The organism is Thermomonospora cellulosilytica (assembly GCF_014138835.1).
Classification (GTDB): domain Bacteria; phylum Actinomycetota; class Actinomycetes; order Streptosporangiales; family Streptosporangiaceae; genus Thermomonospora; species Thermomonospora amylolytica.
This window is the reverse complement of record NZ_JACJII010000001.1, coordinates 1-56,951: the sequence shown is the minus strand read 5'-3', so window position 1 is coordinate 56,951 and position 56,951 is coordinate 1. Positions and strand designations below refer to the sequence as shown.

The 56,951-nt window shown below is 72.2% G+C and carries 49 protein-coding genes and 2 pseudogenes (1 of these 51 running past the window's edge); 25 read left to right on the top strand and 26 right to left on the bottom strand.

All coding sequences use genetic code 11. The features are described 5' to 3' along the window. Positions 1–782 carry the 5' portion of a D-alanyl-D-alanine carboxypeptidase family protein gene (locus HNR21_RS00255; RefSeq protein ID WP_182703594.1) on the bottom strand. It extends 466 nt beyond the left edge of the window, so 782 of the gene's 1,248 nt are visible here — the first part of the coding sequence; it begins with the start codon at positions 780–782; the stop codon falls past the left edge of the window. 406 nt (positions 783–1,188) lie between these two features. On the opposite strand from HNR21_RS00255, the gene HNR21_RS00250 reads away from it, so the two are divergent. Continuing rightward, positions 1,189–2,355 (top strand): glutamate--cysteine ligase, encoded by a 1,167-nt coding sequence (locus HNR21_RS00250; protein WP_182703593.1) that lies wholly within the window; start codon positions 1,189–1,191, stop codon positions 2,353–2,355. Between the two features lie 304 nt (positions 2,356–2,659). Beyond that, positions 2,660–3,874 carry an amidohydrolase gene (locus HNR21_RS00245; RefSeq protein WP_119728536.1) on the top strand — a complete coding sequence of 405 codons (1,215 nt, stop codon included), beginning with the start codon at positions 2,660–2,662 and terminating at the stop codon, positions 3,872–3,874. A gap of 412 nt (positions 3,875–4,286) precedes the next feature. Here HNR21_RS00245 and HNR21_RS00240 read toward each other — a convergent pair whose 3' ends face one another. The 3 genes from HNR21_RS00240 to HNR21_RS00230 form a co-directional block, all read right to left on the bottom strand. Continuing rightward, on the bottom strand, positions 4,287–4,598 hold the full coding sequence (locus tag HNR21_RS00240; protein ID WP_182703592.1) for a hypothetical protein: 312 nt from the start codon (positions 4,596–4,598) through the stop codon (positions 4,287–4,289). Between the two features lie 243 nt (positions 4,599–4,841). After that, a complete protein-coding gene (locus HNR21_RS00235) occupies positions 4,842–5,636 on the bottom strand; it encodes an SDR family NAD(P)-dependent oxidoreductase (protein WP_182703591.1) in 795 nt (264 codons plus the stop codon). Positions 5,637–5,733: 97 nt separating this feature from the next. Continuing rightward, positions 5,734–7,494 carry a serine/threonine-protein kinase gene (locus tag HNR21_RS00230; RefSeq protein WP_182703590.1) on the bottom strand — a complete coding sequence of 587 codons (1,761 nt, stop codon included), beginning with the start codon at positions 7,492–7,494 and terminating at the stop codon, positions 5,734–5,736. Between the two features lie 531 nt (positions 7,495–8,025). On the opposite strand from HNR21_RS00230, the gene HNR21_RS00225 reads away from it, so the two are divergent. From HNR21_RS00225 to HNR21_RS00195, 7 genes and pseudogenes are all read left to right on the top strand, one after another. Beyond that, positions 8,026–8,307, top strand: coding sequence for a DUF397 domain-containing protein (locus tag HNR21_RS00225; RefSeq protein WP_182703589.1), 282 nt, complete (start codon positions 8,026–8,028; stop codon positions 8,305–8,307). 271 nt (positions 8,308–8,578) lie between these two features. Continuing rightward, positions 8,579–9,292 (top strand): annotated as a pseudogene (locus HNR21_RS36720) (TerD family protein); the annotation flags it as partial. 1,722 nt (positions 9,293–11,014) lie between these two features. Beyond that, the gene (locus tag HNR21_RS00215) at positions 11,015–11,857 is read left to right on the top strand and encodes a hypothetical protein (RefSeq protein WP_182703588.1); all 843 of its coding nucleotides are present in this window, start codon (positions 11,015–11,017) and stop codon (positions 11,855–11,857) included. Positions 11,858–12,293: 436 nt separating this feature from the next. Then, the gene (locus tag HNR21_RS00210; RefSeq protein ID WP_182703587.1) at positions 12,294–12,830 is read left to right on the top strand and encodes a hypothetical protein; all 537 of its coding nucleotides are present in this window, start codon (positions 12,294–12,296) and stop codon (positions 12,828–12,830) included. A gap of 271 nt (positions 12,831–13,101) precedes the next feature. After that, a complete protein-coding gene (locus HNR21_RS00205; protein ID WP_182703586.1) occupies positions 13,102–14,634 on the top strand; it encodes a type I restriction-modification system subunit M in 1,533 nt (510 codons plus the stop codon). Beyond that, positions 14,631–15,800 carry a restriction endonuclease subunit S domain-containing protein gene (locus tag HNR21_RS00200; protein WP_182703585.1) on the top strand — a complete coding sequence of 390 codons (1,170 nt, stop codon included), beginning with the start codon at positions 14,631–14,633 and terminating at the stop codon, positions 15,798–15,800. Before HNR21_RS00205 ends, HNR21_RS00200 begins: the two co-directional genes overlap by 4 nt. 73 nt (positions 15,801–15,873) lie before the next feature. Further along, positions 15,874–19,296, top strand: coding sequence for a DEAD/DEAH box helicase family protein (locus tag HNR21_RS00195; RefSeq protein ID WP_246441893.1), 3,423 nt, complete (start codon positions 15,874–15,876; stop codon positions 19,294–19,296). Positions 19,297–19,609: 313 nt separating this feature from the next. Here the strand turns inward: HNR21_RS00195 and HNR21_RS00190 are convergent, their stop codons facing one another. From HNR21_RS00190 to HNR21_RS00170, 5 genes are all read right to left on the bottom strand, one after another. After that, a complete protein-coding gene (locus HNR21_RS00190; protein WP_220499987.1) occupies positions 19,610–20,683 on the bottom strand; it encodes an IS110 family RNA-guided transposase in 1,074 nt (357 codons plus the stop codon). Between the two features lie 227 nt (positions 20,684–20,910). Further along, entirely contained in the window at positions 20,911–21,408 is a 498-nt protein-coding gene (locus tag HNR21_RS34565) for a hypothetical protein (RefSeq protein WP_220499986.1), read from the bottom strand. A gap of 211 nt (positions 21,409–21,619) precedes the next feature. Beyond that, positions 21,620–22,966: an FtsX-like permease family protein gene (locus tag HNR21_RS35785; RefSeq protein ID WP_182703583.1), complete on the bottom strand. Its 1,347-nt coding sequence runs from the start codon at positions 22,964–22,966 to the stop codon at positions 21,620–21,622. Further along, complete coding sequence (locus tag HNR21_RS00175) at positions 22,963–23,676, bottom strand: ABC transporter ATP-binding protein (RefSeq protein WP_182703582.1); 714 nt, start codon at positions 23,674–23,676, stop codon at positions 22,963–22,965. Before HNR21_RS00175 ends, HNR21_RS35785 begins: the two co-directional genes overlap by 4 nt. Next, a complete protein-coding gene (locus tag HNR21_RS00170; protein WP_182703581.1) occupies positions 23,676–24,203 on the bottom strand; it encodes a PadR family transcriptional regulator in 528 nt (175 codons plus the stop codon). Before HNR21_RS00170 ends, HNR21_RS00175 begins: the two co-directional genes overlap by 1 nt. A 117-nt stretch (positions 24,204–24,320) precedes the next feature. On the opposite strand from HNR21_RS00170, the gene HNR21_RS00165 reads away from it, so the two are divergent. Further along, the gene (locus tag HNR21_RS00165; RefSeq protein ID WP_182703580.1) at positions 24,321–24,488 is read left to right on the top strand and encodes a hypothetical protein; all 168 of its coding nucleotides are present in this window, start codon (positions 24,321–24,323) and stop codon (positions 24,486–24,488) included. A 20-nt stretch (positions 24,489–24,508) separates the two neighbouring features. On the opposite strand, the gene HNR21_RS00160 is transcribed toward HNR21_RS00165, so the two are convergent. Both HNR21_RS00160 and HNR21_RS00155 read right to left on the bottom strand, forming a co-directional pair. Then, a complete protein-coding gene (locus HNR21_RS00160; protein WP_182703579.1) occupies positions 24,509–25,204 on the bottom strand; it encodes a permease prefix domain 1-containing protein in 696 nt (231 codons plus the stop codon). After that, positions 25,201–25,536: a helix-turn-helix transcriptional regulator gene (locus tag HNR21_RS00155; protein ID WP_182703578.1), complete on the bottom strand. Its 336-nt coding sequence runs from the start codon at positions 25,534–25,536 to the stop codon at positions 25,201–25,203. Before HNR21_RS00155 ends, HNR21_RS00160 begins: the two co-directional genes overlap by 4 nt. Positions 25,537–25,609: 73 nt before the next feature. Between HNR21_RS00155 and HNR21_RS00150 the strand changes: the two genes are divergently transcribed. Next, positions 25,610–26,065, top strand: a complete 456-nt coding sequence (locus HNR21_RS00150) for a DUF2269 family protein (RefSeq protein ID WP_182703577.1) — start codon at positions 25,610–25,612, stop codon at positions 26,063–26,065. Between the two features lie 5 nt (positions 26,066–26,070). After that, complete coding sequence (locus tag HNR21_RS00145) at positions 26,071–26,316, top strand: DUF3817 domain-containing protein (RefSeq protein ID WP_182703576.1); 246 nt, start codon at positions 26,071–26,073, stop codon at positions 26,314–26,316. Positions 26,317–26,426: 110 nt separating this feature from the next. Here the strand turns inward: HNR21_RS00145 and HNR21_RS00140 are convergent, their stop codons facing one another. After that, a complete protein-coding gene (locus tag HNR21_RS00140) occupies positions 26,427–27,236 on the bottom strand; it encodes an arginase family protein (protein ID WP_182703575.1) in 810 nt (269 codons plus the stop codon). A 71-nt stretch (positions 27,237–27,307) separates the two neighbouring features. On the opposite strand from HNR21_RS00140, the gene HNR21_RS00135 reads away from it, so the two are divergent. Next, complete coding sequence (locus HNR21_RS00135; protein WP_182703574.1) at positions 27,308–28,006, top strand: hypothetical protein; 699 nt, start codon at positions 27,308–27,310, stop codon at positions 28,004–28,006. A gap of 45 nt (positions 28,007–28,051) precedes the next feature. Here the strand turns inward: HNR21_RS00135 and HNR21_RS00130 are convergent, their stop codons facing one another. Then, on the bottom strand, positions 28,052–28,777 hold the full coding sequence (locus tag HNR21_RS00130) for a TetR/AcrR family transcriptional regulator (RefSeq protein ID WP_182703573.1): 726 nt from the start codon (positions 28,775–28,777) through the stop codon (positions 28,052–28,054). A 103-nt stretch (positions 28,778–28,880) separates the two neighbouring features. Between HNR21_RS00130 and HNR21_RS00125 the strand changes: the two genes are divergently transcribed. Both HNR21_RS00125 and HNR21_RS00120 read left to right on the top strand, forming a co-directional pair. Then, positions 28,881–29,852, top strand: coding sequence for an ATP-binding cassette domain-containing protein (locus HNR21_RS00125; RefSeq protein WP_182703572.1), 972 nt, complete (start codon positions 28,881–28,883; stop codon positions 29,850–29,852). Further along, a complete protein-coding gene (locus tag HNR21_RS00120; RefSeq protein ID WP_182703571.1) occupies positions 29,852–30,649 on the top strand; it encodes an ABC transporter permease in 798 nt (265 codons plus the stop codon). The genes HNR21_RS00125 and HNR21_RS00120 overlap by 1 nt, the downstream gene beginning before the upstream one ends. A 15-nt stretch (positions 30,650–30,664) precedes the next feature. On the opposite strand, the gene HNR21_RS00115 is transcribed toward HNR21_RS00120, so the two are convergent. Further along, entirely contained in the window at positions 30,665–31,522 is an 858-nt protein-coding gene (locus tag HNR21_RS00115) for a helix-turn-helix domain-containing protein (protein WP_182703570.1), read from the bottom strand. 128 nt (positions 31,523–31,650) lie between these two features. On the opposite strand from HNR21_RS00115, the gene HNR21_RS00110 reads away from it, so the two are divergent. Then, complete coding sequence (locus HNR21_RS00110; RefSeq protein ID WP_182703569.1) at positions 31,651–32,415, top strand: SDR family NAD(P)-dependent oxidoreductase; 765 nt, start codon at positions 31,651–31,653, stop codon at positions 32,413–32,415. 222 nt (positions 32,416–32,637) lie between these two features. Here HNR21_RS00110 and HNR21_RS00105 read toward each other — a convergent pair whose 3' ends face one another. From HNR21_RS00105 to HNR21_RS00090, 4 genes are all read right to left on the bottom strand, one after another. Next, on the bottom strand, positions 32,638–33,930 hold the full coding sequence (locus HNR21_RS00105; protein WP_182703568.1) for an ABC transporter permease: 1,293 nt from the start codon (positions 33,928–33,930) through the stop codon (positions 32,638–32,640). A 1-nt stretch (position 33,931) separates the two neighbouring features. After that, complete coding sequence (locus HNR21_RS00100; RefSeq protein WP_182703567.1) at positions 33,932–35,191, bottom strand: ABC transporter permease; 1,260 nt, start codon at positions 35,189–35,191, stop codon at positions 33,932–33,934. Beyond that, positions 35,184–36,809 (bottom strand): ABC transporter ATP-binding protein, encoded by a 1,626-nt coding sequence (locus HNR21_RS00095; RefSeq protein WP_182703566.1) that lies wholly within the window; start codon positions 36,807–36,809, stop codon positions 35,184–35,186. Before HNR21_RS00095 ends, HNR21_RS00100 begins: the two co-directional genes overlap by 8 nt. 117 nt (positions 36,810–36,926) lie before the next feature. Next, entirely contained in the window at positions 36,927–38,003 is a 1,077-nt protein-coding gene (locus HNR21_RS00090; protein ID WP_220499985.1) for a BMP family lipoprotein, read from the bottom strand. Positions 38,004–38,304: 301 nt separating this feature from the next. Between HNR21_RS00090 and HNR21_RS00085 the strand changes: the two genes are divergently transcribed. The 5 genes from HNR21_RS00085 to HNR21_RS00065 all read left to right on the top strand — a co-directional run bounded on the left by HNR21_RS00085 (position 38,305) and on the right by HNR21_RS00065 (position 44,130). Continuing rightward, the gene (locus HNR21_RS00085) at positions 38,305–38,721 is read left to right on the top strand and encodes a cytidine deaminase (RefSeq protein ID WP_182703565.1); all 417 of its coding nucleotides are present in this window, start codon (positions 38,305–38,307) and stop codon (positions 38,719–38,721) included. Between the two features lie 22 nt (positions 38,722–38,743). After that, positions 38,744–40,018 carry a thymidine phosphorylase gene (locus HNR21_RS00080; protein WP_182703564.1) on the top strand — a complete coding sequence of 425 codons (1,275 nt, stop codon included), beginning with the start codon at positions 38,744–38,746 and terminating at the stop codon, positions 40,016–40,018. 63 nt (positions 40,019–40,081) lie between these two features. Then, positions 40,082–42,181 carry a hypothetical protein gene (locus HNR21_RS00075; RefSeq protein WP_182703563.1) on the top strand — a complete coding sequence of 700 codons (2,100 nt, stop codon included), beginning with the start codon at positions 40,082–40,084 and terminating at the stop codon, positions 42,179–42,181. 249 nt (positions 42,182–42,430) lie between these two features. Then, positions 42,431–43,525: an adenosine deaminase gene (locus tag HNR21_RS00070; RefSeq protein ID WP_119728564.1), complete on the top strand. Its 1,095-nt coding sequence runs from the start codon at positions 42,431–42,433 to the stop codon at positions 43,523–43,525. Beyond that, positions 43,522–44,130 carry a PH domain-containing protein gene (locus tag HNR21_RS00065; protein WP_182703562.1) on the top strand — a complete coding sequence of 203 codons (609 nt, stop codon included), beginning with the start codon at positions 43,522–43,524 and terminating at the stop codon, positions 44,128–44,130. Before HNR21_RS00070 ends, HNR21_RS00065 begins: the two co-directional genes overlap by 4 nt. A gap of 214 nt (positions 44,131–44,344) precedes the next feature. On the opposite strand, the gene HNR21_RS00060 is transcribed toward HNR21_RS00065, so the two are convergent. From HNR21_RS00060 to HNR21_RS00050, 3 genes are all read right to left on the bottom strand, one after another. Next, the gene (locus tag HNR21_RS00060) at positions 44,345–46,111 is read right to left on the bottom strand and encodes a phospho-sugar mutase (RefSeq protein WP_182703561.1); all 1,767 of its coding nucleotides are present in this window, start codon (positions 46,109–46,111) and stop codon (positions 44,345–44,347) included. A gap of 22 nt (positions 46,112–46,133) precedes the next feature. After that, on the bottom strand, positions 46,134–46,931 hold the full coding sequence (locus HNR21_RS00055) for a purine-nucleoside phosphorylase (protein WP_182703560.1): 798 nt from the start codon (positions 46,929–46,931) through the stop codon (positions 46,134–46,136). Between the two features lie 446 nt (positions 46,932–47,377). Beyond that, the gene (locus HNR21_RS00050) at positions 47,378–47,839 is read right to left on the bottom strand and encodes a gamma-glutamylcyclotransferase family protein (RefSeq protein ID WP_182703559.1); all 462 of its coding nucleotides are present in this window, start codon (positions 47,837–47,839) and stop codon (positions 47,378–47,380) included. 97 nt (positions 47,840–47,936) lie between these two features. Here HNR21_RS00050 and HNR21_RS00045 point away from each other — a divergent pair, with 97 nt between their 5' ends. Both HNR21_RS00045 and HNR21_RS00040 read left to right on the top strand, forming a co-directional pair. Beyond that, positions 47,937–49,322 carry an NAD(P)H-quinone dehydrogenase gene (locus HNR21_RS00045; protein WP_182703558.1) on the top strand — a complete coding sequence of 462 codons (1,386 nt, stop codon included), beginning with the start codon at positions 47,937–47,939 and terminating at the stop codon, positions 49,320–49,322. A gap of 291 nt (positions 49,323–49,613) precedes the next feature. Continuing rightward, positions 49,614–49,892, top strand: coding sequence for a GlsB/YeaQ/YmgE family stress response membrane protein (locus HNR21_RS00040; RefSeq protein ID WP_119728567.1), 279 nt, complete (start codon positions 49,614–49,616; stop codon positions 49,890–49,892). 113 nt (positions 49,893–50,005) lie between these two features. Here HNR21_RS00040 and HNR21_RS00035 read toward each other — a convergent pair whose 3' ends face one another. From HNR21_RS00035 to HNR21_RS00020, 4 genes are all read right to left on the bottom strand, one after another. Beyond that, the gene (locus HNR21_RS00035) at positions 50,006–50,329 is read right to left on the bottom strand and encodes a DUF5313 family protein (protein WP_119728568.1); all 324 of its coding nucleotides are present in this window, start codon (positions 50,327–50,329) and stop codon (positions 50,006–50,008) included. Between the two features lie 27 nt (positions 50,330–50,356). After that, on the bottom strand, positions 50,357–51,655 hold the full coding sequence (locus tag HNR21_RS00030; RefSeq protein WP_182703557.1) for a hypothetical protein: 1,299 nt from the start codon (positions 51,653–51,655) through the stop codon (positions 50,357–50,359). A gap of 44 nt (positions 51,656–51,699) precedes the next feature. After that, complete coding sequence (locus HNR21_RS00025; RefSeq protein ID WP_182703556.1) at positions 51,700–52,782, bottom strand: baeRF2 domain-containing protein; 1,083 nt, start codon at positions 52,780–52,782, stop codon at positions 51,700–51,702. 129 nt (positions 52,783–52,911) lie between these two features. Further along, complete coding sequence (locus HNR21_RS00020) at positions 52,912–53,796, bottom strand: EamA family transporter (RefSeq protein ID WP_182703555.1); 885 nt, start codon at positions 53,794–53,796, stop codon at positions 52,912–52,914. Positions 53,797–53,894: 98 nt separating this feature from the next. Between HNR21_RS00020 and HNR21_RS00015 the strand changes: the two genes are divergently transcribed. Next, a complete protein-coding gene (locus tag HNR21_RS00015; protein WP_182703554.1) occupies positions 53,895–54,398 on the top strand; it encodes a MarR family winged helix-turn-helix transcriptional regulator in 504 nt (167 codons plus the stop codon). Between the two features lie 209 nt (positions 54,399–54,607). On the opposite strand, the gene HNR21_RS00010 is transcribed toward HNR21_RS00015, so the two are convergent. Further along, positions 54,608–56,365, bottom strand: a complete 1,758-nt coding sequence (locus HNR21_RS00010; RefSeq protein ID WP_182703553.1) for an acetyl/propionyl/methylcrotonyl-CoA carboxylase subunit alpha — start codon at positions 56,363–56,365, stop codon at positions 54,608–54,610. 300 nt (positions 56,366–56,665) lie between these two features. On the opposite strand from HNR21_RS00010, the pseudogene HNR21_RS00005 reads away from it, so the two are divergent. Next, positions 56,666–56,951, top strand: a pseudogene (locus tag HNR21_RS00005) (hypothetical protein); the annotation flags it as partial.

Below are 56,951 nucleotides of genomic sequence, written 5' to 3'. Positions count from 1 at the left end.
TAGGCGTACCGCTGGCCGGGCAGCAGCCGGATGTGCGAGTAGATCGGGTAGCCGCCGATCTTCTTGCCCTTCTTGCGCTCGGCCTTGGTCGGCGGGGCGATCCACCGGTGGTGGTTCTTGCCCGCATACTCGCGCAGCCGCGGCATCTTCAGCCCCTGCCGCATGATCAGCGCCAGGTCGTACGCCGAGGTGTGCTGGGTCCGGACGGTCAGCCCGAGGTCCTTGTCCAGCCCGTTCGGCGACCCGGCCAGGGTGTCGTAGGCCTGCAGCCGCCGGGCCTCGGCGTTCATCAGGTCCAGGGTGGGCCGCACCCCGCCCGCCGCCTGCGCCAGGGCCAGCGCCGCGTCGTTGCCGGAGACCATCAGCAGGGCGTGGAACAGGTCGGAGACCCGGTAGGTCAGCTTGGGCGACATCCCGACCTTGCTGCCCTCGACGTCGCAGGTCTCCTGGGTGGGCCGGACGGTGGCGTTCGGGTCCAGCTTCGGGATCAGCGCCACGGCGGTCAGCATCTTCAGCGCGCTGGCCGGCAGGTAGTGCCCGTGCGGGTCCTTGGCCGCCAGCACCTGCCCGGTGCCGGCGTCGGCGACGATGAACGAGCCCGCCGCCACCTTGGGCGGCCCCTTGACCCCCTGCGCGGGGTTGACGACCAGCCCCCGCTCGCCCATGCGGGGGCCGCCGACGGGCTCGCCGCCCGGCGCCGCGTGGGCGGCCGGCGGGGCGGCGACGGGCGCCGCCAGCAGCGGCACGGTGAGCGCGAACGCAGCGCGTCTGGTGATTCTCATGGCTCCGCCGAAGACTAGGTGACCATCCGGGTCTGCGGGTACCCCCGGCTGTCTCGACAGACGCCCGCCGGGCCGCCAGAGTTGGGTGAGGAACCGTCCATGAACGCTCCGTAGCCGGTCATGCGGGCATTGCGGCCCGAATCGGGGACAGGCTGACTAGTGCGTTCGGGTGGTGTTCCGAGGACCGCCGGGTGGCCGGAAAGGATGAGGCCCGGCGCGGGGCGGCGGCCCGGTGGGGTCAACTGTGGTACGGACGGCGCGGGGCGGCCCGTGCGGGGCGGCGGGACGTCGCATGATGGTGGGGTCCGTGGCCCGGGCTCGCGTTTGTCCGGGCTTAGGGATGCGCTGGCCCAATTGCGCCACGTGCCAGGCATCGACCTGCAAGGATTGTGCATGGAGGTTGGCCGTGGCCATTGAGTTCGCCGCATCGCGGGGCGCGACGCTGGGCGTGGAATGGGAACTCCAGCTCGTCGACGCGCAGACCAGGCACCTTCGCCAGGAGGCGCGCCAGGTGATCGCCGCGCTGCCCGCGCTCAGCGAGCAGGGGCGGTTCCCCCGGCTGCGCCACGAGATCATGGAGTCGACCGTCGAGGTCGTGACCGACATCTGCCACACGGTCGGCGAGGCCGTCGCGGACCTGGCCGCCAGCATCGACGCGCTGCGCGAGGTGACCCGGGCCCGCGGCATCGAGCTGGCCTGCACCGGCACCCACCCGATCAGCGACTGGCGGGACGCGGTGCTGTCGCCGGTCCAGCGCTACATCGACCTGGTCGAGCAGGTGCAGTGGCCGGCCCGCCGGATCCAGACCTTCGGCGTGCACGTCCATGTGGGCGTCGGCGACCGGGACAAGGTCGTCCCGATCGTCAACGCCCTGGCCGCCTATCTGCCGCACTTCCTGGCGCTCACCGCCTCCAGCCCGTACTGGAAGGGGCACGACACCGGTCTGGCCTCGGCCCGGGCGATGGTGTTCGGACAGCTCCCCACCGCCGGGCCGCCGCACCTGCTGGCGGACTGGGACGAGTTCTCCGAGTACATGGCCACGCTGCTGCGGGCCGGCACCATCCGCAGCATCAAGGAGGTGTGGTGGGACGTCCGCCCGCATCCGGACTTCGGCACCGTCGAGATCCGGATGTTCGACGGCATCCCCACCCTGCGCGAGGTCGGCATGGCCGCCGCGCTGTGCCAGTGCCTGGTCACCCTCTTCGACCAGCAATTGGATCGCGGATACACTCTTCCGAGACCGGCCGCATGGGTCGTGCGGGACAACAAGTGGCGGGCCACGCGCCACGGCCTGGACGCCATCGTGATCACCGATGACCGCGGGAGCACCACCCCGCTCCGCGACGATCTGTACGAGCTCATCAGGGAACTCGAGCCCGTGGCCGACCGGCTCGGCTGCGCCGAGCACCTCAAGGTCGCCGGGGAGGTCCTCGACCAGGGCGCCCCGTACGAGCGCCAGCGCGCCATCCGCGCCGAGGGCGGCACCCTGGAGGACCTGGTCGGCGCGGCCGTCACCGAGCTCGCCGAGGACAGGTTCGTGGGGCCGCGGGAGGTGGCGCATGGCGGAGGCTGACGGCGGCGCTCCCGGGCCGCACGCCGCCCGGCCGCGCGCGGCGGGAACAAACAGGACGCCTGCGGCGGATGAGATAGATGAGCATGGTTCGGCCCGCCGGAGCGATCCGGCGGGCTCCCACCCGTCCTCGCACCGACGAACCGCTCCTCGCCCGGCGCCGCCGGGCGGCGAGGACGACGACGCACAGGGGGCACACATGACGCAGCCGGGACCCGGGGTGATGCCCGGGCTTGAGCCTGCGGCCGCGGCCGATCCGCCGCGGTCCGGTGGTGGTGCGACGCCGTGGGACGGCGCTGCGCTGCAGATGCAGCTCGACGCCTTTCTGGGGCAGCAGGACCAGCGGCTGATCGCGTTCCGCCGCGACCTGCACATGCATCCCGAGCTCGGTTACGCCGAGCGGCGCACCACCGGGCAGATCGTCGCCGCGCTGACCGAGGCCGGGCTGCGGCCCCGGGTGCTGCCCAAGGGCACCGGGGTGATCTGTGACATCGGGCCGGCGGACGGCCCCACGGTGGCGCTGCGCGCCGACATCGACGCGCTGCCGCTGATGGACGAGAAGGACGTGCCCTACCGGTCGACCGTTCCGGGGGTGGCGCACGCCTGCGGGCACGACGTGCACACCGCGATCGTGCTGGGCACCGGGCTGTTCCTGGCCCAGCAGGCCGCCGCGGGGCTGCTGCCGGGCCGGGTGCGGCTGCTGTTCCAGCCCGCCGAGGAGAACCCGGGCGGCGCCCTGGACGTGATGGCCGCCGGCGGGCTGGCCGGGGTGGACCGGGTGTTCGCGCTGCACTGCGACCCGCGGATCGAGGTGGGCCGGCTGGGGTTGCGGGCCGGGCCGATCACCGCCGCCTGCGACAAGGTGTACGTCAAGGTCACCGGTCCCGGCGGGCACACCGCCCGGCCGCATCTGACCGCCGACCTGGTGTACGCGCTGGCCAAGATCGTCACCGAGCTGCCCGCCGCGCTGTCCCGCCGGGTCGACCCGCGTTCCAGCCTGTCGCTGGTGTGGGGGCGGGTGGCCGCCGGGTCGGTGGCCAACGCCATCCCCGACGACGGCATCGCCGAGGGCACCGTGCGCTGCCTGGACGACGAGGCCTGGCACAAGGCGCCGGAGATGATGAAGGCGCTGCTGCAGTCGGTGGCCGCCGCCTACGACGTGGAGGCCTCGCTGGAGTACGTGCGGGGCGTGCCCCCGACCGTGAACGAGGCCGGCAGCGTGCAGATGTTCCGTGACGCCGCCACGCTGATGCTCGGCGAGGACGCCCCGGTGCCGACCCCGCAGAGCCTGGGCGGCGAGGACTTCGGCTGGTACCTGGAGTCCATCCCGGGCGCGCTGGCCCGGCTGGGCGTCCGCACGCCCGGCTCCACCGAGGAGTACGACCTGCACCGCGGCGACTTCGACGTGGACGAGAGCTGCATCGGGGTGGGGGTGCGGGTCATGTCGGCCACCGCCCTGACCGCCCTGTGGGAGGGCCGCGACCCGGCCGCCGACGCCATGCAGGACGCCGTCTCGGCGTGATCGCCCGTCCGGCGGCTTGCAGGAGGGCGGCTCAGGCGGTCCTCGCCCCCGTAGGGCTCCGCCGCGGTCGCCTGAACCGGCCGTGACGACCTCCGCCCGCCGGGTGTGCGGCATTCCGCTGCACCGTGCACCCGGCCGGCCCTGGGCACGCGTCGCCGGGCTGCACGCCGTCGCCCGTGACCGGACGGCGGATAACGCCACCGGCGGCCTTTCTCGGCCGGAACGACCGCAGCACCGAACGGGCACTTTCTCGGCATCGGAATTTCGGCCCGTGATGGCATCGTCGCCGTCGCAGGCCCTTTTGCATTTTGCCGCCGGTCGCCTGGCGTCGGGGTCGCCGGATGCCGGCCGGCAGTGGGTGCTGTTGTGGGCTTGTGACGGTGCCGCCGTTTTCGCGGGCACCTTGCGGGGGTCAGTGGGGGGTCGTTCTGGCCTTGAGGGCCGGGGGGTCGGCCGGCAGGGGGTGATGGTGCCTGCGGCGGGGGCGGGCGTGGGTCCGGTGCCGGGGATGGGCGCATCCGGCGGGGGTGTAGTGGACGCCGTGGTGCCGGGGGCGCGGGGCCGGGTGCTCGTGGGGCCTCGGCGGTGGATCGGGTTCGGGTGGGGTCGTGAGGTCTTCGGGTGCGGCGGCGGGAGGGAGCAGGGTCGCCTCCAGTCGTTGCATGAGCAGTAGGCCGATCAACGCCGCCAGCGGGACGACCAGTGCCGCGATGATCGTCTTCACCCCCCTCTGACGGGACTCGTACGGCGCGGTGCTGCTTCCGGCGCGTCCCGTCCTCGGTACGTGGGCTCGTGGCGCGGCCTGCGGGGCCTTGCGTTCGCAGACGTTCACCAGAACCGTCGGTGGATTTGGATTTGGTCTGCACGGCGTACCTCACGAGGGGAAGGCGAAACGTCCCCGTATGGGCGAAGACGTCGCAAGGCCCCGCTGGGCGGGGCCTTGCGGGGAGTGATCGAGCCCGCGGCGTCAGGGCACGATGGCGTCCACGTAGCCGCCGTCGACGCGCAGTGCGCCGCCGGTGGTGGCCGAGGCGAGCGGGGAGGCGAGGTAGACGACCATGTTGGCGATCTCCTCCGGCTCGATCAGCCGTTGCAGCAGCGACTGGGGGCGGTGCTCGCGCATGAACGCCCGCTGCGCCTCCTCCCACGGCAGGTCCCGGTCCACCAGCGAGTACACGAAGTCCTCGACCCCGCCGGTGTGGGTCGGCCCGGCGATCACCGAGTTGACCGTGACGCCGGTGCCGGCGGCCTCCTTGGCGAAGCCGCGCGACACCGCCAGCAGCGCCGTCTTGGTCATCCCGTAGTGGATCATCTCCGCCGGGATCACGATCGCCGAGTCGCTGGCCACGTACTGCACCCGCCCCCAGCCCCGGCGCATCATGCCGGGCAGGTACGCCCGGGTCAGCCGGACCGCGGCCAGCACGTTCACATCGAAGTAGCGCCGCCACTCGTCGTCGGTGATCTCCAGCGCCGGGGCGGCGCCGAAGATGCCGAGGTTGTTGACCAGGACGTCGACGTCGGGCAGCGCCTCGAGGACCCGGCCGGCGCCGTCCTCGGTGGCGACGTCGGCGGCCACTCCGGTGACCTGCGCTCCGGGCACCTCCTCGCGCAGCCGCGCCACGGCGGCGTCCACCTTCTCGGCGGAACGCCCGTTCACCCCCACATGCGCACCGGCCCGCGCCAGGCCGGTCGCGATGGCCGCTCCGATGCCCTGGGTGGAGCCGGTGACCAGGGCCGTCCTGCCGGAAAGATCGATGTTCATGGGACAGGATCTTCCCCGGCCGGCACGGGCCAACGACGCCCGGCGCGATGTGAGGCCGGTGACACGCGCCGTTCCGCGCGACCGCCGAACGGGCCGCTCAGGAAGGTGAAGGGCGGGGGATCGCCTTGAGCACCTCGGGCCGGAGGAGGGCGGCGGCCCGCTCGTAGGGGATGGCGATCGTGGGCTGGCTGCAGGCGGTCGAGAGACCGAGCGCCGGCCCGTCCGGCAGCACCTCCAGGTGGCGCTCGGTGAGCGCGAACTGGATCGCGGCGTCGTCCAGGTGGCGGACGCCGATCTCCGGCGGCTGGTCGGCGAAGCAGGTGCCGGTGCCGAACTCCCGCAGCAGCAGTCTGAGCGCCGACAGGCCCGCCTGGCCGCGCGCCGAGGGCGCCAGGTGGTCGGACGGCCGCAGCACGGCGCCGGTCCGCAGATCGACGGTGACCGTGCGGTCGACATGCCAGGTGGAATGCCAGAGCGCCCGCGAATCGGGCGCGAAGTCGTAGCGGACCGAAAGGTATTGCGGGCCGCTCAGCCGTACCGAGGGCGTGACCCTCATGGTGGTGTCCAGGGGGGTCGAGGGATCGCCCGGGAAGCGGGCCAGCGCGTCGCGCAACTCGGCCGCGCGGGCGTCCACCGGGGCGCGCAGCGCGCCGTTGATCCGCCGGGTCAGCGCCGGGTCCGCGCCGCCCCGAACGCGGACGAGCTGCCCGGTCACCCGGAACGGGAGGGACGTCGCGGCTTCCTGGTGGGCGGCCAGGGTGACCGTGAGCGGCGGGGGCGGCTCGTCGCGGGTGACGTAGACGGCGGTGCCGGCGGTGACGGCGAGCACCGCGGTACCGGCGACGGCGGCGGCGCCCTTGGCCCCGGCCACGCCGACCAGCCCCGTGCCCGCCGACCCCGCCGCCGTCGCCCCGGCGGTTCCGTGCGCCGCCGCACCCGCCGCGGCGCCCGCGCCTCCGGATCCGGCCGCCAGCACACCCGAGGAGGCCAGGCCGAGCGCGGTGAGCGGGAACAGCGCCGCCAGGGCGGCTGCCGCCCCGGCCAGGACGCGCACCCCACGCTCCTCCCACTGCGCCCCGAACGCGGCCGACGCGACGCTCTCCAGTTCCTCGACGAACGCCGCCGCGCCCGCCGGCCGTTCCCACGGGCTCTTGGCCATCCCCTTGGCGACCAGCGGGCGCAGCGGCTCCGGAACGCCCGCCACCGGCACCGGCGCGGTCAGGTGCAGCCGCCTCAGCTCCGCGATCCCGTCGCCCGCGAACGGCCGCCGCCCGGTCACGCACTCGAAGAACACGCAGGTCGCCGCGTACACATCGGTCACCGGCGTGACGGGCTCCGACCGCCACTGCTCGGGCGCCATGTAGGCCGGGGTGCCCCCGCCGCCCGCCTCGCCCATGTACCGGGCGACGCCGAAGTCGATCAGCTTGCTGAGCCCGTCCGCCCGTACGATCACGTTGGCGGGCTTGTAGTCGCGGTGGACGACGCCCAGGTGGTGCGCGGCGGCCAGCCCCAGCAGCGACCCCTTCAGCACGGTCAGGGCGGCCTCCGGCTCCAGCGCCCCGTGCTCGGCCAGGATCCGCTTGAGCGAGACCCCGTCCACGGCCTCCATCACGATCGCCGTGCCGTGCTCGCCGCGCACCAGCCGGTAGAGCCGGGCGACGTGCGGGCTGTCGACCTGCCCCAGCATCCGCGCCTCGTGCTCGAACTCGTCCCGGTCCGCCTCCCCAGCCCCGGCGGCCAGGTACTTGACGGCCACCGGCGTCCCCGACTCCTCGTGGGCGGCCAGCACGACCCGGCCCTGCCCGCCCCGCCCCAGCTCCCGGATCTCGCGGAACCCCGCGACCCGCCACTCAGCCACCCCCGCAGTGTGCTGGGTCACGGCGCGGCCACCGAACCCTTTTCGCCGAAATCGGCGGGACCGGCTACGGACGGCCTGGCATCGTCCCAGCCCACCGGCAGGGAAGCACTCAACGCGAACGGCGCACCGGCGGCGCCCATGTCCCGTCCCCGTTCTGCGCAACGGGGCGGGACCGGGACGGGAGGACGGCGGACTCGACCAGGGCCATGGGGCGTTCGAGTTCGGCGACGATCCGCCTCGCCGAGGTCAAGTCCGGCCGTCACGACCTCTGACACGACGACGAGTTCAGAGGACCAGGCCCCGGCTTGGTTTTTTCATGTCGGGGATGCCGGGCGGCGAATCACGGCGAAGGCCGAGCCGAAATGGCAACGCCCGACCGTATTCACCTTCCGTGCAATGAACGCGCTGTCCCGCCGGGGACAACACTGAAGCCCCGACGCGCCTACCCGCGGCACATGCCACCTCCCACCATGTGGATCGGACCTGCGCGGTCCTCGCCCAAGAGGCCATCTGCCACATGAACGGAGTGTCATGAACAACGTCCTGCCCTTGCGCTGGCGCAGGAGCACCTACTGCGGCCCCGACCAGATCAACTGCGTCGAACTGGCTGTCCTGGCGAACGTGAACAGTAGGACATGGCGCAAGAGCAGCCATAGCGGTGCCCGCCACGGCGACTGTGTTGAGCCGGCCGCCGTACGCGACGTTCTTGCCATCCGCGACAGCAAGCACCCCACCGGCCCGCTCCTCCTCCTGGACCGCCACGAGCTGTCGGCCCTCCTGGCCGTCATCAAGTCAGGCAAGCACGACCTGTAACACCGCCCGGCCAGAATGAACGCCACGGCGGCGGACAGGACGCCTACCGAACAAGCCACATTCTGATCACCCCATCGAGACGTCAGCGCCGTCGGCATCCGGTCACGGCACCGTGCGGGACGGTGGACGAGCCTTCGACGAAAGCTTCGATCTTGGTTGGCATCCCCGTTCACCAGCGGTTTCTCCGGTAGGCGTGACGATCGGCGGCCCATGGCGGGCACCCGGTGCGGCCAGCGCAAGATCGTATTCTTCGATCTTGTGCTGGGTCGGCATGTCACAGCTCGGATGCATCGTCCTTATCCGGAGCTTCTGGGGGTTAAGGTCTCCTCTGCGCATTCGGGTGATGAAGGTCCACCACCGGATTCCGCTGATCTTGCCGTTTCGGGGGGCTCGGTCAGGTCGTTGCGCGATGCGCCATGTCGCGTTCACTTCACGAGCGGGGGAGTCCGTGCAGCAAATGATCAAAGGCGCCAATGTCGGCCTGTCCAGCCTGAGTGAGGCGACGGGTTCGATCACTCTCACTCTGGGCTGGACGGATCCTTCCGGCGCCGGGGAGGCCGACGTGTCGGTGCTGCTGCTGGGTGCCGACGGGAGAGTCCGCAACGATCAGGACTTCGTCTTCTACAATCAGCCGACCGGCGCCGACGGCGCCGTACAGTTGCTCGGCAAGTCCCCGACCGGCAGCGGCAGTGAGGACCGCATCCTGCTGGACTTGGAGATGCTGCCCGCCGAGATCGAACGCGTCGTCGTGTCCGCGAGCCGGTATGCGGGGGCCACGTTCGGTGATCTGAACGATCTACGGCTGGCCCTTTCCGACAGTTCCGGGGAACGCCTGCTGGCGTTCGACATCACCGACGCCGGCACGGAGACCGCGTTCGTCTTCGGGGAGCTTTACCGCCGTAACGGCGAATGGAAGTTCCGTGCCGTCGGTCAGGGATACGAGTCCGGTCTGAGTGGTCTGGCCACCGACTTCGGCATCAACGTCGACGACAGCGACGACGAACCGCACCAGGAGTCTCCCCCGGAGAACACGCCGGTGCCTGCCGACGGGGCACCGGCCGAGCCAGTGCCGGCTCCCGCCCCGCAGGCGGGTTCGGACAAGCCCGCGGAGCCGAAGGAGCGCAGCCGAGCCGGTCGGGTTCGGACGGCCAAGAAGAAGAGCACCCTGGTCAAGGCGGCGAAGGTGAACCTCGCCGAGCACCCCTCCTGGCAGAGCGCCCGCCTGTTCTCGGTCACCGGTCTGCGCAACGACCAGGAACGGGAGGCCCGGGCCACCTCGACCCTGCTGTCGGTGATGGCGCAGGTGCCCGAGTTCGGCAGGCGGCTGACCGCCCGCTTCAACGCACCCGCCGGAACGATCCAGACTTTCACCGAAGCCTCCTTCAAACACGCCGAGACCAACGTCCGCCCCGACGGCGTCATCCGGGTGGCCCGGGCCGGTCGCATCTGGACCGCGCTGGTCGAGACCAAGACCGGCGGCAACCCCCTCAAGGTCGACCAGGTCGAGTCGTACCTGACCGTGGCGGCCAGGAACGGCTACGAGACCGTCATCACGCTGTCCAACGACATCGCCCTCGACGACGAGCACCCGCTCACCGTCGACAGGCGCAAGCTCAAAAAGGTCGCCCTGCGCCATCTGTCCTGGGCCGAGGTCGCCCACGAGGCGCACATGCTCTGCCACCACCACGGCCTCGACAATCCGGTCCACGCCTGGCTGCTGGGCGAACTGCTCCACTACCTGCGCCAGGTCAACGCCGGCTGCCATGGTTTCCAGGACATGGGACCGGCCTGGGTGCCGGTGCGCAACTCCATCACCGCCGGCACCCTCCGGATCGGCGACAAGCGCGCCATGCAGGTCGCGGAGAACTGGGAGAAGCTGATCCGGCAACTGTGCCTGCGCCTGAGCGGTGAGACCGGCCTCAACGTGGCCCCGGTCATGCGCCGAAGGCGCAGCGACGACTCGGCCGTCCGTCGCATGCAGACCGTGGCCTCCCTGGTCGAGACCGGACGGATGAGCGCCGAGATCCGTATCCCCAGCGCCCCCAACCCCGTCCGGATCGACGCCGACCTGCGCACCGGCCAGATCGAGACCACCGTCGAAGTCCAGGCCGCCGAACGCACCCGTCCGCTGTCCCGCGTCCAGTGGCTGCTGCGCCAGTTGACCGAGGCACCCCCGGAACTGCGCATCGAAGCGCTCGCCCCCGGACAGACCACCGGCCCCTGCGAACTGCTCGGCAGCGCCCGGCCAGAACCCGGCCTGCTCATACCGGAGACCGGAGAGATCTCCTCCTTCCGCCTCACCCTCTCGACCGGAATGGGCACCAAGCGCGGAGCCGAAGAGACAGGATTCATCCGCAGCATCGACACCGCCGTGGACCGCTTCCACCAAGAAGTCCTACAAGCACTCAAGCCCGCCGCTCCCGCGCCGACGGAGGGGTGAAGCCGCTATCCGCCGTGTTGCCGCGCTGCCAACCATCAACGAGTCGAAGCGGCACAAGCCGATTGCCGATGGGATCCTTCGGTCAGCCGGCAAAATCAATGCTTCCTGCACGCAAGCGACGCTTTTTCGGCAAGGTACGTTCGTGGTTTTTGAGGTGAATTCATGACCGGACGGCCGGCTCGCCGGCTCCCTCGCCGCCACCCGGCTGGAGGAACTGCGACAGGGCGGTCGAGCCGCAGAGCGCGGTGGGCCATCGGGACGACGGTCGTGGCCATCTTCACGGCGGTGGTGGCCACAGTCCTGGGTAATGTCCTCAGCACCGGCGCGAACAGGCAGCTTGGATGGGACAGTCCTCGTCCGACCAAGGCCACGGACCGTGCGGGTAATTGGGCGCTCGTGGATTCGGTTACCCCAGTGCGCACCGAGGAGGAAGGCTTCTCATGGTTGTTCGCCGAACCGGTGCAACTCACCGGCGAACAACTGTCGCGGGTGAATCAACTGGCCGCCACAGACCGTGACGCACTGGCCCAGTGGTTCCGTGAACGCGGAGGAGTTGACCCTCGGGCGACGCACGCAAAAATCGCTCTGCGGGGCAACGCCGTCAAGCCGGTCCGAATTATGGAAATGCGTGCTCTCAGTAAGTGCAAGGCTCCGCTGACTGGTGCGCTGGCCCTGTCGCCTCCAGCAGGCGAAGACCCCACCGTCAAGGTGGGGTTCGACCTTGACCAGCCCAATCCGCATGCTCGCATCATCGATGAAAGCGATGCCTGGGGCGGCCCTTACTTCACTGAGAAGACCATTGTTCTGGCGCCTGACGAGAGCATCGTCCTGCACATCGTCGGCGCCACAGAATCCCGATACTGCGAGTTCCGTATTGAAGCCAGGCTCCTCTCCGACGGAAAGGAGAGGACTCAGGTCATCGACCACAATGGTCAGCCCTTCAGGGTGAGTTCCTACGCGCCCAAGAGCCAGCCGTACTCCGGCACGGGATTGTCGGTGTATCAAAAGCTGTACGTCGGGGGGATCGCAAGCCCTCCGCGCGGCCAGTGGAAGCAGGTGGATCCTGCGACGTGGAGGTTTCCTACAAGCTGGCCTGGCTCCACCTCCTGATCAGACTCTCGCCGGCCTGCGCAGAGGCTGGGCGCAACCACAAGGCCGACACTGGGAGTAGGCGATATTGGTGCGCTGCCCATGGCTGTGAGCCCCGGCGACTACACGGTGCAGGCCACCGGGCACCTTCGGGTTGGCAAGCGGGACTTCGCCGCTTTGCTCGATGAGGTCAAGTCCGGCCGTCACGACCTCTGACGCGGTGTGGACCGGCGTGTCCTGTCCAGGGTTCTCCGGACAGAGCCGGTCCGCGCTGGCGAGCCTTCGGGGCCGGGCGCGAGAGCTGGTGTCGGGCGGGCGGCGTCCGTGTCGGTTACCGCATCCGGTTGGTCCGGCCGTTCGTCGTTCTTGTCTCCGTGGACGGCAAGAAGCCGCTGGGACCCCTGACCGGTGACGCTGTGACGCCTGTAGTCAAATGGGGGGCGGGGGGTGGCTCATCATGGGGGATTCCGCCGATCGCAGGCCGGGTGAGGGGCTGTTATGGGCCGCGCCGCTGACGGAGACGCAGGCGGAGCGGCTGAAGGAACGGATCTACGCGACGATCACCATCGTCGCCGTTCTCATGGGGCTCTTCCGGTCCCCGGACATATCCCACGCGGACGCCGCGCTGGTGGTCGTGATCACCGCTGTGGGTCTGTGGGCGGCGATGCTCAGTGCCGACTGGCAGGTCTACCGGATCGTCCACGGCGCCCATCCGTACGGCCGGGACCGGCGCCGCATGGTCTATGTCACCGCTCCGCTGTTGTCGTCCGCCGTCCTCCCGCTGGTCCTCATCTGCCTGTCCGCCCTCGGCCTGCTGACGCTCGGGGCCGCGTTGCTGGCGTCGGCCATGGCCAACACCGCGGGGCTGTTCCTGTGGGGCCTGGTCGGCGGGATGCGGATGGGCGCGCGGCCGGTCGGGGCGGTCATGACGGGCCTGTTCAACCTCTCGATCGGCGCGCTCATCATCTTCATCAAGTTCCTGGTCGACGACTGAAGCCCAGCCCGCAACCAAACGACGGACCGCCGACCGCGACGCCCGACACGCCGCCGCGGCCCGACTGCGGATGTCGTGTCCGCGAGTCCGCCGCGCATTCCGTCCACCCCGGGAACCGACGGCCTCCACGCCCGACATGCCCCGCCCCGGCGCAGACCACCGACGTCCTGGCCCCGGGGCAGGCCCGGCGAGCACCGCCCGGCCGCCGGTCTGACCAGGGACTGAGCCGGAACGGGCACGGCCGTCGGTGGGTGTCGCTACGCTGGCCCGCGTGATTACGGGTGAACTGAAGAGCAAGATCGATCGCCTCTGGGACGCCTTCTGGTCCGGAGGCATCTCCAACCCCCTCGAGGTGATCGAGCAGATCACCTACCTGATGTTCATCCGACGCCTGGACGACATCCAGACGGCCAAGGAGAACAAGGCCACCCGTACGGGCAAGCCGGTCGAGGACCCGATCTACGGCGATGACCCGGACTCGCAGAAGCTGCGCTGGAAGAACTTCACCGGCGAGCACCCCGAAACCATGTACACGCTGGTGCGCGACGGCGTGTTCCCCTGGCTGCGTCGGCTGGGCGGCGATCAGTCCACCTACTCCCACCACATGCGGGACGCCCGCTTCACCATCCCGACGCCGAACCTGCTGGCCAAGGCCGTCGAGATGATCAACACCATCCCGCTCGGCGACCGGGACACCAAGGGCGACCTGTACGAGTACATGCTCAGCAAGATCGCCACCGCCGGTCAGAACGGCCAGTTCCGCACCCCGCGGCACATCATCCAGCTCATGGTCGCCATGACCACGCCCACCCCGCAGGACGAGATCTGCGACCCGGCCTGCGGCACCGCTGGCTTCCTGATGGAGGCGGCCCGCTACGTCAGCGAGACCCACGCCGAGGCCCTGCTGGAGCGGAACCAGCGCCGGCACTTCAACGCCAGCATGTTCCACGGCTTCGACTTCGACCGCACGATGCTCCGCATCGCCAGCATGAACATGCTGCTGCACGAGGTCGAACAGCCCGACATCCGCTATCGCGACTCCCTCGCCGAGCCCCTGTCCCCGGACGACGACGACAGCGACCGCTATTCCCTGATCCTGGCGAACCCGCCGTTCGCCGGAAGCCTCGACTACGAGCGGACCTCCAACGCCCTGCTCAAGGTCGTCAAGACCAAGAAGACCGAACTCCTCTTCCTGGCCCTGTTCCTCCGCCTGCTCAAGCCCGGCGGCCGGGCCGCCGTTATCGTCCCTGAGGGCGTCCTCTTCGGCTCCACCAAGGCCCACAAGGACCTGCGCAGGCTCCTGGTCGAGGGCCACAAGCTCGACGCCGTCGTCAAGCTCCCCAGCGGTGTCTTCAAGCCGTACGCCGGGGTCTCCACCGCCATCCTGTTCTTCACCCGTACCGACTCCGGCGGCACGGATAACGTCTGGTTCTATGACGTCGCCGCGGACGGCTACAGCCTCGACGACAAGCGCGCTCCGCTACTGCCCCAGAACAAGCTGGGGCTCAGACCGTCCGCTCCCCTAGACGAGGCCGACCACGCCAAGAACAACCTTCCCGACGTCCTCACCCGTTGGACCCGGCGCACCACCACCGAGCTACAGCGCGCCCGCACCGATCAGAGCTTCTGCGTACCCAAGGAAGACATCGCAGCCCAGGACTACGACCTCAGCATTACCCGCTACAAGGAGGTCGCGTATGAAGAGGCGGAACACCGCGCACCTATGGAGATCCTCGAAGAACTCGAACGCATCGAGTCCGACATTCAACAGGATATCTCTGACCTCAAGGGGCTGCTGGGATGAACGTCGTCGCCCTAGGTGAGATTATCAAGCCTGCGCAGCCGCCCCGTGCCGGCGATGGCGAATACCCGATCCTGTCCATCACCATGCGCCATGGCCTGGTCGATCAAGAGGAGAAATTTAAAAAGCGGGTCGCCAGTGCCGACTTGTCGGCGTACAAGGTGGTGACCCGTGGGCAGCTCGTGGTCGGTTTCCCGATAGACGAGGGTGTACTAGCCTTCCAGAACAAATATCCCAAGGCTGTCGTCAGTCCAGCTTACAGCATATGGGATCTCATCGCCCCCGACCGGGTGAACAGAAACTACCTGCAGAGGTACCTGCGGTCGCCGAGAGCTCTGTCATACTATGTCTCTCGCCTGCGCGGCACCACAGCGCGGAGGCGCAGCCTTCCGCAAGACGTTTTCCTGGCTCTTCCAGTTCCCATGCCCGGCCGCAGTGAGCAAGACCGCATAGTGTCGGTTCTCGATCAAGCCGACCGAGTCCGGGAAAGGCGGCGAGGGGCCATCGACCTGCTCGATGAGCTGGCGCGATCCATCTTCCTCGACATGTTCGGTGACCCGATTAAAAATCCACATAGTTGGCCAGTATGGTCATTCGGCGATCTTCTAGATATGCCGCCGAGAAATGGGGTGTCGCCGTCTAGTGATGGTTCTGTGCAAGGGAAGGTGTTGACGCTTTCTGCGATCACAGGAAGTCGGTTCAATGATAAATCTGTTAAGTCGGCACTATTTTATATGGCTCCGCCTGCGAGACAGTCGGTGGATTCTCGAGACCTTTTGATCTGTCGAGGAAGCGGGAATATTGCCCTTGTTGGGCGTGGCTTTTTTCCGTCGCGGAGCATGGTGGATGTCACCTTTCCTGATACTGTCATTGCTGCTCGCGTGGATCGGCGCCGCCTGCTGCCGAATTTTATAGAATCTCTATGGGGTATGCCCTTTGTGCGACGTCAGATAGAGTCGGTGGCGCGTACTACGAGCGGCATTTATAAGATCAATCAAAAGATGGTCGAGGCGGTGCGGGTGATAGTTCCGCCGCTGGATCTTCAGGAACAATTTTCGTCTCGTGTCGAGGCTGTTCGGCGGCTGGAGGCGACTCATCGCGCGCACCTGGCCGGGTTGGACGAGTTGTTCGGTTCGCTGCAACAGCGGGCGTTCCGGGGGGATTTGTGAGACGATCGGGGCCGACGTGACCTGACGGGTGGGGACCTCCAGGGGTGGGTTTCGCGTGGGCAACTTTGAGTTCTTGCAGGCAGAGTGGGCCGAACTGCACGCCGAGGCCGTTCAGGCGGAACGGCTGGCCGTGGCCGATCCTCGGACCTCCTGCTTTTACGCGCGGCGGTGCCTGGAGCAGGCAGTCAACTGGCTTTATGAGGCCGACAGCACGTTGCGGCTGCCGCATCGCAACGATCTGGCGGCGAAGATAGCCGAACCGACGATGGCACGCCTCGTCGGATCAATGATCCGGACGAAGATGGATCTGATCCGGCGGCAGGGCAACATCGCCGTGCACGGTTCGGGGCAGGTGCGGGAGGGCGACGCGGTCCGGGTCGTGGCGGAACTGTTCCACGTCATGTACTGGATCGCCCGGCGCTACACCCGCGACAAGGCCAATCTCCCGGCGGACGGGCTGGCGTTCGACCGGGCGCTGATCCCCCGGCCGCAGCCCGCCGCGGTGCGCCGGCAGTTGCAGGCCGAGCTGCAGGCCAAGGCCGAGGAGTTCGAGCAGCAGCAGGGCGAGCTGCTGGACGCCCGCCGTAAGGCCACTGAGCTCGACGCCGAGATCAAGCGGCTGCGCGAGGAGATCAAGGCCGCCAAGGAGGCCAACGCCGCCGTCGCCGACACCCACGACTACAACGAGGCCGACACCCGCCGCCTGCTGATCGACCTGCTGCTCAAGGAGGCCGGGTGGCGGCTCGACAAGCCCGAGGACCGCGAGTACCCGGTGACCGGGCTGCCCGAGACCGCGTCGCCGTCCGGCAACGGGTTCGTGGACTATGTGCTGTGGGACGACGACGGCAAGCCGCTCGGCGTCGTAGAGGCCAAGCGCACCGGCAGGGAGGCGACGGCGGGGCTGCACCAGGCCAAGCTGTACGCCGACTGCCTGGAGGCGAAGTTCGGACAGCGGCCGGTGATCTTCGCGACCAACGGCTACGAGATCCACCTCTGGGACGACGTGAACGACCCGCCCCGGCAGGTGCAGGGCTTCTACACCAAGGACGAGCTGCGGCTGATGGTCCAGCGGCGGACCACCCGCCGGCCGCTGAGCTCCGACGAGATCAACGGGAAGATCGTCGAGCGCTACTACCAGGTGCGGGCCATCACGCGGGTGGCCGAGGCGCTGGAGCAGGAACGGCGGCGGCACGCGCTGCTGGTGATGGCGACCGGGACGGGCAAGACCCGTACGGTCATCGCGCTGGTCGACCTGCTGATGCGGGCCGGATGGGTCAAGCGGGTGCTGTTCCTGGCCGACCGCAAGGCGCTGGTGCGGCAGGCGACCGCCGCGTTCAAGACCCACCTGGAGAGCGTCCCGACGATCAACCTGCTGGAGGACCGGGAGGACCCCAGCGCCCGGGTCTACGTGTCGACGTATCAGACGATGATGGGAATGATCGACACGTTCGACGGGGACGTGCGGCGGTTCGGCGTCGGCCACTTCGACCTGGTGGTGGTGGACGAGGCGCACCGCACCATCTACGCCAAGTACGGGGCGCTGCTGGACTACTTCGACGCGCCGCTGGTGGGGCTGACCGCCACGCCGCGCGACGAGATCGACCGCAACACCTACCGGCGCTTCCAGCTCAACGAGGGCGAGCCGACCGACGTCTACGACCTGGACGAGGCGATCGAGGACGGATACCTGGTCAAGCCGGTGCTGATGAGCGTTACGCTGACGTTCATGCAGCGCGGCGTCCGGTACGACGAGCTGTCGGAGGAGGAGAAGGAGGCCTGGGAGGCCGCCGAGTGGGACGAGGAGGGAAACGTCCCCGACGAGGTCAGCGCCGACGAGCTGAACAAGTACCTGTTCAACGCCGACACCGTGGACAAGATGCTCGAGGTCCTGATGGAGCAGGGCATCAAGGTGGGCGACCGCGACATCGGAAAGACGATCATCTTCGCCCGGAACGTCAAGCACGCCGAGTTCATCGCCGAGCGGTTCAACGTCGCGTACCCGCAGTACAAAGGCCGGTTCGCGCAGGTCATCACCGCGCAGCAGAACTACGCGCAGAGCCTGATCGATGACTTCTCCCAGCCGGAGAAGATGCCGCAGATCGCGATCTCCGTGGACATGCTCGACACCGGGATCGACGTGCCGGAGGTGGTGAACCTGGTGTTCGCCAAGCCGGTGTACTCGCGCACCAAGTTCTGGCAGATGCTCGGGCGGGGGACTCGGCTGCGCCCGGACCTGTTCGGCCCCGACCAGGACAAGACCCACTTTCTCATCTTCGACCTGTGCCGGAACGCGGAGTTCTTCAACGCCGGGCTCAAGGCCGCCGAGGGAGCGGTGGCCCGGTCGATCAGCGAGAAGATCTTCCGCGCCCGGCTGGACGTGCTGCGCGCACTGGACGCCCAGTCGCCGCCGCCTCCGCTGCCCGACGACATTCCGGATGGCACCGCCGGTCCCGGTGACCTGCGCTGGGCGCTGGCCGACCGACTGCGGCTGCAGGTGCTCGGCATGAACCCCGACAACTTCCTGGTCCGCCCGCACCGCCGGCAGGTGCAGACCTACAGCAACCCGGAGAGCTGGCAGCGGCTCACCGAGAGCGTGGTCGCCGAGATAGCCGAGCATCTGGCCGCGTTGCCCAGCGCGAACGACGAGGGCGACGGGGTGGAGGCCAAGCAGTTCGACCTGCTGGCGCTGCGGCTGCAACTGACCGTGCTGACCGGCGACCCCGCGTTCGACGGGCTGCGCGCCAGGGTGCAGGAGATCGCCTCGGGCCTGCTGGACAAGACCGCCATCCCGGCGGTGGCCGAGCAACTGGAGCTGCTGGAGGCGCTGGCGGGCGAGGAATGGTGGCAGGACGTCACCGCGCCCATGCTGGAGGCCATGCGCCGCCGCGTGCGGGGGCTGGTCCGGCACGTGGACCGGCGCCGCCGCAAGGCGGTGTACCTGGACGTGCAGGACACGCTCGGCGACCTGTCGGTGCTGGAACTGCAGGGCATGGGCGTCATGGGCGACCGCAGCCGCTTCGAGGCGCGGGTCCGCACGTACCTGCGTAGCCACGAGGACAACCTCGCGGTGCAGAAGCTGCGCCGCAACCGGCAGATCACCACCGCCGACCTGACCGAACTGGAGAAGGTGTTCCTGGAGTCGGCGTTCGGCACCGAGGAGGACATCGAACGCGTCCGGGCGGAGCACGACGGGCACTTCGGACTGTTCCTGCGGTCGCTGACCGGGCTGGACCGGCAGGCCGCAGTGGAGGCGTTCGCCCGCTTCATGGAGGGGCGGAAGCTGTCGTCCCAGCAGATGGACTTCCTGAACCTGCTGATCGACTCGCTCAGCCGCAACGGGATCGTGAAGGTGGACGACCTCTACGAGGCTCCGTTCACGCATCGCGCTCCCGGTGGTCCCGAAGCCATCTTCCCCGAGGCGGACGTCGAGGTTCTCATCACCGTCCTCGACGAGGTGCGCTCCACCGCCGTTCCGCCCGAGTCCGCCGCCGGCTGACCGGCCGGGCTCGCACCGTCGCCGTCACGTCCGCGGGTGCACTGGTCTCGCTCTTGTGGGAGGCGTGTCCGGCCGAGGCGCTGCTCACAGGTGGGGAGTGATCGACCTCAGGATGCTGCGCTTGAGCCTGGCGCTCACGACGGGAGGGGCGCGCGACCGCCCCGCCGTTCCTGAACGGCAGCAGGCGCGGCGGACGTGTGCGGCCGGGCGTGTGTTCTCGGAAGGCGGGCGGGGTGAACGTGGGGCTTAGATGCGAAACGGCCCCGGGTGGGCCCGGGGCCGTTCCTCGTGCCGGTGGATGCTCCTATGGATGTCAAGCGGCGAGTTCAAGATCGTTTGATGTGGTGATGATCTGGTAGAGCTCGCGGGCGATGTAACGCTTCAGGCATCGGATGATCTCTTTCTTGGACAGGCCTTGCTTGGTGCGCCGTTCGGCGTAGGCGCGGGTGCGTGGGTCCCAGCGCAGGCGGCACAGCACGACGCGGTAGAGGGCGGCGTTGGCCTGCCGGTCGCCGCCGCGGTTGAGGCGGTGCCGGGTGGTCTTGCCGGACGAGGCGGGGATCGGGGCGGCGCCGCAGAGCATGGCGAACGCCGCCTCGGAGACGAGCCGGTCGTGGTTTTGGCCGGCGGTGACCAGCAGCTGGCCGGCGACGTCGGTGCCGAGCCCGTTGGCGGCGACCAGGCGGGGGTTGATCGCGGCCACGAGCGGGGCGAGGAGCTCGTCCAGATCGGTGATCTCGGCCGACAGTTGCTGATGGCGGCGGGCCAGCGAGCGCAGGGCGATCTTGGCGGCGGTGGCCGGTGACGCGGCGTCGGCCCGGTCGGGCCGCAGGCTCGCGCAGACGGTGATCAGTTGCGTGACCGGCAGGCCGCGCAGGCGTTCGCGCAGTTCGTCGGGGGCGGTGACGATCAGGGCCTTGATCTGGCGCTGGGCGTCGGCCCGCTGGTCGACCGCCGAGCGGCGGGCCACCCGCAGGTTGCGCAGCGCCTCGACGCGGCCGTCGCGCCGCTTGGGGGTTCCGGTCCGCTCGCCGGCCAGGGCGGTCTTGGCCGCCTGGATGGCATCGATCGGGTCGGACTTGCCCTGGAACCGGCGGGTCTTGCGGTCGGGGCGGTCGGCCTCGACGACGTGGACGCCCTGGTCGCGCAGCAGGCGGGCCAGCCCGGCCCCGTAGGCGCCGGTGCCCTCGACCCCGACCGGCCCCAGCCGCCCGAACCGGCGCATCCAGTCCAGCAGCGCGGTGTATCCGGCCGCATCGGCGGGGAACTGCTCGGTGCCCAGCACTCGCCCGACCTGGTCGATCACCGCGGCGGTGTGGGTGTCTTGGTGGGTGTCGACTCCACCGGTGACCTCGAAGGCCTGCTGTTGGGGTGTAATGGAGGGCATCGTCGTCCTGTCGTCTTGGCTGGGGGCAGGGCGGCACGCACCAGCCGGGCAACGCGGACAAGACAGAGATGGGGCCTCTGGCCAGGCTCCTATGAAGTCACAACGCCACGCCCGGTGAGCGCACATGAGCGCCTCCCGGCCAAGGCCGACATATCCCGTTGAAGACCCAAGGTCAGTCAGTGGCTGGGTCAGGCCCCGCCGGGAGGCGCTCATCTACATCATCTCTGTCAGTGGCGCTTGATGTAGACCACTCCGCTCGTGTAGCCGCGGTGCGCGTGGCGGGCGCTGCGCACCGCCAGGTCGACGGTGATGCGGTGGTGGCCGTGGTTGTGGAACAGCCGGCCCCGGTATCCCTCCCGCAGGATGAGCTTGTGGCGGTGGATGCGGAACGCCACCGGGCGGTAGCCGGAGCGCCGGTTGTAGACGTACACCGAGGCGCGCGGCGGCACGGTGAACCGCAGGCAGTTGTCGTTCCAGCGGTGGGCCGGAACGTGGCAGCGGAACCTCAGCACCCGGCCGTGGCCGTACGGGTGGCCGTGGCCCTGGCCGTGACCGTGGCCGTGGCCGTACGGGTGGTCGTGGTTGTGCGACTGGCCGTGGCCGCGCGGCTCCCGGTGGTCGGCGGCGGTCGTGGTGGCGGCGTGGGCGGCCGGACCGGCGGCGACCGTCATCGCCGTGGCGACGGCCAGCAGCGCCCCCGCCAGACCCTTCCGGACATCGGACATGATTCCCCCCTTGCTCTAGGTGATGAGAGCGATGCGAAAAGTAGCAAGGGGTCGTTCGCCGCCACGCTGGCATTGCGCGGAGATGACCAATGTGCCGCCGGTCCGTTATCCGCGATCACGACGGCGTCCGGAAGGTCCCGATCTGACGTCCTCCCCGCCCCGGCACGGCGTTCATCGGGCCGTCCCCGTGGCGGCCCGATGAACGCCGGGGTCATTCGGTGCGCAGTTGCTCGGGGGAGGCGGCGCGGGCCAGCAGCCGGCGGGAGGCGGCGGTGACGGCGGACGCGGCGGCGATCCCCAGCAGCGTCATCAGCACGGCGCGTCCCAGGGACCAGGCGGCCACGAACGTCGTCGGCTCCGACACCAGCACGGTGAACGCCCCCATGCCGATCAGCCCGGTGAGCGCGGCCACGGCGCAGACCGGGGCGGCGGCGATCAGCGCCTGCCGCTGGGCGGTTCGGCGCAGGGCGGACACCGGCGTTCCGGACGCCGTCAGCGCCGCCAGCGACCGGCGGCTCTCCAGCAGCCACTCGGCGCGGTGCACCACCAGGGCGACGGCGGCCACCGCCAGCGCCAGCAGCAGCGCCAGGTCCACCAGGGTGAAGCTGACCAGCCAGAACGGGTCGGTCGAGGAGTCGTCGCGCAGGGCGTCGTCCAGTACGTCGGCCTGGATGATGCCGGCCCCCGTGCCGAACAGCACCACCAGGCCGATCACCGACAGGGTGCGGCCCCACGAACGCGGGTCGGCCTGCAGGGTCCGCGCGGCCAGCAGCGTCTGCGGAGTGCGGGCCCACCGGGCCGCCAGGCGGGCCGACTCCAGCACCAGGCGGCTGCCGGCGGCCACCATGCCGACGACGGTGACGGCGCCGCCGGTGAACTGCAGCGTCACCCCGGGCCCCTCCGGGAGGAACGCCGCGACGGCCATGATGACCAGGCCCGCGCCCAGCGGCAGCAGCGCGACGGCGCGCGGGTGCGGCCGGTGCGCCCGCCGGCTGACGCCCAGCGGCGAGGCCAGCACGTGCCGGGAGGCCAGCAGGCCGGTCACCGCCCCGGCGGCCACCACCGCCGCCACCACCAGGGGAACGAGCCACACCGGCGCCGCGTACCGGGCGGTGCGCTCGACCGACAGCGCGGCCATGGCCGCCTGCTGGCAGACGACGTACCCGGTGACGCCGAGCACCGCGCCGGCCACGCTGACGCGCAGCGCCTCGGCCGCGGCGATCAGCCGCACCTCCCGCGGGGTGGCGCCGGCCAGCCGCAGCGCCGCAAGCCGGCGTTCCCGGGTGGCCTGCGCGATCCGCCCGGCCTGGTGCAGCAGCGCCAGCGGGGGGACCACCAGCAGCGCCAGCGCCAGCGCGGTGCCGCCGCGCAGCCCCTCCTCGGTGACCAGCCCGGCCCAGTCGCTGTAGGTGTTGCCGCGGATGGTCAGCAGGTTGCCGGCGCCCAGCAGGAAGAACGTGGCCAGCGCGGCGGCGGCGATCATCAGGCGGCGGACCCGCCGGTCGGCGTGGGAGGCGCCGCGGGCCAGCATCGCGGCGACGGTCAGGGCGGCGCTCATCGGGTCGCCTCCGGCAGCGTCGCGTCCGGCTCCCGGTACGGCTCGGCCGGTTCGGCCAGGCGGCCGTCGCGGACGATGACCTCGCGGTCGGCGTAGGCGGCGACCTGGTTGTCGTGGGTGACCAGCACCAGGGTGGTCCCGCGGGAGCGGACCGCGTCCAGCAGCCGGGCCAGGACCTGCTCGCCGGCGATGGTGTCCAGGGCGCCGGTCGGCTCGTCGGCGAAGATCACCGACGGTTCGGTGGCCAGCGCCCGGGCGACGGCGACCCGCTGGGCCTGCCCGCCGGACAGGTCGCCGGGCCGCAGGTGGGCGCATTCGACCGCGCCGACGCGCCCGAGCCACTCGACGGCGGCGGCGTGCGCGGCCCGGCGCTCGGCGCCGGCGAACATCAGCGGCAGCGCGATGTTCTCGGCGGCGGTCAGTTCGGGCACCAGATGCCCGAACTGCAGCACCACGCCGAAGTTGTCGCGGCGCAGCCGGGTGCGGGTCTCCTCGTCCAGCCGGTCCAGCCGGGTGTCGCCGAAGCGGACCTCCCCGGCGTCGGGCCGGGTGATCCCGGCCAGGCAGTGCAGCAGGGTCGACTTGCCCGACCCGCTGGGCCCGGTGACCGCGACGACCTCGCCGGCGTCGATCGTCAGCGACAGCCCGCGCAGGGCGGGGGTGCGGCCGAAGGACTTGGCTATGTCGCGGGCTTGCAGCAAGGGGGCCATCACGCGATCTCCTTGGTGAGGTCCGCCAGGCGGCGGGCGGCCAGATCCATCCATCTCAGGTCGGCGTCCAGGTGCAGCAGGGCGTGGTCGGCGGCCAGCAGCCGGGCGGCGGTGCGGTCGGGGTCGGTCTTGACCGCCGTCAGCTCCCGCATCCGCGCCAGATGGGCGGCGCGCTGGCGGTCCAGGTAGAGCTGGGGGTCCTCGCCGGCGACCAGGGCCAGCACGACCCGGGTGAACAGGGCGCCGGACACGTACGGGGCGGGCGGCTCGACCTCGCCCAGCCAGGCCCGGATGCGGGCGCGGCCCTCGTCGGTGAGCCGGTAGACGGTGCGCTCGGGGCCGCCGTCGCTGACGGTCTCGGCGACCGCGACCAGCCCGTCGCGTTCCAGTCGCTGCAGGGTGGAGTACACCTGCCCGTAGGCGACGGGCTTGGCACCGGGCAGCCGCTCGTCGTGCTCGCGCTTGAGCTCGTATCCGTGCTTGGGCCGCTCGGCCAGCAGCCCCAGCAGGATGTGCGGTATCGACATGGGCCTACTATACACTCGGTGTATGTACTGAGTGAATAGCCGCTGACCTCCATCTTCCGTGGAGGGCGGCCGGCAGACCTCGGCAAAGGGCGATCACTCGGAGAGGGCGGGCACGGCGTGGAGGAGTGGCGCGGGTACGAGAGGACGCGGGGTGACGCGGTGGAGTGCCGGGAGATCCGCTCCTTCCGCGGTGAGGTCACGACCCTGACGCCGCACGACCTCACCCCGGACACCGCCGCCGAGGCCGACCGTTTCCTGCTCGGCGGGACGCCGATCGGTCCCTGATGCGCCGTGCCGTCCGGCGTTCAGGACCGGGCGTTCGGCTCGGGGACGGGGAGGTGGGCGCACCGGCGGCAGGCCCGCGCCGAGGAGGCGATCGTGGCGTGGGCGGCGGCGGCCAGGGCGCCCGCGAGGACCAGGAGGGTCCAGTCGGCGGTGAACAGGGCGGTGACGGCGAACGTGACGGTGGCCAGGGCCGCCGCCACGGCGGCGGCCGTCCCGGTCCACGCCACGGCCAGGGGCAGCCGGGACGGTGTGGGCAGCCGGCGGGCGAGGGAGCCGGTGACGACCAGCGTCGCCGAGGAGAACACGGCGGCGGTGGCGGCCACGGCGGCGAGCTGGAGGCCGAGCAGATGGGCGGCCGGCGGCAGGCCGGGGTCGGCGGCGCGGATGGCGTACCAGCAGGCCAGCAGGAGCGGGACGGTCAGCGCGACGACCCGGGCGGTGTGGCGGGCCTGGACGACGGTGAGCTCGCGCTGGCAGCTCGCCGCGATCTCGCCGACGGGCCCGAAGTCCCGCACCGCCTCGCGGGCGGCGTCCCGCGGGGGCATCCCCTCCTGCGCGTAGGCGTCGGCCGTGTCGACGAGGCCGTCGCGGATGTCGCCGACCATCCGGGCCCTGACCCTCGCCGGGCCGTGCAGGGCGACGGCCAGGGCCGCGACGTACTCCTCGATCGGGCCGTCGTCCGGGGCCGGCTCGGCCCGCCGGCGCGGCGCCCTCATGTCGCCTGCCCGGGCAGCGGCCGGAGCACCGACCCGATCACGGCCGTGAACTCCTCCCACGCCGACCGTTCGGCGGCCAGGGTGCGCCGCCCCGCGTCGGTCAGCTCGTAGCAGCGGCGGCGCCGTTCGCCGACCGACTGCCAGGTGCTGTGCAGCAGGCCGAGCCGTTCCAGCCGGTTGAGCGCCGGATAGACGGTGCCCTTGCGCAGCTCGAGCACTCCGCCGCTGCGCTCCTGGACCGCGGCGATGATCGCGTATCCGTGCAGCGGCCCCGACTCCAGGACGGACAGCAGCAGGCCGTCCAGATGTCCCCGTACCGCGTCGACCCTCATGGATAGACAGCCTACCCACCGTGATAGATAGATTGGCAACCAATCCATTGGCCGCCGATCCACGGGACCGTTCATGACCAAGCTGCTGCTGTCCGTCCATGTGCTCGCCGCGATCCTGGCCATCGGCCCGGTCGCCGTGGCCGCCTCGCTGTTCCCCCGCCACGCGCGCCGGACGGCCGACGAGGAGACCGGGACCGCCGCGTTCCTCCACCGCACCTGCCGGGTGTACGCCGTCGTGGGGATCGCCGTCCCGGTCTTCGGCTTCGCCACCGGAGCCGAACTCGGCGTGCTGACCGATGCCTGGCTGATCGCGTCCGTCGTCCTGACCGCGATCGCCGCCGCCCTGCTGGCCCTGGCGATCCTCCCCGGCCAGCGACGCCTGCTGACCCCCGCCCCGGACGGGACCGCCGCCGCGGACAGGCGTGCGGCGGCGGCCCGGCTGGCCATGCTCACTGGGATCTTCAACCTGCTCTGGGCGATCGTCGTCGTCCTGATGATCGTCCGCCCCGGCTCCACCACGGGGGTGTGAACGCCGTGCGCACCCTCCGGATCGCCGCCGCCGTCGAGGCCGCCTCCCTGGCCGTCCTCCTGGCCAACCTGCTCACCGCCCATGCCGAGGCGATCGCCTCCCTGGTCGGCCCCCTGCACGGCACCGCCTATCTGACCGTCATCGCCGCCACCTGGCTCATCCCCGCCGGTACGCCCGCCCGGCGGCGCGCCGTCATCCCCGGCATAGGCGGCCTCCTGGCCCTCCGCCGCCTCCCCGCCGACCCGGAATGAGACCGACGCGCCGCCGCGGTGACCGAACCGCGAGGCGCTCGTGGTGCTCAAGGGCTCGCTGCCGGGGCTGGCCGCGGCCCATGCGGTGGGGATCGTGCACCGCGGCGTTCCTAGAACGGGGCGAGGGCGGCGATCAGGCGGCTGAGGGTCTCCTGGTCCTGCGGGTCGTTCGGCTGGTACTCGGTGACGGTGAGGCCGGCGAGGGGGAGGCGGGCGGTCAGGGCGGTGACGGCGGCGGCCAGGGCCTCGGGGGTGAGGCCGCCCGGCTCGGGATAGCCGATCGAGGTGAACGTGGACGGGTCGAGGACGTCGAGGTCGATGTGGACGTGGACGGCGTCGGCGTCGATGGAGGAGACCAGGGCGGAGGGGTCGGCCAGGGCCTCGGGGGTGAGGTGGCGCAGGCCGTGGCGCTCGACGTAGTCGCGTTCGCCGGGATCCAGGGAGCGGACCCCGGCGAGGGTGACCTGGGCCGGGGTGAGCGTGCGCGCGGGGGTCAGGCCGGCGGGGCCTTCGCCGAGCAGGGTCCGCAGCACCATGCCGTGGAACGCCCCCGAGGGGGAGGTCTGCGGGGTGTTCAGGTCGCCGTGGGCGTCGAACCACACCACGGCCAGCCGGTCGCCGTACCGGTGCAGCGCGGCCTCGATCGGGGCGAGGTCGATGCCGCAGTCGCCGCCGATCGTGACGGCCGGGTGCCCGCCGGCGGCCGTCGCCTCACGGGCCGCGGCCAGGTTGGCGGCGAGGACGTCCAGGTGGCGTACGCCGTCGCGGGTGTCGCCCGGCGCGTCGTCCACGTTCGCCCGCAGCCGCCGGGAGCCGGGGAACAGCCCGGCGAGCAGGCGGGCCCCTTCGGCCAGCCGGGGCGCCTCGGGCGACGCCGAGCCCTGCCATTGCGGGATCTCGACCACTGTGGGTGCGGGCATCCGGGGTGCTCCGTTCTCCGGGATCGGGCGTTCGGTGCCGATCGTAGAGGGCGGCAGGGCAGACTCTGATCATGGATTTCTCCCCCGGAACGGTCGACGAGGAGACCGGGCGGCGGCTCGCGCGCGCCAACGCGGAGGCCCTGCGCGACGAGCTGACCGAGGCGCTGCGCACCAGGCTGGCCGCCGCCGGCTGGCAGGGACGGATCACGCTGGAGGAGGATCCGGAGTGGTTTCCGGACGACGGCAGGCCCGGTTACCACGGGTACAGGCTGAACACGCCCGCATGGGACGAGGCCGGAGGCGCCGGAATCGAGATCCCGGGAGTGCCGCTGGAGGTGCTGCGCGCCGAGCCGGAGAGCGAGGAGGGGCCGATCTGGGTGGACGAGGAGCCCAAGGCGTGGGACGGGGCGATCACGCACCTCACCGAGGAGGCCGCCCGGTGGGAGATGTACCAGATCAACATCCGCGCCTTCCTCGCCGACGTGGTGGCCGCCGGCGGGCCGCCGGACGTCGCGGGGGCGGACCTGAGGGTCGACGTCGACGCGGCGGGCGGGAACTGCGAGTACTACTGGGTGCCCGTGCACGGGAGGAGGATCCGCGTCGGCATGCACAGCGAGGTCGACGGCCGTGAGTCCGGCCAGGAGGTCTGCGTCGCCTGGGGCGACTGGATGAGCTGGGCGGATGCCGTGCGGGACTTCGTCCGCCGGGCGGAGCGGATCGCCGCCCACCCGGACGTCGTCGCGCGCCCGGACTGGAACGGGGAGTTCTGAGGGCCGGAGGACCACGGCGCCCGAGTCCTCCCCGGCCCCCGGCGGTCACTCCGGGCCGGGGAGGGCGGCGGCGATGGTGTCCAGGACGCGTTCCAGGCCGTACGCGAAGCGCTCGTCGTCGTCCATGTGGGGCTGGCGGGCGTACAGGATGATCTTGCTGAAGACCGGATAGTCCCCGCTGTCGAGGATGTGGTGGACGTACGGCCCGGAGTGGGCCATCCACTGCTCGCGGGTCATGCCGGTGCGGCGTTCCTCCTCGATCCAGAAGGCCTCCTCGCGGACGAACCCGGTCACGTAGCCCTGGAAGATCCCGAACAGGGCCATCATCTCGTCGACCGGCACCCCGCGCCCGTCGAGGGCGCCCATGCCGAACTCCAGGAAGCGCAGCGTGTTCGGCCCGAAGCTCTGGCGCACCCCCCGGATGTCGGTGAACCACGGGTGGCGCCGCGACGCCGCGCGCAGGGCGTGCGCCAGCAGGGTCAGGTCGGCGCGCCAGTCGCCGGAGGGCTCGTCGGGCAGGTCCAGCTCGCCGTAGACCGCGTCGACCATCAGGTTGACCAGGTCCTCGCGGCCGGGCACATAGCGGTAGAGCGACATGGTGCCCGCGCCGATCTCGGCCGCCACCCGGCGCATCGAGGCGGCCTCCAGCCCCTCGGCGTCGGCGATCTGGATCGCGGCCGCGGTGATCTGCGCCCTGCTGTAGGCCGGGCGCGGTCCCCGGGCCGGGCGCTCCGGGCGCAGCCAGATGATGTCGGGCGCGTCGTCGCCCAAGCGGATCTCCCTCCTCCGGTGAACGGGGTTGCGTACATCGTACTCAGTTCGTACTCTGGCCGCGCACGACAACCGCGTACGGTGTACCCAGAACGGAGCCGTGATGACCGAACCGATCGTCGTCGCCGAAGGGCTGCACAAGCGCTTCGGCGACGTCCACGCGCTGCGCGGCCTGGACCTGGCGGTGCCGCCCGGCGCCGTCTGCGCGCTGCTCGGGCCCAACGGGGCCGGCAAGACCACGGCGGTGCGCATCCTGGCCACGCTCGCCCGCCCCGACGCCGGGCACGCCCGGATCGCCGGGCACGACGTGGTGCGCGAGGCCGACCGGGTGCGCGCCCTCATCGGGCTGGCCGGGCAGTACGCCGCCGTGGACGAGCGGCTGACCGGCCGCGAGAACCTGCGGATGTTCGGCCGCCTGCACCACCTGTCGCGGGCGCGGGCCCGGCGGCGCGCCGACGAACTGCTGGAACGCTTCGGCCTCGCCGACGCGGCCGACCGCGTGGCGGGCGCCTACTCCGGCGGGATGCGCCGCCGCCTGGACCTGATCGCCAGCCTGCTCGTCGCGCCGAAGGTGCTGTTCCTGGACGAGCCCACCACCGGGCTGGACCCCCGCAGCCGCGGCGAGATCTGGGACGCCGTCCGCACGCTGGCGTCCGACGGCACCACCGTGCTGCTGACCACCCAGTACCTGGAGGAGGCCGACCGGCTCGCCGACGACGTCGTGGTGATCGACCACGGCCGGGTGATCGGGCAGGGCACGCCCGACGAGCTCAAGGCCGCCCTCGGCAGCCGGATCGACGTGCTGCTGGAGGACGCCGGCGCGCTGCCCGCGGCGTCGGCCGTGCTGGCCCGCATGACCGGAGCCGACCCGGACGCGCCCGACCACCGCCGGCTGACCGCCCCGGCCCCGGTGGACCTGCGGCTCGCCGACGCCGTCCGCGAACTCGACCGCGCCGGGGTCGCCATCGCCGACATCGCCCTGCGCCGCCCGTCCCTGGACGAGGTCTTCCTGCACCTGACCGGCAGGCCCGCCCGGGAACCGGACGCCGCCGCGGCCGAGGGGGAGGCCGCCTGATGGGCACGTCGCTGCGCTGGACGATCGAGGACGGCCTCACGCTGGTCGAACGGGAACTGCGCCGGATGCGGCACGAGCCCGGCGAACTGGTCGCGGCGCTGCTCTTCCCGGCCCTGATGGTGCTGATGTTCGGCTACATCATGGGCAGCGCGATCAGGGTGCCCGGCGGGGGCGACTACCGCGAGTACCTGATGCCGGGGCTGTTCGCGATGGTCACCTTCAGCTCGGTGATGGCGCTGACCCTCAAGGTGGCCACCGACGCCTCGCGCGGGGTGATGGACCGGTTCCGCTCGCTGCCGATGTCGCGGCTGGCGGTGCCGTTCGGGCAGACCGGGGCGGACGTGCTGTCCGGGCTGCTCAACCTGGTCATCATGGCGGGGATGGGCCTGCTGGTCGGCTGGCGGCCGAACGACGGGCCGCTGCGCGCGCTGGCGGCGTTCGCGCTGCTGACGCTGCTGCGGTACGCGCTGAGCTGGGTGGGCTGCTACCTGGGGTTCAGGGTCAGGAACGAGCAGGTCGCCGACCAGCTGATGCCGCTGCTGTTCCCGGTCACCATGCTGTCCAACGCGTTCGTGCCCACCGAGGGGATGCCGGTCTGGCTGCGCGTGATCGCCGACTGGAACCCGGTCAGCGCCCTCACCGCCGCCTGCCGCGACCTGTTCGGCAACCCCGGCGCCCCCACCGCCGACGCCGCCTGGCCCGTGGCCCACCCGATCCTCGCCACGATCGCCTGGTCCGTACTGCTGGTGGCGATCTTCATGCCGCTGTCCCTGCGCGCCTACCAGCGGCGGGCCTGACCGCCGCGGCGGCCGTCAGGTGGCGACGGCGCGGAGGGTGCCGGGGCGGCGGCCGGTGAGGCGGTCCAGGGCCGCCGAGGTGGAGTCGTCGGCCGGGAGGTAGGCGATCAGGCGCTGGCCGTCGTCGGCGGGGACGTCGAGGGTCTCGTACGCCAGCCGCAGCTCGCCGGCCTCCGGGTGGGCGAGGCGGAGGACGCCGGTGCGCGGGGGCAGGCTGGGGACGGCCCGCAGGCGAGAGGTGAACGAGGCGCCCGCCACCAGGGACAGCTCGTCGGTGAACTCCGCCACGTGCGGATCGTCCCCGGTGGCCTCGGTGCGCAGGTAGGCCACCTGCTCGTCGGCGACCCGGTCCCAGTCGGGATAGGCGGCGCGGGCCCGCGGATCGGTGAACACGTGGCGGGTCACGTTGGGCGGGTCGCCGTCCAGCAGCCCGAGCGGGCCGGTGAGGCGTTCGAAGGCCACGGTGTGGGCGAGGACGTCGTTCAGCCGGTTGAGGACGGCGGCGGGGGTGGGCTCGAGGCGCTCCAGCAGGGTCCGCAGGGTCGGGCGGACGGTGCGGGACGGCGGCTCCAGCCCGAACATGCACATGCCGGAGCCGTGCATCGCCTTGGCGGTGCGGCGCAGCACGTCCCGGTCGGCGGTGGACAGCCGCAGCGCGTCCGCCAGTGCCCCGAGGACCTGGAACGACGGATGCCGGTCGCGTCCCTGCTCGAGGCGGGTCAGGTACTCCACGCTGATCCCGGCGAGGGTGGCCAGCTCCGACCGGCGCAGCCCGGGGGTGCGCCGGCGGGGACCGGTCGGCAGCCCCACCTGGTCGGGGGTGATCGCCTCGCGACGGGACCTGATGAACGCGCCCAGCTCGTTGCCGCTCATGCCCCCCAACCTAACCGCCGACGAGCCGCCGATCATGGCCCTGCCGGGGCCAGTCTCGGCGCGGTCTGGTTGCCCCGTTCCGGCGGCGACACGGTGGATCCATCGACGAACGACAGGGAGTCACTGAGATGGATCTTGGACTGAACGGCCGGACCGTGATCGTCACCGGAGCGTCGGGCGGCATCGGCCGCGAGATCGCCCGCGGGTTCGGCGCCGAGGGCGCGGACGTGGTGCTCACCTACCACCGGGCGCGGGACCAGGCCGAACGGCTGGCCAAGGAGATCGAGCAGGCCGGCGGCCGGGCGCTGGCGGTCCGCCACGACATGGCCGACCCCGGGTCGACCGCCGCCCTGGCCCGCGCCGCGACGGACTGGACCGGGCGGATCGACGTGCTGGTCAACAACGCCGTGCACTGGGGCGCGGACGCCCCCGACCCCGAGAGCCGGTACGAGACCGTTCCCGACGAGTCCTGGCAGGCCACGGTCCGCCACAACATCGAGGGCGCGATCCGGCTGAGCCGCGAGGTCACCCCGGTCATGCGGCGGCGGGAGTGGGGCCGCATGGTGCACATCTCCTCCAGCCTGGCCACGGACGGCGGGGCGGGCAGCGAGTACTACGCGGCGGCCAAGGCGGCGCTGCACGGGTTCAGCCGCTCGCTGGCGTTCTCGCTCGGCAAGGACGGCGACATCCTGTCCAACGTCGTCATGCCGGGCCTGACCCGCACCGACACCAACGGTTTCGTCACCGACCAGTGGGCCGACCACTACAGCGCCCTGACGCCCATCGGCCGCCTGCTGACCGCCGCCGAGGTCGCCGCCCCGGTGGTCTTCCTGGCCTCGGCCGCCAACACCGGCATCACCGGCCAGGCCATCACCGTCACCGGCGGCGCCTGACCGCCCGCCCCGGCGCACGGCGGCTCGGCACGGACGTGGCGACTTGGCACGGACTTCCCGGCGTGCGATCGGCTGTCACGGTGACCGGTGGCGCCTGACCGTCCGTCCCGGCGTGTGGTGGCTCGGTGCGGCTTCCGGGTGTGGCTGGATCTCACGCCGGAAACGGCGTCGCCGCCGGGATGCGAGGCGCGTCCCGGCGGCGACGGTGGGGTTCCGGTCCGGCTACCTCTTGGTGTAGGGGATGCCGTCCGCGGCGGGGGCGCGGACGGCGCCCACCAGGCCGGCGACGGCGAAGATGGTGGCCAGGTACGGGGTCATGCTGAGGAACGCGGTGGGCACCGGGGTCTCCAGCGGCTGCAGGGACACCGAGACGCCGCCGGCGAAGCCGAACAGCAGGGCGGCCGACACCGCGCCCAGCGGGGACCAGCGGCCGAAGATCAGCGCGGCCAGGGCGATGAAGCCCTGCCCGGCGGCCATGTTCTTGTTGAAGGTGATGTTCAGGCCGATGGTCAGCCAGACGCCGCCCAGGCCCGCGATCATGCCGCCGAGGACGACGTTGCGGTACCGCATGGCCACCACGCGGATGCCGACGGTGTCGGCGGCGGTGGGGTGCTCGCCGACCGCGCGGGTGCGCAGGCCCCAGCGGGTGTGGAACAGGCCGATCTGCACCACGGCGATCAGCACCACCGTGATGTAGAAGACCGCGTTCTGCCCGAACAGCACCGGCCCGATCACCGGCAGGTCCGACAGCAGCGGGATGTCGACGGCCCCGAACGCCATGGTCTTGTTGTAGTCCGGGTTGGTCTGCATCAGCCGCTCGTACAGGAAGCCCGTCAGGCCCGCCGCGAACAGGTTGACGACCACGCCGAGGACCACCTGCTGCACCAGGTAGCGGTTGGCGAACACCGCCAGCATCGCCCCCAGCAGACCGCCCGCCAGGGACCCGGCGACCAGCCCGGCCCACAGGCTGCCGGTGATCGACGCGAAGAACGCGGCGGCGAACGCCCCGACCAGGAACTGCCCCTCGATCGCCACGTTGATCACGCCGGAGCGTTCGCACAGCACACCGCACAGCGCCCCCAGGATCAGCGGGGTCGCCGCCAGCACCGTCGCGTTCAGCACCGAGGTGAAGTTGAGGCTGTGCCCGGCGGTCGCCCACACCAGGAACGCCGCCACGAACGCCACCAGGTACGCGGTGGTGGCGGCGACGCGGCGGCGGCCGGTCAGCCGCAGCGCCGCCCGCAGCAGCCCCACCACCACGCACACCAGCGACAGCGCGATCGCGGTGGGCGCGGCCGGCACGGTCAGGTCGGGGACCTGGACGCCCTCGCCGCCCACCAGGTTCAGGTTGAACGTGGCCTGCGCGCCGTCGTCGGTGCGGCTGCCGAGCCCGAACGCCCACAGCGCGTACAGGCCCACCAGGGTCATCGCGCCGCCGACGTACCAGTGGCCCCGGTCGGTGGCGGCGGCGGTGGCCGCGGCCGGCCCGGCCGTGGGGGTCAGCGTGTCGCTCATCTCAGCCGTTCCATCCCTTCGCCAGCAGGCCGGTGGACCCGCCGCCCTCGCCGCGCAGCCGGAAGATGCCGCGCACCAGCGCCGGAGCCGCCACGAACAGCACGATCAGGGCCTGGATGACGGTGACGATCTCGATCGAGACGCCGGCCGCCGCCTGCATCTCGCGCCCGCCCGCCTGCAGCGCCCCGAACAGCAGCGCCGCCGCCACGGTGCCGACCGGCGAGGCCCGCCCCAGCAGCGCCACGGTGATCGCGGTGAAGCCGAGCCCGGCGTCGATCTGCTGGGTGAGGGCGTTGTTGGCGTTGGCGGTGCCGAGCACCTGCGACACCCCGACCAGGCCCATCAGCCCGCCGGAGATCAGCATCGCCATGGTCTGCCCGTATCCGACGCTCATCCCGGCGGTGCGGGCGGCGTTGGGGTTGGCGCCCACCGCGCGGAGCTGGAAGCCCAGCGTGGAGCGGTTCAGCAGCCACCAGGTGAACACCACGGCGGCCAGCGCCAGCAGCAGCCCGGCGTTGACCCGCAGCGAGTCGCCGAACAGGTGCGGCAGCCGCGCCGCCTCGTTCACCGGCTTGGAGATCGGCTGCGGGTTGTCCGGGTCGCGGAACGCCTCGCTGCCGATCAGATAGCCCAGCAGCAGGAACGCCACGTAGTTGAGCATGATCGTGACGATCACCTCGTGCGACCCGGTGCGCGCCTTGAGCCAGCCGACCAGCCCGCCGTACAGCGCGCCGCCGGCCAGACCGGCCAGCACCGCGGCGGGCAGCGCCACGATCCCGGGGGCGTCGAGGGTGAAGCCGACCCAGGTGGTGGCGATCGCGCCCATGATCAGCTGGCCCTGGCCGCCGATGTTGAACAGCCCGGCGCGGAACGCCAGCCCGACCGCCAGCCCGCCGAAGATCAGCGGGGTGGCCTCGGTGAGCGTCTCGCTGATCGGCCGCAGCACGTCGGTGAACGTGGCGGTGGCGTCCGGGTTGAAGATCGCGCCGCGGAACAGCGCCTGGTAGGCGGTGGACACCGCCTCCCACGAGGCGGTGATCGCGTCGCTGGGCCGGGCGAAGAAGTACCCGAACGTCGCGGTGACCTCCGGGTCGGACACGATGATCAGCACCGCGCCGACCAGCATGGCCAGCAGGACCGCCAGCACCGTGACCACCCACGGCGGTCCGGCCACGACCTGCGCGGCCAGCCTGCGGAACCGGTCGGCCTCCGGCGGTTCGCCGGTGCCGGCGTCCTTGGCGGGCGCCGCCTGCTCACTCATCGTCGCCGCCCTTCGCGTTCTCGGTGTCCTGTGCGCCGGCCGGCGCGTCGGCCCCGGTCGCCTCGGCCGGCTCGGTCGCCTCGGCCGGATCGTCCGGAACGGCCGGCCCGTCCGGGTGGGCGCCGGCCATCAGCAGGCCGATGTGCTCGCGGGAGGTGTCCGGCGGGACGATCGCCATGATCTTCCCCCGGTACATCACCGCGATCCGGTCGGCCAGCCCGTAGATCTCGTCCAGTTCGGTGGAGATGATCAGCACCGGCCGGCCCTGGTCGCGTTCGGCCACGATCCGCTTGTGGATGAACTCCATCGCGCCGACGTCCACGCCCCGGGTCGGCTGGGCGGCCACCAGCAGCCGCAGCGGCCGGGACATCTCCCGGGCGACGACCACCTTCTGCTGGTTGCCGCCGGACAGGGTGCCGACGGGGGTGTCGATGGAGGCCGTGCGGATGTCGAACTCGCCGACCCGCTGCTCGGCGTTCTCCCGGACCGCCCGCACGTCCATCGTCCCGCGCCGTCCGAACGGCGGCCGGTCGTACAGGTCCAGCACCAGGTTCTCGGCGACGCTGGAGTCGGCGACCAGCGCGTCGTGGCTGCGGTCCTCGGGGACGTAGCCGACCCCGGCGCGCAGCCGCTGCCGGGGGGAGCGGCCGGTCAGGTCCGCGCCGTCCAGCACGATCCGGCCCTCGGCGACCGGGCGCAGCCCCAGGATCGCCTCGGCCAGCTCGGTCTGCCCGTTGCCCTGCACGCCGGCGATGCCCAGGATCTCCCCGGGCCGGATGTCGAAGCTGACGCCGTCCACCGCGGCCTGGCCGGACTCGTCCAGCACGGTCAGGTCCTCGACCGAGAACGCGGGCTCGGTATCGGGACCGACGGCGGCGGGCTCCTTGTCGACGGTGAGCCGCACCTGGCGGCCCACCATCAGCCCGGCCAGCTCCACCTCGGAGGCGTCGGGGGTGGCGGTCCCGACGACCGTGCCGCGCCGGATCACGGTGATCCGGTCGGCGATCGCCTTGACCTCCTTGAGCTTGTGGGTGATGAAGACGATGGAGCGGCCCGCCTCGCGCAGCGAGCGCATCACCGCGAACAGCTCCTGGGTCTCCTGCGGGGTGAGCACGGCGGTGGGCTCGTCCAGGATCAGCACCCTGGCCTCGCGGATCAGCGCCTTGATGATCTCCACCCGCTGCTGCACGCCCACCGGCAGGTCGGCGACCAGCGCGTCCGGGTCGACCTGCAGCCCGTACCGGGCGGAGACCTCCGCCACGTCGCGGCGGGCGCGGCGGCGGTCCAGCCAGCCCAGCGGGCCGGTGCGCTCGTCGCCGAGCATGATGTTCTCCGCCACGGTGAACACCGGGACCAGCATGAAGTGCTGGTGCACCATGCCGATGCCGGCCGCGATGGCGTCCCGGGGGCCGCCGATGGTCAGCTCCCGGCCGTCCATCAGGATCTGGCCCTCGTCGGGCTGGTAGAGCCCGTACAGGATGTTCATCAGGGTGGACTTGCCCGCGCCGTTCTCGCCGAGCAGGCAGTGGATCTCCCCGGGGCGGACCTCCAGGTCGATGCCGTCGTTGGCCACCAGCGATCCGAAGCGCTTGGTGATCCCGCGGAGCTCAAGACTCAACCGCCGACCTCCTCGTGCGGCGTGCGCCCGCCGGCCGTGGGCCGCGGGCGGTCATCGGGCGCGCCACGGGGCGGGACCCGGTGCGGTCCCGCCCCACGGCCGCGGACGTGCTGCCGATCAGCTGCTCTTCGGCTGGTTCGGCGAGGTGATCTTGATCTTGCCGGCGATGATGTCCTGCTTGATCTGCTCCAGCTCGGCCTTCAGCTCGGCCGGGACCTTGGAGTCGAACTGGTGGAACGGGGCCAGCCCGGTGCCGCCGTTCTGCAGGGTGCCCAGGTAGGAGCCGGTGAGCTGCTGCCCCTTGGCCGCCGTCTCGACCGTGGTCTGCACCGCGCTGGCGATGCCCTTGGTGACGCTGGTCAGGAACACGTCGCAGTACTGGCTGGCCGACTCGCAGCCGTCGGTGTCCACCCAGATCACGCTGACCTTGCCGCCGCTCTCCTTGGCCGCGGCGGCGGCGCCCAGCCCGGTGCCGCCGGCGACCGGGAAGATGATGTCGGCGCCCTGCTGGATGAAGTTGCTGGCGATCCGCTTGCCGGCGCCCTGGTCGGTGAACGAGTTGGCCATCGAGCCCGACTTGGGGTTGGCCTCGTTCCAGCCGAGCACCTCGACCTTCTTGTTCTTCTGCTTGTTGTAGTACTGGACGCCCTCGTAGAAGCCGTCCATGAAGATCGTCACCGGCTGGATCGGCAGCCCGCCGAAGGTGGCGACCTTGCCGGACTTGCTCATCGCGGCGGCCAGGTAGCCGGCCTGGAACGAGCTCTGCGCGGTGTTGAACTCCATGCCGTACACGTTCGGCGGCACCGACACCGAGTCCACGATGGCGAACTTCTGGTTCGGGTTGGCCTTGGCGGCCTGCCCGGTGGCCTCGGCCATCAGCCCGCCGACCGCGACGACCAGGTCGCACTTCTGCGAGATCAGCCGGTTGATGTTGGGGACGTAGTCGTTCTCGCTGCTGGAGGCGACGTACTGCACCTTGGCGCCGGTGCTCTTGGACGCCGCCTGCATGCCGGCCCACGACGCCGCGTTGAACGAGCGGTCGTCGATGCCGCCGGTGTCGGTCACCATGCAGGCCGAGAAGTCCGAGGCGCCCGCGGCGCCGCCGCCGCCCTCCTCGGGAGCCGAGCCGCAGCCGGCGATCACGAGGGCGAGCCCGGCCGCCCCGGCGACCAGCCGCATCAACTTAGCCACCATGCCTCCTAGTGCATGACACAGGGCGCAGAACCGTTCTGGTCGCCCGATCTGTCGACAAGCATCAACGTCCGGACATAACGCCTGCCACGCGACTGCCAACTTGTGGGGAGACCGTTATGCAACCGCAGGCATCCAGAGACAATCCCCACCTGCTCCCCACCTGGGCGGACGCTGTCCGGGCAGTCCGTCGTCACTCCGGTCGCGGCGCAGTGATCGTACCTGGTCCGCCCTAGCGGTCTGTCCCATATGTCGGTATCGGCCGATGTCGGAGGGACGGTCGCGGCTGTCGTACGGTGTCCCCATGACGGAGATCGACTGGGCCCGGCTGCGGGACGCCGCCCGGGAGGCGATGGGGCGCGCCTACGTCCCGTACTCGAAGTTCCCGGTGGGCGCGGCGGCCCTGGTCGACGACGGCCGGCTGATCACCGGGTGCAACGTGGAGAACGCCTCCTACGGGCTGACCCTGTGCGCCGAGTGCGCCGTGGTCTCCGCGCTGTACGGGCCGGACAGGCCCGCCGGGTCGACCCGTCCCGTGCTGGTCGCGCTGGCCGTCGTGGACGGCAACGGCGACCCGCTGATGCCCTGCGGCCGGTGCCGCCAGCTGCTGTGGGAGCACGGCGGCCCGCGGCTGCTGCTGGAGACCGCCCGGGGCGTCCTGCCCATGTCCGAGGTGCTGCCGGACGCGTTCGGCGCCGACGACCTGACCCGGCTCGCCTAGAGCCCGCCCGGAGGAAACACCCGTGGATGCCATCGACGTCATCCTCACCAAGCGCGACGGCGGCCGGCTGACCCCGGCCCAGATCGACTGGGTGGTGGACGCCTACACCCGCGGCGAGGTCGCCGAGGAGCAGATGTCCGCGCTGGCCATGGCGATCCTGCTGAACGGCATGGACCGCGCCGAGGTCGCCCGGTGGACCGAGGCGATGATCCGCTCCGGGGAGCGGATGGACTGGTCCGGGCTGGACCGGCCGACCACCGACAAGCACTCCACCGGCGGCGTCGGCGACAAGATCACCCTGCCGCTGGCCCCGCTGGTCGCCGCCTGCGGCGCGGCCGTCCCGCAGCTGTCCGGCCGGGGCCTGGGCCACACCGGCGGCACGCTGGACAAGCTGGAGTCCATCCCCGGCTGGCGGGCCTCGCTGTCGACCGACGAGATGCTGCGCGTGCTGCGCGACGTCGGCGCGGTGATCTGCGCCGCCGGGGCCGGGCTGGCCCCCGCCGACCGCAAGCTGTACGCGCTGCGCGACGTCACCGGCACCGTCGAGTCGATCCCGCTGATCGCCTCCTCGATCATGTCCAAGAAGATCGCCGAGGGCACCGGGGCGCTGGTGCTGGACGTCAAGGTCGGCTCCGGGGCGTTCATGAAGACCACCGAGCGGGCCCGCGAGCTGGCCGAGACCATGGTCGCCATCGGCGCCGACCACGGCGTGCGGACGGTGGCGCTGCTCACCGCGATGGACCGGCCGCTGGGCCGCACGGTCGGCAACGCCCTGGAGGTCGCCGAGGCGGTGCAGGTGCTCGCCGGGGGAGGCCCGCCGGATGTGGTGGAGCTCACCCTCACCCTGGCCCGCGAGATGCTGGCGGCGGCCGGGGTGGACGGCAAGGACCCCGCCGACGCCCTCGCCGACGGCTCGGCCATGGACGTGTGGCGGCGGATGATCTCCGCGCAGGGCGGCGACCCCGACGCCGAACTGCCCACCGCCCGCGAGTCCCATGTCGTCACCGCCCCCGCGACCGGCGTGCTGACCGGGCTGGACGCGTACGCGGTCGGCGTGGCGGCCTGGCGGCTGGGGGCGGGCCGGGCGCGCAAGGAGGACCCGGTCTCGGCCGGGGCGGGCGTGGTGCTGCACCACGTCCCCGGCGACGAGGTCACCGCCGGGCAGCCGCTGCTGACCCTCTACACCGACGAGGCCGCCCGCCTCCCCCGCGCCATGGAGGCGCTGGAGGGCGCGATCTCGGTGGTCCCGGGCGGCACTCCCGACCTGCTGCCGCTGGTGATCGACCGGATCGCCTGAATCCTGTCGGTGCCGGTCGTTACCGTTCCGTGCGAAGGCCGGACGGAACGGGGGACCTGCGACATGGAATCCGACGAGCGGTACGACCCGGACGGCGATCCCGTCGTCGCCGAGCCCGGCGGGCACCCGCTGGACTTCCGGAGGGAGAGCCCGTCGAAGGAGACGCGGTGGCTCGGCAGTGTCGTCGCCGAGATCGCGGAGGCCCCGGCGGAGGACACCGCGACCCGGTACAGGCTCGACCGCGCCATCCGTCGGTTCGGCGGCTCGATCAACACCGACTACCCGGCGCTGCTGCGCGACCTGTGGGAGCGGCCGGTGGCACGGGGCGTGCTGGCCGGGCTGGTCGCCGAATGGACGGCCGAGTGCGCCGCCGGGGACCTGCTCGGGCTGGAGCTCACGCTGCCCCGGCTGATCCCGCTCGCCGAGGCCGGGTACGCCGAGTTGGACCCCGCGTTCGCCGACGTGACGGTGCCCGACCCGATCGACGTGGTGGTGCGGGCGCTGCGGTCGGGGCTGCCGGAGGAGCTGAGCCTCCCCACGGTGCGGGGACCGGCCGCCGTGACCGCCGTCCAGCACGGCGACCTGCTCACCGTGGGCATCGGGAACTCGATGATCGAGGTGCACGGGCCGGAGGGCGTGGTGCACCGGGCCGCCGTCCGGCATCCCGGCCCGGCGGTCTGGTGGGACGGCCGGGCCTTCCACCTGTCGCGGCTGACGCGGGGCCGTTCCCGCCGGGAGACGTTCCGGCTCGCCGACGACGGCGGCCTGGCCGCGGAGCCGCTGGACCTGTGGCCCGACGGACCCGCCTCGGCCCAGGTGACCTTCCCGGGGGCGGCGGCGCCCGTCACGGTCATGATCCGCCACGGCATGTTCCGGGTCGAGGACGCCGGAGGCCGGGCGCTCTACCGGATCGAGGCCTCGCCGGCCGCGCAGACGGTCGGCGAGGGGGTCCATCCGATCCTGCCGCCGCCGGGCTGGTGGACGCACTGCGGCCCGGTCGACCCGGACGCCTCGGCCGCCCTGCGCCGGATCGACCGCGGCACGGTCGTCCGCCTGGTCGGCGCCGCCCTGCGCGGCCGGCGGGACCTGGACGCCCGGCTCGCCCGCGCGCTGCCCGCGGTCACCGGACCGCACCTGGCGGCGCGGATCGGCGCACTCGTCGCCCAGGCGGCCTCCCTCCTGCCGGCCTACCTGCGCATCTGCGATGCCCTGGGCCGGGGCCGCCCCGCCGACCTGCCGGACCTGGTGCGGCCCGCCGCCGGGCTGCGCACCGGCCGGATGATCCGGGAGATGATCACCCTCCGCCGCGCCGGCGAGCAGCTGCGCCGCGCGATCAGGGCGGAACCCCCCGAGACCGGGGTCCCCCGCCGCCTCCGCTCGACCGGCCGGCCCATCACCGTCCGTGACTTCCCGGTCTCCCGCTTCGGGTGCCTGGGCGCCCTGGCGGTCGAGGCGACCTGGCCCTGGATTCTCGACGGGACCCGCACCTGGCATCTGGCGACCCTGGCGGCGTGGGGCTCGGCCCCGTGGGGCGACGGCGGCGGCCAGTGGCGGCTGCGGGAGTTCACCTTCCCGGGCCACGGCGCGGGCGACCTGGAGGGCGTGCGATGGCGGACCCCGAACGGGGTCATGGCGGTCGTCCGCCATCACGTCACCCGTCGGGAGGGCGGGCCGATCCACGAGGCCACCGTGGTGGAGTACGCCCCGGACGGCGCGTTCGCGGAGGTCGCGTTCACCGCCTGGACCCCGCTGGGGCCTGCGATCCCGCAGGGCTGGGGCGGCGCCGAGCGCATCGCGCGGTTCACCCGCCTGCTGGCCGAACGCGGGCCCGTTCCCCACGACCCGGCGGTCGTGCACCGGATCGTCAAGGAGACCGGCCTGCCGCCGGACGAGGTGGCCTCGGCCTGCTACGGCCATCCGTTCTTCCTGGGCCGCCAGGAGCTCGCCCGCTTCCCCGCCGACCTCCTCGCCCTCTTCACCGACCCGGACACCGGCGAACCCGTCCACTCCAGGTCGAAGCGCTCCCACCGCCTGGAGGCCGGCCTGCGCAACGCCCTGATGCCCGAGGAGCCCGAGGATCTGTGGATCACCGGCCTGGACGCGGACCGGGCCGTCGACTGGTGGCACACCACGGGCAGGCACCTCGTCAAGAACACCGAGTGAACGACCCGGCGGCGGGGTCCGGCCGTTGTTGGGCGGCGTTGGCGGCGGCGCACCGCCGGGCAGGTGCTTCCCGGGGAGATGGGTCAACGCACCTTGCGTGACGGCTGGTGGGCGCCCGGCCATGGTGAACGCTCCGTACGGTGACGGCCGGGCTCTCTCGGTCGCGGTCCGGCGGCCGCCGGGGCCGCCACGGCCGGGGTGGGGAGGCATGGGCGGTGGGGTGGGGCGGGCTGGGGTACTGTGCGGGAGATGACTGGTCAACCCACGCTCGAGGCGATACGGCGGGCCCCGAAGGTGCTGTTGCACGACCACCTGGACGGGGGACTGCGGCCGGAGACGATCGTCGACCTGGCCCGCGACGCCGGATACGACGGGCTCCCCACCACGGATCCCGGCAATCTGCGCACCTGGTTCACCGAGGCGTCGGACTCGGGATCGCTGGAACGTTACCTGGAGACGTTCCAGCACACCGTCGGAGTGATGCAGTCGCAGGAGGCGCTGCGGCGGGTGGCGTACGAGTGCGCCGAGGACCTGGCCAAGGACGGCGTGGTGTACGCCGAGGTCAGGTACGCGCCCGAACTGCACACCCGGACCGGGCTGTCGCTCGACCAGGTGGTCGAGGCGGTGCTGGAGGGCTTCGCCGAGGGCGGGCGCGACCACGGCATCAGGGTCGGGACGCTGGTCACCGCCATGCGGCACCAGGCGCGCAGCATGGAGATCGCCGAGCTGGCCGTGCGGTACCGGGACGCGGGCGTGGTGGGCTTCGACATCGCCGGGGCCGAGGCCGGCTACCCGCCCACCCGGCACCTGGACGCGTTCGAGTACCTGCAGCGGGAGAACGCCCACTTCACCATCCACGCCGGGGAGGCGTTCGGGCTGCCGTCGATCTGGCAGGCCATCCAGTGGTGCGGGGCCGACCGGCTCGGCCACGGGGTGCGCATCGTCGACGACATCACCGATCGCGACTCCGCCGCACCGGTGCTCGGCCGGCTCGCCGCGTACGTGCGGGACAAGCGGATCCCGCTGGAGATGTGCCCCACCTCCAACGTGCAGACCGGCGCGGCCAAGTCCATCGCCGAGCACCCGATCGGGCTGCTGCGGCGGCTGCACTTCCGGGTCACCGTCAACACCGACAACCGGCTGATGAGCGGGGTCAGCCTCTCGGAGGAGTTCGCCAAGCTGGTGGCGGCCTTCGGGTACGGCTGGGACGACCTGCAGTGGTTCACCGTCAACGCGATGAAGTCGGCGTTCATCGGGTTCGACGAGCGGCTGGAGCTGATCAACGGCGTGATCAAGCCGGGCTTCGCCCAGCTCAAGTGGACCGGGACGCGCACCCTGACATGACCGACGGCAAGCCGCTGGTCTTCCGTTCCACGGCGGGCCGGATCGCCGCGTGGTCGTGGCTGACGTTCTCGGCGCTCATGCTGGCCGACACCGCCTGGCGCGGGGACGACCTGGCCGCCGCGGTCTCGGCCGCCGTGCTGCTGTTCGGCTGCGGCCTGGCGTACGTGCTGGGCCTGCGTCCCCGCATCACCGCCGGCGAGGACGCCGTGGAGATCCGCAACCCGCTCCGCGACATCCGCGTCCCCTGGTCCGCCGTCCGGAAGATCGAGGCCACCCACGCCCTCCAGGTCCGCTTCACCGGCCCGGAGGGCGGGGAACGCCTCGCCCGCGCCTGGACCCTGCAGACCTCCCCGCGCGCCCGCACCCGGGAGGAGCGCCGGCTCCGCAAGGAGGCCGCCGGCCTGCCCCCCGAGGTCGCCGCCAAGCTCGGCGGCCGCACCGCCCTCGGCTACGCCACCGAGCAGCTCAACGACCTCGCCAAGAGGCACCGCCGCAGGTCCGGCAAGGCCTCGGGCGTCGTCACCTGGTCCCGCCCGGCCGTGGCGGCGCTGGCCGTCCCCGGCCTCGCGCTGCTGGTCACGACCGCCCTGGCCCTCTTCGCCTGATCCCGCGTTCACCGTCCTCCGAGAACGGATGGGACGCGGGCGGGTACCTGCTGGGCGTCCGGTCCTGGCTCCGGCCGTCGCCCGGCGGATACCCGGGGCCGCGTGCGTGCCCTCCGGGAGGACGGTGGCGTGGTCGCGCCCCGTGTCGGTCCGCCGCCGGGGTGCGGCGCCCGATTCCAGATGGACGCACCGGGACCGGCTTCGGGCGTTCGGGTCAGGTGAGGGCGAGGGTCGCGGCCAGGTCGGTGCGGATGGCCTCCAGGGTGCGGGCGGCGGCGTCCCGGTCGTTGTCGCCGGGCGGGCGGACCACCTCCAGGTAGCACTTGAGCTTGGGTTCGGTGCCGGAGGGGCGGATCACGACGCGGGCGCCGGGCATGCGCAGGCGCAGGCCCTCGGTCGGGGGGAGACCGCCGGACCCGGCCGTCAGGTCGTCCACCCGGGTGACCTGGAGGCCGCCGAGGGCGGTGGGCGGGGCGGTGCGCAGGCGGGTCATGGCGCCGGCGATCAGCGCACGGTCCTCGACGCGGATCGACAGCGGCGCGGTCAGGTGCAGGCCGTACCGGCGGGCCTGGTCGTCCAGCAGGTCCAGCAGGGTGCGGCCGTCCCGCTTGGCCTCGGCGGCCAGGGCGGCGATCGCCAGGGCGGCGCCGATGCCGTCCTTGTCGCGGACCGGGACGCCGCCGTCGCCGCCGAGGCTGTAGCCCAGGGCCTCCTCGTAGCCGAAGACCTGGCGGTCGTCGGGGGCCGTCCGCGCCTTCATGATCCACTTGAAGCCGGTGAGCGACTCGGCGAAGCGGACGCCGTGCCGCTCGGCGATCCGGCCCAGCAGCGACGACGACACGATCGTGGTCACCACCAGCCGGTCGCCGCCGCGGGTGTGCCGCAGCACGTACTCGGCCAGCAGCCCGCCCACCTCGTCGCCGGTCAGCGTCCGCCACCCGTCCGGACCCGGGACGGCCACCGCGCACCGGTCGGCGTCGGGGTCGTTGGCGATGGCCAAGTCCGCGCCCGTGCGTTCGGCGAGCGCCATCACCAGGTCCATCGCGCCCGGCTCCTCGGGGTTGGGGAACGCCACGGTCGGGAAGTCCGGATCCGGCTCCGCCTGCTCCGCGACGACCGCGGGCTCGGGGAACCCCGCCCGCGCGAACGCCCGCCGCAGCACCTCAAGCCCCACCCCGTGCATGGGGGTGTACGCGATCGAGACGTCCCGGGGGGAGCCGTCCAGCGGCAGCCCGTCCAGCGCCACCAGGTAGGCCTCGACGATGTCGTCGTCCAGGACGGTCCAGTCCCCGGGCTTGCCGAGCGGCAGCTCGTCCACCCGGCCCACCGCGTCGATCGCCGCCGCGATCTCGGCGTCCAGCGGGGTCAGGATCTGCGCCCCGTCCCCCCAGTACACCTTGTAGCCGTTGTCCCGGGGCGGGTTGTGGCTGGCGGTCACCATCACCCCGGCGTCGGCCCCCAGATGCCGGACGGCGAACGCCAGCACCGGCGTGGGCAGCGGCCGGGGCATCACCCAGGCCCGCAGCCCCGCCCCGGTCACGACGGCCGCCGTGTCCAGCGCGAACTGCCGAGACCCGTGCCGGGCGTCGTACCCGATCACCACCCCGGGCCGCCCGGTCCCCCCGGCCATACCGGCGGGTCCGCCCGGCACGTCCGTCGCCCGTCCGGCGGGCGTGCCGTCCTGCGCGTTCGCGTCCGTCGCCTGGTCGGGGGATGTGCCGTCCTGCGCGTTCGGGTCGCCGGCCAGGAGGCGGGCGGCGAGGCCGGCGGCGGCCCGCATGACGGTGACGCGGTTCATGCGGTTGGGGCCCGCGCCGAGTTCGCCGCGCAGTCCGGCGGTGCCGAACTCCAGCCTGGACGCGAAGCGGTCGGCCAGGGCGGCGTCGTCACCGGCGTCCAGGAGCGCCTGGAGCTCGGCGCGGGTGTCGGGATCGGGATCCTGGGCCAGCCACTCGGCGGCGGCCCGGCGGAGGTCGCTCATCGGTCGGGTCATCGCGCGGCGGTCAGAGCTTGGGCAGGAGGGTGGCCAGCAGGGAGCCCATGCGGGCGGCGGAGGCGCGGCCCGCCTCCAGGACCTCCTCGTGGTCCAGGGGGCGGTCGGTCAGGCCCGCGGCGATGTTGGTGACCAGGGAGATCCCCAGCACCTCGGCGCCGCCCTGACGCGCGGCGATCGTCTCCAGGGCGGTCGACATGCCCACCAGGTCCGCGCCCAGCGTCTGCAGCATCCGCACCTCGGCGGGGGTCTCGTACGTCGGCCCGCGCAGCGCCGCGTACACGCCCTCGGTCAGGGCGGGGTCGATCTCGCGGGCGAGGGTGCGCAGCCGCCTGCTGTACGCCTCGGTCAGGTCGAGGAACTCCGCGCCGGTCATCGGGTTGGCGCCGGTCAGGTTGAGGTGGTCGGAGATGAGCACCGGATCGCCGACCCGCTGGCTCTCCGGGCGCAGGCCCCCGGCGGCGTTCGTGAGCACCACCGTGCGGACCCCGGCGGCCAGCGCGGTGCGCACCCCGTGCACCACCGGCTCCACCCCGCGGCCCTCGTACAGGTGGGTGCGGCCCAGGAACACCAGCGCCCGCCGTCCCCCCACCTCCACGGCGCGGATGCGGCCCGCGTGGCCCTCCACGGCGGGCGGGGCGAACCCGGGCAGCTCGGTCACCGGCAGCTCGGCGGCCGGGTCGCCGAGCGCGTCGGCCGCGGGCACCCAGCCCGAGCCCATCACCAGCGCGACGTCGAACGCGTCGAAGGTACGGGACCGCAGCTCGTCGGCGGCGGCCTTGGCCAGGTCAAAAGCGTCGTTGCTCACCCGTCAGACATTACAGCCGGGTCGGACGACCGCAGCGAGGCGAGGATCGTCCGACCCGCTTCTCGGGGGTCTGGGGGTCGTCCCCCAGATGGGACACGTCGGGCGACCGCGGCGAGGCGAGGATCGTCCGACCCGCTTTCCGGGGGTCTGGGGGTCGTCCCCCAGATGGGACACGTCGGGCGACCGCGGCGAGGCGAGGATCGTCCGACCCGCTTTCCGGGGGTCTGGGGGTCGTCCCCCAGATGGGACACGTCGGACGACCGCGGCGAGGCGAGGATCGTCCGACCCGCTTCTCGGGGGTCTGGGGGTCGTCCCCCAGATGGGACACGTCGGACGACCGCGGCGAGGCGAGGATCGTCCGACCCGCTTCTCGGGGGTCTGGGGGTCGTCCCCCAGATGGGACACGTCGGGCGACCGCGGCGAGGCGAGGATCGTCCCTGGGCGGGTCAGACGGGGGGCTCTCCGAGGGACTTGCAGGGGCGGTTGCGCAGTTCCTTGACGTAGTCGTCGGGCGCTCCGGCGGCCTCCGCGGCGTCGGCGAGGATGCCCAGGTAGTTGGCCGACGGCAGGCCGCCCTCGTAGTCGTCCAGCACGTACGTCCAGGCCAGCACGTCACCGTCGAGGGTCTGCACCCGGACCCGGATCTTGCGGTAGACGCCGAGGGCCGCGCCCTCCCAGGCGTCGAGTTCCTTCTCGTCCCACTCCGGCACGTCGTACAGCACGACGAAGACCTGCTCGCGGGAGTCCTCGACGACGGTGGCCAGCGCCCCGTCCCAGCCGACGTCCTGCCCGCCGAACGTGAGCCGCCAGCCCTGCAGCCAGCCGGTGCCGTGCAGGGGGGAGTGGGGTGCGCGCCGAGCCATCTGCTCGGGGTCCATGTTGGAGGCGTACGCCGCGTACAGAGCCACGGTCGCCAAGCGTACGGGCTCCGGTCCCGACCGTGGCGGACGCCTGCCGTATCGGGGCCGGACCGTTCACTGGTGTTGATGCGAAACAATGGAAGACGTGACCCGCATCGTGATCATCGGAGGAGGCCCCGGCGGCTACGAGGCCGCCCTCGTCGCCGCGCAGCTCGGTGCCGACGTGACCGTCGTGGAACGGGACGGTCTCGGCGGGGCGTGCGTGCTCACCGACTGCGTGCCGTCCAAGACCCTCATCGCCACCTCGACCCGGATGGCGGTGATGAGCGAGTCGGCGTCGCTGGGCCTGCAGTTCAGCGGCGGCCCGGACGGCATCGTCGGTGGCCTGGAGGTGGACCTCGGGCTGGTCAACAAGCGGGTCAAGGACCTGGCCCGGGCGCAGTCGTTCGACGTGGCCGAGCGGCTGGCCTACGAGGACGTGCGGATCGTGCGCGGCGAGGCGCGGCTGACCGACCCGCACACCGTCACCGTGAACGGCACCGACATCCCGGCCGACGTGGTGCTGATCGCCACCGGCGCGACCCCGCGGGTGCTGCCGGGCTCGGAGCCGGACGGCGAGCGGATCCTGTCCTGGCGGCACCTGTACGACCTGCCCGAGCTGCCCGAGGAGCTGATCGTGGTCGGCTCCGGCGTCACCGGCGCGGAGCTGGCCGGGGCGTACACCTCGCTGGGCTCGAAGGTCACGCTGGTCTCCTCGCGGGACCGGATCCTGCCCACCGAGGACGCCGACGCGGCCAGCGTGCTGCAGGAGGTGTTCCTGCGCCGCGGCATGAAGGTGCTGTCGCGGTCGCGGGCGGCGGCCGTGCAGCGCACCGGGGACTCGGTGGTGGTCACCCTGGAGGACGGCCGCAAGGTCGAGGGCTCGCACTGCCTGATGACGGTCGGGATGGAGCCCAACACCCGCGGCATCGGCCTGGAGAAGGCCGGGGTCAAGCTCAACCGGCGCGGGTTCGTCGAGGTCGACAAGGTCTCGCGCACCTCGGTCGGCAACATCTACGCCGCCGGCGACTGCACCGGCGTGATGATGCTGGCCTCGGTGGCCGCCATGCAGGGCCGGATCGCCATGTGGCACGCCCTGGGCGAGGCCGTGCAGCCGCTCAAGCTGGGCTGGGTGGCCGCCAACATCTTCACCGACCCCGAGGTCGCCACCGTCGGCGTCTCGCAGAAGATGATCGACGCCGGCGAGGTGAACGCCCGGTCGGTGATGCTGCCGCTGTTCAGCAACCCGCGGGCCAAGATGCAGGGCTTCGAGGACGGCTTCGTCAAGCTGTTCTGCCGCCCCTCCACCGGGATCGTCCTCGGCGGCGTGATCGTCGCCCCCCGGGCCAGCGAGCTGATCCTGGGCCTGTCCATCGCCGTCCAGCAGCACCTGACGGTCGACCAGGTCGCCCACACCTTCGCCGTCTACCCGTCGCTGTCGGGCAGCATCACCGAGGCGTCCCGCCGTCTGATGCAGGAGTCGGCGTACTGATCCGGTTGGCGGGTGGGGTGGACCAGGTCGCCGCGGGTCGCTTCGCCGTCTACCCGTCGCTGTCCGGCAGCATCACCGAGGCGTCCCGCCGTCTGATGCAGGAGTCGGCGTACTGATCGGGGGTTCCGCGGCCGATTTCGGCGCCGCGGAAACCGCCCCGGCGAGCCCGCTGAGCTGGGCGGGAACGGCTTTCCGGGGGCCGGTGGCGGTGGCCTGACGCCTCGCGATGTGAGAAACGTCGCCAAACGGGCACACGTGGCGCGAAGGCATCCTCAATGGGAGGTCAAGCCAGTGACCGTTACAGGAATCATCACCGCCATCGTCATCGGCGCGATCATCGGTGCGCTGGGCCGGCTGGTGCTGCCGGGCAAGCAGCCCATCGGCCTGCTGCTGACCATCGGCGTCGGCATCGTCGCCGCCCTGCTCGGCACCGCTCTGGCCCAGTCCGTCGGCGTGGCCACCACGGACGGCATCGACTGGATCGAGCTGGTCTTCCAGATCGGTCTGGCCGCCATCGGTGTGGCCCTGGTCGCCGGGTTCCGGCGCCGCGGTACGCGTACACACCACTGAGCCCTCGCCCCGCTGAGCCGGTGGGGCGAGAAAGGACGGAAACGAACGGCGGGAAAAGGGGACCCCGGCAGCGGGGTCCCCTTTTCGCGTTCCCTTTTCCGGGCGCCCGCCGGTCAGCGGGAGTGGCCGACGGGCGGCAGGCCGTGCTGGCGCAGGCGGGCGTCGCGGAGCTCGTCGGCGCTGATCGCCACGGTCAGCGTGCTGGTCAGGAAGGCCAGCAGGGGAACGGCGACGTGCAGCCACCAGGGGCCGGGCAGCAGCGCCAGGAGCAGGCAGATCGGGATCATCAACGCCAGGTGGCGGGCCATGACGCGGCCCCGCCACCCGGCGTCGGTCAGGTCGTGGCGCACCCAGTCGCGGTTGGCCGGCGGCAGCCGGAAGCCCAGCGTGTACCGGACCCGCTGCCAGACGGTGGGATCCCCGGGCAGGCGGGTCACCGGCCGCGCCCCCGCCGGAGGAACCGGTCAGAAGTCGCCGCCGCCGAAGTCGCCGCCACCGCCGAAGTCGCCACTGCCGAAGTCCCAGCCTCCGCCGACGTCACCGGTGTCGCCGCCGAGACCGCCGCCCTCGCCCGGGTAGCCTCCGCCGAAGCCCCAGCCGCCGTACGGGGCCGTGAACATCGAGCCCAGGGCCGTCCCGATCAACAGGCCGCTCAGCAGGTCGACACCGCCGAACCCCCGGTAGTAACCCCCGGCGTACGGCGCGTAGGCCGGACCGGCCTCCCAGTACGGGCGCCGGACTCCGCCCACCGGCACCAGCCGGGCGTCCGGGTCGGCCCCATTCTCCACGGCGGTCGCGTCGGCCTCGCAGGCGGGCACGTCCCTCGGCGCGCCGCCCGGCGGAGCCCACATCACGTCCCGCACGGACGGCCCGTGCTGCGGGTTGAAGAAGCACGGCGGGCGGCGTTCGGGAACGGGCTCGCCGGCCAGCCGGGCGCGGACCGCCGTCATGTGGTAGCGGCCGTCCTCCAGCGCGGAGGTGACGTTGCGCATGTCCTCCGGCCGCCGTGCCGCCTCCACCGCCGCCTTGGCCTCGTCGTAGGAGTTCAGCGCGTGCTCGTACTCCTCGCGGGCCGCCGGGTCGAGCCGGGGGTCGGTCACGTTCAGGTCGAGGGCCATGATGTCCTCGCCGAGCCGGGTGATGTCCTCCTGGACGCCCTGCTTCAGCTCCGCCATCTGCCGCTCGGCGCGGCGGCGGCGCCGGTTGTTGGACACCAGCCCGATCGTGACCAGCGACCCGGCCACCAGGACCAGCAGCCCGAGCAGCACGAACGTGGTGATCGCGCCGGACCGGGCGTCGCCGGCGGCCTCCCGCTCGGCCAGGGTGGAGAACTCCACCAGCCGGTCGGTGATGTCGCCGCCGCTGGTCTGCGAGATCAGCCGGTTGACCTCCTGGCCGGACAGGGTGTCGGAGATGCCCAGCATCCGGTTGTCGGCGGTGACGGCCAGGTAGGTGTCGCCGCCGCCGACGCGTTCCTGCACCGCGTCCAGCATCCGGACCAGCGACTGCTGGGTGACGTCCGGCTTGGTGACCACGACCCGGATGTCGGCCCGGTCGGCGGAGTCCAGCGCCTGCCGCACCCGGGCCTGGTCGGCCGGGTTCAGCGCGCCGCGCGCCTCGGTGGTCACGTACAGCCGGGACTGGCGCAGCCCGTCGGCGATCTGGCTGACGGTGTCGGCGCGGACGGGCGTCGCCAGGATGGTGAAAAGGAGCAGCCCGGCCGCCGCCAGGATGGCGGCCGGCCGGGCGATGATGGTGCTCATTGTCCTTCGCCTTCTGCCTCGGTTCGCCTCGGTGGGCTCCCGGGTCAGGGTTGGGTGTAGCGCAGCACCGCGCCCAGTCCGCCGGGCGCGTCCAGTTCCTGCGGGAACAGGATCTCGGCGTCGGTGGCCGCCGCCGCGCGGGCCAGCACCGATCCGGCCGGCCCGCGGTGCGGGTCGGGGACGCCCAGCTCCTGCAGGGTCTTCTCGCCGGTGGCCAGTTCGTGCGCCTGCGGGCCGAACCACAGCTCGCCGCTCACCTGGCCGCCGGCCACCAGCAGGGTGTCCACCTGGCCGTTGCGCAGCGCCTCCGTGACGGCCTCCAGCCCGGCGACCGCGTCGCCGCGCCCGTGCCCCTCGCGGAACCGCGCCATCACCTCGGCCAGGTGCCGGTCCTGCACGTCGCGCAGGATCCGTGCGACCTCCTTCTCCAGCGGTTCCTCGTCGGCCCCGGCGTTGCGGGCGCCGCGTTCGGTGATCACCGCCCGGCCGGCCCACGGCTCCCCGAGGTCGCCGGTGATCAGCTCGCGGGCGCGCACGTCGCCGGCCACGATGATCACCGCGGCGTCCACCGCCTCGGCCTCCCGGGCGACCGCCGCGGCCACCTCCCGGGCGTTGGCCTCCCAGGTCTCCTCGGCGTTGCGCTGGAAGTGCGACTCCGACCAGCCGCCCGCCCGGACCTTGCGGATCGGCCAGTCGACCCCGTCCACGGTGGTGACCTGCCGCTTGTCGCCGACGCTGATGATCTCCGCGCCCATGCGGTCGGCCTTGACGCACACGTGCGGGATCGGCTCGGGCCGGACGGCCAGCAGCGGCATGACGTACGGCAGCTCGCTCATCTCGACCGTCACCTGCGCCGGGGGCTCGGGCAGCACCTCGTGGTGGACCACCTGCCCGCCGGTCGCGAACAGCGCGCGGCCCGGGGCGGCGTTGTCCCGGTCGGTGACGATCTCCTCCAGCGCGTCGAGGGTCGCGTCGTCGACGCCGAGCCGGCCCAGCTCGATCCGCGCGTGCCGCCAGCGCAGGGCGAGCGCCTTGGCGGCGTCCGCGGTGTGCCGCTCGGTGGCCAGGTAGACCGAGGCGAACGGACCGGGTCGCTCGTACAGGGGACGTAGATAGGCCAGTTTCACGAGATCCCTCCTTTGCGTCCGCCCGTACCCAGCAGGCGGGATCCATGCCTGACCCGGCGCAAAACCCGTGGCCCGGTGGCCGGTCCGGTGGCGCCGGGGCCGTTCCGCCTCGTCGGGGAGGGCCACGGCTCAGCGCTGGGCGGCGGCGATGGCGGTGAGGGCGAGGGCGAAGCCGAGGGCCTGCGGGAGGGTGAGGGACTGGCCGAGGACGAGCCAGCCGAGGACGGTGGCGACGGCGGGGGACAGCAGCGGCAGGAACGAGGCGGAGGAGACCGGCAGCCGTTCCAGGCCGCGGAACCACAGCGCGTACGCCAGCAGTGTGCCGACGACGGCGAGCCAGGCGTACCCGGCGACGGCGCGGCCGTCCAGCGCCGGCGGGGCGCCCTCGACCAGCAGCGCGATCGGGGCGAGCAGCAGGCCGCCCGCGGCGAGCTGCCAGCCGGTGAACGTCATCAGCCCGACCCCGTCCGGGCGTCCCCACCGTTTGCCGAGCACGATCCCGGCGGCCATGACGGCGGTCCCGGCGAACGCGGCGACGATCCCGGCCAGGTCGAACGCGGCGTTCCCGCGCAGCACCATCAGCGCGACCCCGGCCGCCCCGGCCAGCCCCCAGCCCAGCCGCCGGGCCGTGGGCCGTTCGCCGAGCAGGGCGAACGCGAGCCCGGCCACCAGCAGCGGCTGCACCGCGCTCACGGTCGCGGCGACGCCGCCGGGCAGCCGGTAGGCGGCGACGAACAGCAGGGCGAAGAACGCGCCGATGTTGAGCGTGCCGAGCGCCGCCGCCCGCCACCACCAGGCCCCGCGCGGAAGCGTCCGGGTGATCGCCAGGACCGCCAGCCCGGCGGGGAGCGCGCGCAGCGTCCCGGCCAGCAGCGGCCGGTCCTCCGGCAGGAACTCGGTGGTGACCAGGTACGTCGTGCCCCACACCGCCGGGGTCAGCGCGGTGACGGCGGTGACGCCCCAGGTTCGCGCGGGGACGGGCGGCGCGGGCGGAGCGGCTGTCGAGGTGGCCATGGCCGACACACTCCTTAACATTGAAATGTTCAACGTTGAGGAGAGTAGGCGCACTGATACCTTGTGGTCAAACATTTCAACGTTGAGGAGTGTGCGGAGTGCGGGACGGCGTCGACCGGATCCTCGACCAGTGGCGGGCCGAGCGCCCCGACATCGACCCGAGCCCCATGGGGATCGTCGGCCGCGTCGCCCGCGTCCACCGCCTGCTGGACCGTGCGCTCGGCGACAACTTCGCCGCCCACGGCCTGCAGCGCGGCGAGTTCGACATCCTCGCCACCCTGCGCCGCTCCGGCCCGCCCTACCGCCTCACCGCCGGCGCCCTGACCGCGTCCGCCATGGTCACCAGCGGCGCCATCACCAACCGCATCGACCGCCTGGCCGCCAAGGGCCTGGTCACCCGCGAGACCGACCCCGCCAACCGCCGCAGCGTCCTGATCACCCTCACCGACGAGGGCCGCCGCCTGGTCGACCGGGTCCTCCTCACCCACGTGGACCTGGAGTCCCGCCTGCTGTCCGGCCTCACCCCCCAGGACCGCGAGACCCTGGCCGCCGTCCTCCGCAAACTCCTGGTGACCCTGGGCGACACCGACCCCACATCCTGACGGCCCCGGCGCTCACCGGTTCACAGCGGCGCGTCGCGGACGACGAGCATGGCCGCCGCGACCCGCACATGCCGGGGCCGATCGGCGAACCGGACCCGGGACAGCGCCATGGCGTACGTCCCCGGCGGTGAACGGCGGCCGACTGGTGCGGCCGGAAACGCGTTCGCCCCGGCCGCGCAGGCCGGGGCGAACGTTCGAAAGAGCGCGGGTCAGTCCTTGATCTCGCAGATCACGGCGCCGCTGCTGACGGTGGCGCCGACCTCGGCGGACAGGCCGGTGACGGTGCCGGACTTGTGGGCGGTGAGGGGCTGCTCCATCTTCATGGCCTCCAGGACCACGATGGTGTCGCCGGCCTCGACGGTGGCGCCCTCCTCGACGACGATCTTGACGATCGTGCCCTGCATGGGGCTGATCAGGGAGTCGCCGCCCGCCGAGCCGCCGCCGGCCTTCTTGCCGCCGCGACGGCGGGCCGGGGCCGACTTGCCGGACGCGGCGGCCGAGGCGCCCAGCGCCCCCAGGCCGGCGGGCAGGACGACCTCCAGGCGCTTGCCGCCCACCTCGACGGTGACGCGCTCGCGTTCGCCGGCCTCGGCCTCCTCGGCGGGGGCGGCGGTGTACGGCTCGATGGTGTTGTCGAACTCGGTCTCGATCCACCGGGTGTGGACGGAGAACGGCTCGGAGACGAACGCCGGGTCCTCCAGCACCACGCGGTGGAACGGCAGCACCGTCGGCATCCCGTCGACCTGCATCTCCGCCAGCGCCCGCCGGGAACGCTCGATGGCCTGCCGCCGGGTGGCGCCGGTGACGATCAGCTTGGCGATCAGGGAGTCGTACTCCTGCGGGACGGTCGCCCCCTCCTCGTAACCGGAGTCCAGGCGGACGCCCGGCCCGGACGGAGGACGCCAGGTGGACAGGGTCCCCACGGCGGGCAGGAAGTTGCGGCCCGCGTCCTCGGCGTTGATGCGGAACTCGATGGAGTGGCCGCGGATCTCCGGGTCGTCGTAGCCCAGCTCCTCGCCGGCGGCGATGCGGAACATCTCGCGCACCAGGTCGATGCCGGTGACCTCCTCGGTGACCGGGTGCTCCACCTGCAGCCGGGTGTTGACCTCCAGGAACGAGATCGTCCCGTCCTGGCCGACCAGGAACTCGCAGGTCCCCGCGCCGACGTAGCCGGCCTCCTTGAGGATCGCCTTCGACGAGGAGTACAGCAGGCGGATCTGCTCGGCGGTCAGGAACGGGGCCGGGGCCTCCTCGACCAGCTTCTGGTGGCGGCGCTGCAGCGAGCAGTCACGGGTGGACACCACGACCACGTTGCCGTGCTTGTCGGCCAGGCACTGCGTCTCCACGTGCCGGGGCCGGTCCAGGTAGCGCTCCACGAAGCACTCGCCGCGGCCGAACGCCCCGACCGCCTCGCGGACCGCCGACTCGTACAGCTCGGGGATCTCCTCCAGCGTGCGGGCCACCTTCAGGCCGCGCCCGCCGCCGCCGTACGCCGCCTTGATCGCGATCGGCAGGCCGTGCTCGCGGGCGAACTCCACCACCTCGTCCGCGCCCGACACCGGGTCCTTGGTCCCGGCGACCAGCGGCGCGCCGACCTTCTGGGCGATGTGCCGGGCCTGCACCTTGTCGCCCAGCGCGGTGATCGCGGCGGGCGGCGGACCGATCCAGGTCAGCCCGGCGTTCTCCACGGCGGCCGCGAAGTCGGCGTTCTCGGCCAGGAACCCGTAGCCGGGATGCACCGCGTCCGCGCCCGACTCGGCCGCGATCTTGAGGATCTTCTCGATGTCGAGGTAGCTCTCGGCCGCCGTGCGGCCGCCCAGCGCATACGCCTCGTCCGCGACCCGCACGTGCAGCGCGTCCAGATCCGGCTCGGCGTATATCGCCACGCTTGCCAGTCCCGCGTCCCGGCAGGCACGGGCGATACGTACGGCGATCTCGCCGCGGTTGGCGATCAGGACCTTGCGCACCTACGTCTCCTCCCGAGGTGCCGCCCTGGCACGGATCCGCGCTGACCAGCGTGTCCGCGCCGCACCGGCGACTTGAGCGAACCTGCTGGGCAGTCTAGATAACCGGCTCGGAACGGCTTTCGTAAGCCCCCGCTTTCCCGGGCTTTCCGCAGTTCGGCCCGGGACCCGGCGGTCCGCGGGGCGAGCCCGGTGTGGCGTGGGCGAATCCTGACATCGGAGGGTACGACGTGTATCTTCCCGTCTTGACCGACAGCCGACCGTTCGTCGTCGCGCCCGCCGGTGCGCTCGTGGGAGAGGTCGATGGTTCGCCACCGAGGCCGCCGCGCCGCCCTTGCCGCCGCTCTGCTGGCCGGCTGCGTCGCCGTTCCCTCCTCGGCGGTCCGCCAGGACGGGCCGCCCCGGGTGGACCGGGAGACCGAACGGCAGCTCACCGCGGCCGCCCGCACCATGCTGGAACACCGCACCGATGCCCTGGTGCAGCGGGTGCGGACCCGTGCGCTGCCCGCCGAGGTCCTCGGGGTGCGGATCTCGCCCCAGGTCGCCCGCGCGCAGCAGGAGGCGCTGCGCAGGCTGGAGACCCGCAAGG

What these genes read in the sequence shown, in the direction of transcription:
- HNR21_RS35785 (WP_182703583.1), bottom strand. Translation starts at nt 22,966, where the DNA reads ATGAGCGCCGCCCTGACCGTCGCCGCGATGCTGGCCCGCGGCGCCTCC.
- HNR21_RS00110 (WP_182703569.1), top strand. Translation starts at nt 31,651, where the DNA reads ATGGATCTTGGACTGAACGGCCGGACCGTGATCGTCACCGGAGCGTCG.
- HNR21_RS00135 (WP_182703574.1), top strand. Translation starts at nt 27,308, where the DNA reads ATGGATTTCTCCCCCGGAACGGTCGACGAGGAGACCGGGCGGCGGCTC.
- HNR21_RS00120 (WP_182703571.1), top strand. Translation starts at nt 29,852, where the DNA reads ATGGGCACGTCGCTGCGCTGGACGATCGAGGACGGCCTCACGCTGGTC.
- HNR21_RS00170 (WP_182703581.1), bottom strand. Translation starts at nt 24,203, where the DNA reads ATGTCGATACCGCACATCCTGCTGGGGCTGCTGGCCGAGCGGCCCAAG.
- HNR21_RS00210 (WP_182703587.1), top strand. Translation starts at nt 12,294, where the DNA reads ATGGGGGATTCCGCCGATCGCAGGCCGGGTGAGGGGCTGTTATGGGCC.
- HNR21_RS00030 (WP_182703557.1), bottom strand. Translation starts at nt 51,655, where the DNA reads ATGAGCACCATCATCGCCCGGCCGGCCGCCATCCTGGCGGCGGCCGGG.
- HNR21_RS00150 (WP_182703577.1), top strand. Translation starts at nt 25,610, where the DNA reads ATGACCAAGCTGCTGCTGTCCGTCCATGTGCTCGCCGCGATCCTGGCC.
- HNR21_RS00160 (WP_182703579.1), bottom strand. Translation starts at nt 25,204, where the DNA reads ATGAGGGCGCCGCGCCGGCGGGCCGAGCCGGCCCCGGACGACGGCCCG.
- HNR21_RS34565 (WP_220499986.1), bottom strand. Translation starts at nt 21,408, where the DNA reads ATGTCCGATGTCCGGAAGGGTCTGGCGGGGGCGCTGCTGGCCGTCGCC.
- HNR21_RS00060 (WP_182703561.1), bottom strand. Translation starts at nt 46,111, where the DNA reads ATGAGCGACCTCCGCCGGGCCGCCGCCGAGTGGCTGGCCCAGGATCCC.
- HNR21_RS00245 (WP_119728536.1), top strand. Translation starts at nt 2,660, where the DNA reads ATGCAGCTCGACGCCTTTCTGGGGCAGCAGGACCAGCGGCTGATCGCG.
- HNR21_RS00115 (WP_182703570.1), bottom strand. Translation starts at nt 31,522, where the DNA reads ATGAGCGGCAACGAGCTGGGCGCGTTCATCAGGTCCCGTCGCGAGGCG.
- HNR21_RS00105 (WP_182703568.1), bottom strand. Translation starts at nt 33,930, where the DNA reads ATGAGCGACACGCTGACCCCCACGGCCGGGCCGGCCGCGGCCACCGCC.
- HNR21_RS00225 (WP_182703589.1), top strand. Translation starts at nt 8,026, where the DNA reads ATGAACAACGTCCTGCCCTTGCGCTGGCGCAGGAGCACCTACTGCGGC.
- HNR21_RS00200 (WP_182703585.1), top strand. Translation starts at nt 14,631, where the DNA reads ATGAACGTCGTCGCCCTAGGTGAGATTATCAAGCCTGCGCAGCCGCCC.
- HNR21_RS00070 (WP_119728564.1), top strand. Translation starts at nt 42,431, where the DNA reads ATGACTGGTCAACCCACGCTCGAGGCGATACGGCGGGCCCCGAAGGTG.
- HNR21_RS00155 (WP_182703578.1), bottom strand. Translation starts at nt 25,536, where the DNA reads ATGAGGGTCGACGCGGTACGGGGACATCTGGACGGCCTGCTGCTGTCC.
- HNR21_RS00175 (WP_182703582.1), bottom strand. Translation starts at nt 23,676, where the DNA reads ATGGCCCCCTTGCTGCAAGCCCGCGACATAGCCAAGTCCTTCGGCCGC.
- HNR21_RS00235 (WP_182703591.1), bottom strand. Translation starts at nt 5,636, where the DNA reads ATGAACATCGATCTTTCCGGCAGGACGGCCCTGGTCACCGGCTCCACC.
- HNR21_RS00085 (WP_182703565.1), top strand. Translation starts at nt 38,305, where the DNA reads ATGACGGAGATCGACTGGGCCCGGCTGCGGGACGCCGCCCGGGAGGCG.
- HNR21_RS00100 (WP_182703567.1), bottom strand. Translation starts at nt 35,191, where the DNA reads ATGAGTGAGCAGGCGGCGCCCGCCAAGGACGCCGGCACCGGCGAACCG.
- HNR21_RS00140 (WP_182703575.1), bottom strand. Translation starts at nt 27,236, where the DNA reads ATGCCCGCACCCACAGTGGTCGAGATCCCGCAATGGCAGGGCTCGGCG.
- HNR21_RS00065 (WP_182703562.1), top strand. Translation starts at nt 43,522, where the DNA reads ATGACCGACGGCAAGCCGCTGGTCTTCCGTTCCACGGCGGGCCGGATC.
- HNR21_RS00075 (WP_182703563.1), top strand. Translation starts at nt 40,082, where the DNA reads ATGGAATCCGACGAGCGGTACGACCCGGACGGCGATCCCGTCGTCGCC.
- HNR21_RS00020 (WP_182703555.1), bottom strand. Translation starts at nt 53,796, where the DNA reads ATGGCCACCTCGACAGCCGCTCCGCCCGCGCCGCCCGTCCCCGCGCGA.
- HNR21_RS00090 (WP_220499985.1), bottom strand. Translation starts at nt 38,003, where the DNA reads ATGGTGGCTAAGTTGATGCGGCTGGTCGCCGGGGCGGCCGGGCTCGCC.
- HNR21_RS00125 (WP_182703572.1), top strand. Translation starts at nt 28,881, where the DNA reads ATGACCGAACCGATCGTCGTCGCCGAAGGGCTGCACAAGCGCTTCGGC.
- HNR21_RS00190 (WP_220499987.1), bottom strand. Translation starts at nt 20,683, where the DNA reads ATGCCCTCCATTACACCCCAACAGCAGGCCTTCGAGGTCACCGGTGGA.